Here is a 53902-nt window from a genome sequence, read left to right as displayed (position 1 = left end):
GCTCGGGGAAGAAGGGTGAGCCGGTCGACGATCGTCCGCACCTCAGAAAACTCCAACTCCCCGCGCTCCAGCGCCTGCCGGGTATTCGGCAGATCAGACAACGCCAACGCGATGAGCATGAACTGATCGGCACGGTAGTTCGTCCACCCCAACATCGGCGACAACAGTTCAGCCGCGCGTGGTTCGGGCTGAGACGACCGCTCCGCCTCATCATCTTTGAAACACGGCGGACAGTGCGCCAACGCATTCACAGCACCAAGACTCAGGTACTCAGCCCAGCGAGCGAGCTTCCGCGCGGCACGAACCAGCTCACCCAACTCAAAACCGTTACACGCCGACTGGTCAACAGCAGCGAACGCCACCACCAACTCCGGACCCGGCGCCATGTCGCCAAACCCGGGCGGGAGCGGAGAGAACCGCACACCATCGCCGTCGTCGCTCATACGTTCGATCTTACCCCGTAAAGATCGCTGTCGCAACTAGGGGGGACATCAGGAGGCCTTATTTACAAGGGTCTTGGCGCGACCACACGTCCGTCGACGGGCCGGACTTCGGGTAGTGTTGGCGACCTCACGTAGGCGTCGGTGGCCGCGCCGCCAACAGGTGCCGACCGCCGTGCGGCGGAAGTAGGTAGCCCACTGTCTCTGGACCTCTCCTCGCCATCGGCGAGTACGGCTCCCTGCCCGGTCCGCGCGCCGCCAGGTCGCCACCGACCCGCTGCAGGCGCGGTTCCCGTAGAGAGTGAAGGGGTAGAAGAGGGCGAGGGTAGCGCGTACGCCGGCTGCTGCCCGGCACGCCGGACCCCCGGATCTCACCCGCGCAAAGTCGGCGGCACCAGCCGTGGGCGCTTGGCTGGCGTGGAGGGGGTGACATGAGCGAGGAGATCCCCACCCTGCGAAGAAGTCCGCGCGGCTTGAAGCGGGTAGGAGGTGTCTGGGGAGAGTCATTCGCGGAGTTTCTTGGCACCTTCGTACTCATTCTCTTCGGCGATGGCTCCGTGGCGATGGCGGTGGCCGGCCTCCCAGGCTCCGGGCGTGCCGAAACTCCCACCTCGATCTTCCTGGCTGCCGGCGACTGGCTTCTGATCGCCTTTGGCTGGGCATTCGCCGTCATGCTGGGCGTCTATATCGCGGGTGGCATCAGTGGTGCGCATATCAATCCAGCAGTAACGGTCGCCTTTGCTGTACGCCGGCGGTTCCCCTGGAGGAAGGTCGGACCATATGTCGCTGCGCAGGTGCTGGGGGCATTCGCCGGAGCCGCCGTCATCTACGCGGTGTACCAGTCAGCGATCAACGCCTTCGACGTGGCCACGCAGATACCGAAGAGTTCGGGTGAAGCGTTAGCCACCTTCTCTATTTTCGCGACATTCCCTGCGGCATACTTTCACGGGAGTTGGGTCGGACCCTTCATAGACCAGGTGGTTGGTACGGCACTGCTCCTTATGGGCATCGCTGCGCTCATCGACCGGCGCAATGTCGCTCCGCTGTCCAACCTCGCGCCGCTGATCACGGGTCTGTTGGTCGGTGCGATCGGGATCTCCTTTGGTGCGAACGCCGGATACGCGATCAACCCCGCGCGCGACTTCGGCCCGCGGTTCTTCGCCTGGATCGCCGGCTGGGGCGAAGTCGCCCTTCCGGGAACGATTCCAGGCGCCTTCAGTTGGTACTTCTGGATACCAATCGTCGGTCCGCTGGTGGGTGGCGTGATCGGCGTCCTCGTCTATGACTTCTTCATCGGTGACGCGCTCGCCGCCCGCGCCGAGCCGCAGCCGCCGGGGCGGGCGGGTCCCGGGGCCGAGGAGCCGGTCGACGCGACCGGTGCGGACGTGTCCGCGGTCGATGCGCGTCGCGAGACGACAGGCAGCGAATCGCCGGGGGGCCGGGAATTATCTGGCGACGAAAGATAGGCCCGCCGCGACGAAGATTCGTAATGGAGTGAGTTTGTGTCAGGCGTTTGTTGAGGCGATCTCATTTCGCCGAAATCAGGAAGGAGTCGCTTTTCTCCGCCGCTGCCAGTCGACTCACCTAGGATGCTGAATCGGGAGCAATGGTGGCGGCTAGTTATGTGGATAACGAGCCTGATGTGCCAGGGGGGAACATGAGTAAAGGCGGTCGTGATCGCGGCACCTTCACCTGGAATGATCCGCGGGCGATGTTCGGCCTGATCGCGATCGTCGCGTTCGGTGCGTTCGTTCTCTATCTGTCGACCCAGGCGACGGCGTGGGGCGATTACCTCAGTCTCTATGCGGGCGTGGCGGCGCTGGCCACTGGCTGCCTTGGCGCACTGCTCGGATACGGGCTGACCGTGAGCCGGGTCCAGGATGCCAAGACCGAGATGAATCATGCCGTCATCGAACGCCAGGAAGCGCAGCGCAAACTCGAAGGTATCTTCGACACGCTGGCTGACGCGCGCGAGACGCTGGCAAAGGTCGAAGTCGTGCTCCGCGAGACCAGTAGCCTGCGCGATGCCCGTAAGAACGACGAGACCAAGTACGTCGAGCGGTTGGGATTCGACTCCTCCCTGCTGCGCCAGGCGGTGGGGCCGTTCAAGGACAAGCTCCCACCCGAGGCCGAGATGGTGGATTCCAGCCGCATACAGGAGGTCGATCCGCACCTCGAGACCCTGGCCCTGAGCGCCGACGAGTTGCTCGACGAGGTGCGGGCACGGCGTCGATACCTCCGCCGGCCGGACTGATCTCCAGGGCCCTTTGTCGCGAAATCCTTTGTGGCAAAGGGTCCTGACCTAAGGGGCCATGACCGTCCTGTCAAGCGGTCCTGGCGCGGGCGACGCACGTGTAGATGTGGTTGGTCCCTTCCAGTCGGTCAGCGCCCAGCCCGGCGAGAGCCGCGCGTACGTCACTCGCCAGTTGCTGCCGCCCGGTTTCGTCAAGCGCCGCGTTGTGTCCGTACGACGTGAGGAACGCGATGTACGTGTCGACGTCGAAGCTGAGCGGCTCCGTCATCCACCAGTGCCGCGCCGCCTCGAAGCAGCCACAGCCCGCGAGTTCCTCCCGGCCCGCGGCCGTTACGCCGTTGATGTAGTCCTCGTACGTGTCGGGATCCCAGGCGGAGTTGGGGTTGTTCGCCAGGGCGGTCTCGTTGAGACGCAGTTGGAGATCGCGAGTGAGGATGGGATACGCCCAGATCAGCACCAGATGTCCGGCCGGCTCCATCAATTCCGCAGCCTTGCGGTAGGAGACCGCGGGATCAACCCAGTGGAAGGCGTTCGCCGACCAGACGGCTCCGAAGGATCCCTCAGCCCCGGCGTACTCCTCGAAGAAGTCAGGCAGGATGTCGATGCCGTCGTCGGCGCCGAACCGCTCGGCCAGGCGGTGCCGAAGATGCTGGCCGGGTTCGAGGGCGACCACCCGCATGCGGGCGGCCCGGAGCGCGCGCGTCAGCTGCCCTGTGGCCGCGCCGACCTCCAGCACCCGCGAGCCCGCGGGCAGTGCGATCGAGCGGACGATGTCAGCAACGAGCGGCGCGGGCAGGTCGGGACGCCCGGTGTCGTAGTCGTCGACCACCCGGTCGAAGGTGAGCCGCCCGCTGCGGTTGGTGTTCGCCTTCACGGTCCGCGTCCCCTTTCGTAACGGCTCGTGGCTGATACTTGCCGGTGAACGGGCAACGCGACGCCCGACAGGAACGAGAAGGAGCATTCCACAACCGTGTATGTGACGTACGCGACCGAACCAGGTGATCCGGCGATCGACAACGAGGATTTCGTGGCGGCATCGCCGGAGTTGGCCGTTGTCCTGGACGGCGTCACGCCGATGGACCGTACGGACACCGGCTGCAGGCACGGTGTGGCGTGGTACGCACGGACGCTCGGAACGCAGGTCGCCCGGCTCGCCGCCGCGGGTACGGGGACCAGCGGCGCGGACGCCAGGCCGCTCGCCGACTGCCTGGCCGAAGGGATCGTGCAGACCCGCGATGCCCATGCGGATACCTGCGACCCGGCCCATCCGGACAGTCCCGCGGCGACCGTCGCGGCGGTCAGGATCCGTGACCAGCAGCTGGAGTACCTCGTACTCGCCGACTCCGCCGTGGTGATCGACCTCGGCTCCGACGTGCGTACCGTGACCGACCGCCGGGCCAGCCAGGTGGGCCGGCGCCTTCGTTCTGTCCTCGGTGCGCGCCCGTCGGCGGTGGAGGTGCGGTCCCACCGCAACCGCGAGGCGGGCTACTACGTCGCGGCGGAGCGACCCGAGGTGGCGTACGAAGCGTTCACGGGCGTTGTTGAGGTGGCGCCGATCCGCCGAGTGATGGTCGCCAGCGACGGAGCGACCCGACTGATCGACACGTTCAGGGTGTTCGACTGGCGGTCGGCGCTGGACGCCCTGCAGGGTGGCGGCCCAGAGGCGTGGATCGCCCGGACCCGCGAGGTTGAGCGGGAGCACGCCGAACAGTCAGAGGGTTCGACTGGTGCCAAGGTGCACGACGACGCGACGGTCGTTTTCCTGGCGGCCAGCTCGGTGTAGAACCGGTCGAACACGCCGGCACGAAGCCGCAGCGAAAGTCGTGGGGTCAAAGGCGGTTCGACGCGAACCGGCTCGTCAGAGCGCGCTCATGGCGTTGCGGAGGAACAACCCCAACAGGAAACTCAACGCGGCGAGGCTGATCAACCCAGCCGCGAACCGCCGCCGGTGTGCGGCGTAGGCCACGGCGGCCGCGACGATCTCCACCGCCCCGACGAACAGGGGCCCGCGGGTCGGGGAGACGAAGGTCGAAAGCCACAGTACGCCGATGAGGGACAGCAGGACGCCGGCGCCCGGGAGCCTGGGCGGCGGCGCGATGCCTGGGCGTGGGCGTGGCCGCGGAACCTGATCACCCATGCGTGGACCCTCCATCCGGGCCGCCGTTCGAGGTACGGCGACCCGGCAGTGTACGACGCGGTGGCAGAGCGTCGCTGCTCCGCCACCGTGTGGACGAGCCCCGCCCACGGTCGCCTACTGGTGGTTCAGGGGTTCAGTCCTCCGCGGCGGTCGCTCGGAGGCGAGCCTGCCCCTGGACGGGATGCTCGTCGGACGGATCGCCAGTGGTGTCGCCAGGCGCGCCACCAGGAGCGGCCGGCTCGGGCGCGACGCTCCCGCGCAGTGGCACCGCCTTGATCACCCACGCGAGCACGAACGCCACCAGCGCGAACGGCGCCGCCCAGAGGAAGACGCCCTGCATAGCGTCCACGATCGCGGCCAGGATCGGCTCGCGAGCCGCGGCCGGAACCGACCGGAGGGCGGACGGGTCGATGTTCGCCCCGCCGGTGGCCAGGTTGTCGGCGCCCGGTATGCCGGCCAGCGCGTTCTGCAGGCGGCTGGAGAAGATCGCGCCGAACAACGAGACACCGAACGACCCGCCGATGGACCGGAAGAACGTCGACGTACTACTGGCCACGCCCATGTCCCGTGGGCCGACGCTGTTCTGGGCGACGAGCATGGTGACCTGCATGAGCAGGCCCATGCCGACGCCGAGGACGACCATGAACAGCGCGGAGGTGACCTTCGTGGTGGTGACTCCGAGCGTCGACAGCGCGAACATGCCGACGGTCATGGTGGCGCCACCGAGGATGGGGAAGATGCGGTACTTCCCGGTACGCGTGATGAGGCTGCCGACGACCAGGGAGATGACCAGCGACGCGGCCATCATCGGCATGAGCAGCAGGCCGCTGTTCGTGGCGGAGGCGCCCTGCACCGTCTGCTGGTAGAGCGGAAGGAACGTCACCGCCCCGAACATCGCGAACCCCACGAGGAAGCCCATCGCCGTCGAGGCCGCGAAGTTGCGGTCCCGGAAGAGCCGGAGTGGGAGGACGGGCTCCACTGCGCGCCGTTCCACCAGGATGAACGCGACCACCGCGACGATCCCCACCAGGCCGAGCCCGATGATCTGTGGTGAGGTCCAGTCGTACTCCGTCCCACCCCAGGTGGTGAGCAGGACGAGCGAAGTCGCCCCCACGGTGAGGAGAGCCGCGCCGAGGTAGTCGATGCGGTGGCTCACCCGGTGGCGCGGGAGATGCAGCGTCGCCGCGACGAGCGCGAGCGCGACCGCGCCGAGGGGCAGGTTGACGTAGAACACCCAACGCCATGACAGGTGGTCGGTGAGGAATCCGCCGAGCAGCGGGCCGGCGATGGTGGCCGCGGCCATCACGGCCGCCATGTATCCCTGGTAGCGCCCGCGCTCCCGCGGCGGGATCAGGTCGCCGATGATCGCCATCACGCCGACGATCAGGCCACCCGCGCCCAGTCCCTGCAGCGCGCGGAACCCGATGAGCTGCACCATGGACTGCGACAACCCGGACAACGCGGACCCGACCAGGAAGATCACGATCGCGGCGAGGAAGAGCCGCTTGCGCCCGTAGAGGTCGCCCAGCTTGCCGTACAGCGGCGTCGAGACAGTTGAGGTGAGGACGTACGCCGTCACCACCCAGGACAGGTGATCGAGCCCGCCGAGCTCGCCGACGATGCGGGGCATCGCGGTGCCGACGATCATCTGGTCGAGCATCGCGAGCAGCATCGCGACGAGGAGGCCCGGCAGGACGACGAGGACCTCTCGTCGGGCCGGGGCCACTTCGGTGGTGGACACGGGTGGTCTCCCGAGACTGATGTGGGGCTGGCTTGCTTGCCGGCCGGCTAGTAGATTTACTTGCCGTACGGTAAGTAGGTCCCTTGCCGGCCGTCAAGTCAGTTTGACTGGTCGTCAAGTAAGTTTGTGGTAAAGGATGATCAGCTGGACCTTGAGGCGATTGGACCTTGAGGCGATTGGCCCTTGCGGCGATTGGCCCTTGCGGTGATCGGTCCTTGAAGGGGTTTGGCGCTTGAGACGGTTTGGATGGCGGAGGTGGCGATGACAGCGCGGGAAAGTGCGCGGGAGCGCGGGGAGAGGAACGGCCGTGCCCGTCCCGTGGCGGGCGTCGACACGCGGACCCGCATCCAGGAGGTCGCGCTCGAACTCTTTACCCAGCAGGGATACGAGAAGACCTCCCTTCGCGAGATCGCCGACCGGTTGGGTGTGACGAAGGCGGCGCTCTACTACCACTTCAAGTCGAAGGAGGAGATCGTCTCCTCGACGGTGGAGGATTTCCTTACCGACATTGACGAACTCGTGGCGTGGGCTACGGAGCAACCCCGTACGACGGAGACCAGGCACGAGCTTCTCCGGCGCTACTCTGACCTGGTTGACCGGAGATTCCCGGCGATGCGGTTCTTCCAGCAGAACCCCACGGGTACGCACAAGACGCAGCTCGGTGAGGAGTTCAAGGAACGCATGCAGGCGATGCATGGGTTGCTGTACGACGACGGGCCGCCCGCGCAGCGGATCCGAGCGCTGCTTGCCATCGTGGGCATGCACATGGGCACCGTCATCTTCGAGAACGACGACTATGGCACGCCTGAGGAACTCAAACAGGCCACGCTGGACGTGGCGTTCGAGCTCGTCGACCGCGCCTGACGGGCGGTCCCGCGCGGGTCCGCTCTAGCTGGGGAGACGGCGAGGCATCGCGACGTACAGGCTCTCCGGACGGTCGTCTCCGTCGAGCGTGTCGCGGCCGGTGAGCAGGGCCGGCCGGACCCCCTCGTTGAACGCCAGGTGTGCGTACGGCGCGTCGAGCCCGTCAAGACCGTCAAGGAGATAGCTGGCATTGAACGCCACGGTGGCCACGTCGCCGGTGAGCCGGGCCGGGAGGCGCTCCCGCCCACGGGTGTCGACATCCCCGGCCGCGCCGACGATGACCTCGCCGGAGGTGATGGTGAGCGCCACCGCGGAGTAGCGGTCGGCCACGATGCACACCCGGCGCAGGGCCGCGCGCAGGTCTTCGGAGCCGAGGGTGACGCTCCCCACGAAGTCGCGCGGGACCTTGCTCCGCAGCGGCGGGTAGGTGTCGTCGAGCAGCCGCATGGTGGTGAGCCGTTGGTCGGTGCCGAGACTCAGCAGGAACTCCCCGCTGTCTCCGCTGACACCCACCGTGAGCATCTCGGTGGAGCCGAGGCTCTTGGCTGCGTCGGCGAGCAGCCGGGCCGGAATCACCGCGCGGGCGGGGAGACCGGAGCCGGTGGCCTTCCATGGCAGCTCACGGATCGCGACCCGGAACCGGTCGGACGCCGTCAGGGTCACCGTCTCTTCGCCGAACTCCATCAGCGTGCCGGACAGCACCGGCACGATGTGTTCGCGTAGGGCGATCCGCGACATCTGCGCGACCGCCTTCGCGAAGGGCTCGGCATCCAGGACACCAATCGAATCCGGCGGCACAGGCAGCTCGGGATAGTCGGCCAGCGGCAGCGTCGGCAGGGTGAACTCGATCGAGCCGGCCGCGATCTCGACCACGCCTTCGCGGGTGGTGACCTCGACCGGACCACCAGGCAACGCGTGCACGATTTCGGCGAACACCCGTCCGGGAAGCAGCAGCTCTCCCGGCTCGCTCACCTCCGCGGCGAGCACGACGGTCGAGCTGGCTTCGTAGTCGTAGCCGGTCAGGCGTACGGCGTCGTCGGCCGCGGAGATCCGGAGTCCGCTCAGCGCTGGAATCGGAGCGGCGTTGCCCGCGGTGTGCCGAGCCGCGAACGCCGCGGCCCGGCCGAGCTGCTCACTGTCGCTGGCGAACCTCATGCCGGCTCCTCTCGTCCGTCGTGGGACGCAGAGCCTAGGTGAGCCCACCGACAACGCTCGGGCAGTCGTGCGAAGGGGGCGGGAGCGCGGCTCACACCGCCGCGATGATCCAGCTGGCCTCGTGCTGCTCGCCCGGCGCCAGGATGACCAGGTCAGTGCCGGAGTTGAACGCGTCAGGCGGGCAGGTCATGGGTTCGAGGGCGAGACCCGAGCGGTTGTACGCCGGCTCTGGCCGGTCGGCGGTGTGCACCTGCACCCAGGGACACCGGGTGTCCCACCGCATCTCGACCCCTCTGCCGTCGGCGGCGAGCACGCGCGCGTGGATGTCACCGGCTGGCTCGGGAGTCAGGTCAGTGAAAGCGTGGTCGATGAACGTCGTACCAATTGGCCGGGCCGTCCTGAAGTCGTAGGGCGTACCCGCGACGTCGGCGAGCCCGACCGGCAACAGGCGGTCGGGGGTCACCTCGAGGTAGCGGCTGGCCGGCAGCTCCAGCGACCAGTCGTCGACCCGGCCGGGACCGGCGACGAGATAGGGGTGCGGCGCGCAGCCGTAGGGCGCGGGAACGTCGCCGGCGTTGACGGCGGTGAGGACGCAGTGCAGCCCGTCCTCGCTCAGCTCGTACGACAGGGTGAGATCGAGGCGGAACGGATATCCGTCCTGGGGAAACAGCCGGTGGCCGAGGACGACCCCCGTGGTCGCCGTCTCGACCAGCGTCCAGTTGACCCACGCCACCAGGCCGTGCAGGGCGTTGTGCCGGGCCGGCTCGTTGAGTGGCAGCTGGTGGCGTGCGCCGGCGAACTCGTAGGCTCCGTCGGCGACCCGGTTGGGCCAGGGGGCGAGGACCGCGCCGCGGTAGAAGGGGCGCATGCGTTCCGCGGGGAACCCAGCGATCAGGTCGCGCCCGGCGTACTGAAGCTCCCGCAGGGTCGCGCCCACCTCGGTGACGACCGCCGTATAGCCCGATCCCACAAGGGCGTACTGCTCACCGCTGGCCTGCACCGCGTCATACCTCCAGATCCGGCAACGAACCTCTGACGCAGGACACTAGTGCCCAATGCGGTGCGGGGCATCCGAGGGCGCGGGCAGGGACGGGCTGGTGTGGGTACGTTGGCCGAAGACGCCCGGTCGGAGCGGGGAGGCTTGGATGGCGGCGCTGGACGGCAAGGCGGCGGTGGTGACCGGGGGGTCGCGGGGGATCGGCCGCGCCATTGTCGAACGCCTGGCTCGGGACGGCGCCCGGGTGGTGTTCAGCTTCATTCGCGACGAGGTGTCCGCCAATGAGGTCGTCCAGGCCGTGCGGGTGGCCGGCGGCGAGGCGTACGCCGTGCGCGTCGACCTCGGCAGTGTCGCGGACGTACGCCGGCTCTTCGACGACACCGACGAGCTTCTCGGTGGCCTCGACATCCTCGTCAACAACGCGGCCATGAGCCGGCTGCGGCCGCTCGCCGAGGCGACCGAGGACGACTACGACACCGTGATGGGGGCCAACGCGCGCGGCACCTTCGTCGCCCTGCAGGAGGCCGCGCGGCGGATGCGGGACGGCGGGCGGATCGTCACGATCTCCACCCTCAACACCATGATTCCCGCGCCCAACAACGGTCTCTACCAGGGCAGTAAGGCGGCCGTCGAACTCTTCACGCGGACTGCCGCCAAGGAGCTGGCGGTTCGCGGCATCACCGCCAACATCGTCTCGCCGGGCGCCACCGACACCGACCTGCTCCGCGCCACCAACGCGCCGGAGATGCTGGCGCTCATCCCGTCCATGACACCGCTCGGGCGGCTCGGCCAGCCGTCCGACATCGCGGACGTCGTGGCCTTCCTCGCCGGACCCGACAGCGCCTGGGTGACGGGCCAGAACCTCAACGCCACCGGGGGATTCCCGTGAGCGGGCCGGCGGCTGACGAGCGGCCACCGGCGACGATGCGGGCGGCGTACGTCGAACGCCTCGGGGCCGCCGACGAGATCCGGATCGGCGACCTGCCCGTGCCGCGCCCGGCAGCCGACGAGGTGCTCGTCCGGGTCGAGGCGGTGGCGGTCAACCCGGTGGATGTCCTCATCCGATCCGGTCGATTCCCCACGCCGCTTCCGTCGTTCCCGTTCATCGTCGGCCGGGATCTCGTGGGTGTGGTGGTGGGCGCGGGCGCGGCGGCGGGTGGCCGCTTCATACCGGGGCAGCGGGTGTGGACGAACAGCCTGGGGTACGACGGGCGGCAGGGAGCGACCGCGGAGTACGCCGTGGTCCCGATGGATCGGCTCTATCCTCTGCCGGCCGGGATCGATCCCGTGGAGGCGGTCGCGATCTTCCATCCGGCCGCGACGGCGTACCTCGGTCTGATCCGGCACGCCGGCGGCGTCGGGCCGGGTGACACGGTGGTCGTGGGTGGTGCGGCCGGGAACGTCGGGAGCTGCGTCTCCCAGCTTGCGGCCGCGCACGGCGCCCGGGTTATCGCGCTGGCGCGCGCGGAAGACTCCGCCTGGTGTCACGAGCACGGAGCTGACGCGCTCGTCGACTACCAGCTCGCGGACCTGCGGGGTGCGCTGGCCGGGGAGGCGCCCGGCGGCGTGACGGTGTGGTTCGACACCTCAGGCCGGATCGACCTCGAGTTGACGGTCGACCTGATGGCCGAACGGGGTGCGATCGTGCTCGTCGCGGCCAGCCCGGCGCCGGCGGCGTTCCCGATCACGTCGTTCTACCGGAAGTCGCTACGGATGGCCGGCTTCATCATCACGGCCGCGAGCGTGGCCGAGCTCGGTGCCGCGGCCCGGACCATCGAGGCGTTGCTGGCCGCCGGGCGGCTGGAGGTCCGGATCGGGCACGTCCTCCCGCTCGAGGAAACCGCGGAGGCGCACCGTCTGGTCGAGCAGGGGGTACGCGGCCGGGTGGTGCTGCTCCCGCCGGCCTGAACGCCGCGAAGCCGGGAAATGATCATGTTTACGTGGCAAATCCCCACCAGGCAAGGCAAATTTACCGCGTTTCGTGGGGAATGATCACGCAAACGTGATCATTCCCCACGGCGACGCGGGGCGGGGAAGGCAGCCTTACACCACGGCGCCGGTGCCGGAGCGCTGGGCCCGCCGTCGCGCGCTGGCTTCGGGTGCGCGCGAGCGGGTGCGTGGCGGCCCGCTCTTGCTCTTCCTCTGCAGCTCGATCGCGAGCGGCGTCGCGGTGAACGACGAGGAGTACGTACCGACGAAGAGGCCGACCAGCAGTGCGATGGCGAAGTCGGTCAGCGAGTCGCCGCCGAGGATCGCCAGCGCCGCCAGGATGAACATCGCACCCAGGCCGGTGTTGACCGTACGCGGCACAGTTTGCAGGATCGCGGTGTTGGCGTTCTGGGCGAACGGCGCCTTGGGGTGGGCTGCCCACAGCTCACGCACCCGGTCGAACACCACCACCGTGTCGTTGACCGAGAGCCCGACGACCGTGAGCGCCGCGGCGAGGAAAACCCCGTCGATCGGCTTGCCCAGCCAGGCGAACAGCCCGGTGACCACGACGATGTCGTGGAACATCGCGAGTACGGCGGCGACGCCGAACGTCCAGCGGAACCGGATCGCGAGATACGCCATCTGGACGAGGAGCGCGACGACGAGCGCGATGAGGGCGTTGGTCCGGAGTTCGCTACCCAGGCTTGGCCCGATCAGCTCGTCGCGTTCCTTGGTGACCTTGCCGCCCACCTCGGCGAGCGCGCGCTCGATGGTCACGGCCTCGTCGGTGGTGAGCTCGCTGGTCCGCACCGAGAGGTTGTCATCCCCCGAGCGTTGGACGACGGCCCGCGGGAAGCCGGCATCCGCGACCGCTTCCCGAGCTGTGTCGACGTCGACGGTCTTGCTGGTGGAGTACTCGATCAGCCGGCCACCGGTGAACTCCACGCCCCAGTTGAGGCCGCGGGTGACGATGCCGGCCATCGCCACGACGACCACCAAGGCGGTGATGGCCAGCCACAGCCGGCCGCGCTTCATCAGGTCGGGGTTGCGTTCGACGAGCCACGACCGGACCCGCCCGATCGAGCCGAGCCCGGTGAGGCCGGGACGCTTGCGGACGAAGGTCCGGCGTACCGCCCAGTCGGTGAAGAGCCGCGCCACGATCAACGCCGAAACCATGGAGGCGAGGACACCGATCGACAGCGTGACACCGAACCCTCGGACCGGCCCGGACGCGAGGAAGAACAGCAGCCCGGCCGCGAGCAGGGTCGTCACGTTGGAGTCGAGGATGGCCGACCAGGCTCCGGAGTAGCCGCGGGTCAGAGCGGGCGAGAGGCCCTTCTTCTGGGCCGCGGCGTACTCCTCCCGGGCGCGTTCGAAGACCAGCACGTTCGCGTCGATCGCCATACCGATGGCGAGGACGAAGCCGGCGAGGCCGGGCAGGGTGAGCGTCGCTCCGAGCGCGACGAGGATGGCGTACGAGATCAGCGCGTAGCACGCGAGCGCGATCGTCGCGAGCGCGCCCATCAGGCGATAGACGACGATGATGAAGAGCCCGGTGAGGATGAGGCCGATGAGTCCGGCCTTCACGCTCGCCTCGATCGCGTCGGCGCCGAGGGTCGGGCCGACCGTCCGCTGCTCGATCACCTCGACCGGCACCGGAAGCGCGCCGCCCTTGATCAGCACCGCGAGTTCCTGGGCCGACTCCTGGGTGAAGTCGCCGGTGATCGTGGTGGTGCCACCGCTGATCCCGACGTTGCAGGCGACGCTCGGGTCGACCTGTGGTGACGAGATCGCCTTGCCGTCGAGGACGATGGCGATCCGCCTGGTCGGGTCACCCGGCTGCGCGCAGGCGGCTTTGCCGGTCAGTTGGGCCCAGGCACTGCCGCCCGCGCGGTTGAAGTCGACGTTGACGAACCAGCCGAGCCCCTGCTGCGGGTCGGTCATCCCGGCGGCGTCGGAGACGCCTTCGCCGGTCAGCGCGGAGGGCCCGAGGCGGAGTGGCTGCCCGCTCTCGTCGGGGATGATCTGCTGGCCCTTCTCCGGCTTGTCGTTCGGCTGGGCGATTCCGACGACCGGGTGGAAGGCCAGTTGCGCGGTCCGGCCGATCACCTCCTCGGCCTCGCGCGGGTCCTGGACGCCGGGTAGTTCGACGATGATCCGGCGTTCACCTGAGCGGGTGAGGCTGGGCTCGGAGACGCCCAGGGCGTCGACCCGGCGGCTGAGGACCTCCTTGGCGCGGTCGGTGGACTCAGCGGTGGCCTTGGTGGTGGGGCTGTCCTTGGTCTCCAGGACGATCTGCGTGCCGCCACGAAGGTCGAGTCCGAGGCGGGCGGGCGTACTTATCGCGAAATAGAGGGCGGCGGCGAGGATGCCGAACGTTATGACGGCGCGGACGACGGGCGCGCGGGACACGATGCCTCCGGCGAGGTCTCGAGGAAAGAGGACAGGGCTCTCGGCCTGGACCCTGCCGGGTGGGCGGGGCGGTCAGGCCTGAAGAGCGACCGGAGGAGCGCGGACGGCGGGGACGCCGGTGGGGACCGACTCGGTGCCGCGGGTGTCAGTGTGCGGAAGGGGCGGGCCGCCAGCGGCCGCCCGGGTCGGCGACGGTGCGTGGACGAGCACCCCCACAGCAGGGCCCGGGTGGGAGGGGACGGTCCGCCGGATCGCCGTGGGCGTACGACCGGAATCGGGGGCGGCGGTCGGAGCCTCCGGTAGCGGAGTGGTGGCCGCCGTGACCCGTGGTTGCCGGCGCGGAAGCGCCGTCGCGACCCGCCCGGGCGCGTTCGTCGTACGCAGACGTGACTCATGCCCACCGGACGCCGAGAACTGCGCGCTCGCGGCGACCGCGACCCGGAAGCCGCTGGAAAGCAGGGGGGCCGCCGCACCGGGCTGGACAAGGCCGACCACGACACCGAGCAGGACCCCGACGACGGCTACGGCAGGTCGGCGGAGGAGGTCCCGCGGTGCGCGGGTGGCTACCACGGCGGGTCCTCCCGGGCTCGCGTCGGCAAAAGTCCGCTCAGTGTAACGCCGGTCGTCCGGCGCTGCCGGGCGTCGCATCCGCCGTCCATTCGCGCCATCGTGGAAGGAGGGCCGGTCGCGGCGCCGCGGCCGGGCCCGGAGGATGCAGGAGAGAAGGCGATCGTATGGCACAGGCACATATGGTGAGGTTTCGCCGGGTCTATGAGGAATCGTCCAACCGGGACGGCACGCGGGTTCTCGTGGATCGGATCTGGCCGCGCGGGCTCACGAAGGAGGCCGCCGCGCTCGACACGTGGGAGAAGGACGTCGCACCGTCGACGGAGCTACGCAAGTGGTACGGCCATCAGCCGGAGAAGTTCGAGGAGTTCCGGCGCCGCTACACCGACGAGTTGGGCGCGCCCGAACGCGTCGCCGCCCTGGACCGGCTGCGTACCCTCGCGGCGAAGGCCCCGGTGACGCTGCTGACCGCGACCAAGGACGTCGAGCACAGCGAGGCGGCGGTACTCGCGGAGCGCCTGAGCCACCAGCGAAGGTCGTGAACCGGCGCCGCACCCGCGAGGCTGCTAGGTCCGCCGCGGCTGACGGCGGTTGTTGGACGACCGCCAGGACGGGTATGAGGCTGGGCACCGCGCGACGATCCGCTGGCACCGGATCGGTGCGAGGTACTGAGTGCGAGGTACTGACGGGAAACCGGTCGGTCGGCGTGGCCGCGAGGGACGGCAGGTGCTGGTGTGCGGACCCTCCATCCGAGCTACTTCGCGTTGGTGATGGCGACCTGCATCATCTCGGTGAACCTGCACCAGCTTGGCCTGCTACCGCTGTCTCTCCTCCTGCTGTGGATCGCGGCGGCGTCGTACGTCGTTCTCATCGTGCTCAGCCTCTGGCGCCTGGTCAGTTACCCCGCGGTGATGGCGGAGGATCTGCGCGACCCCCAGCGTGGGTTCGGGTTCTTCACCTTCGTCGCTGGCACCAACGTGCTGGGCACGCGGCTCCTGCTGGACGGCCACGAACTGGCGGCGATCGCCCTTCTCGTCCTCGGCGGGCTCGCGTGGATCGGGCTCGGCTACGGCGTACCCGCGGCCGTCCTCGCCGGCCACCGCGACAAACCGGCGGTTGAGGGGGCGAACGGCACGTGGTTCATCGGGGTGGTGGCCGCCCAGTCCGTCGCCGTCCTCGCAGCCACACTCGAACCCTTGGCACCGTCCTGGATGGACGGGCTCGCCCTGCTGGCCGTCTTCGCCTGGTCAGTCGGCGGGTGCCTCTATGCCGCCATGGCGAGCATTGTGGTCATCCGGCTGATGATCCACCCGCCGCGCCCAGAGGAGGTCGCCCCGCCGTACTGGGTGGCCATGGGCGCCACCGCCATCACGGTTGTCGGGGGAACGCGGATCGTCGAAATGACCGGATCGCCAGGCGCCGGCGAGCTCGTGGGCACCCGGATTGCCGGTTTCGTGGTGGGCGTCGCCGTCGTTTTCTGGGCCTTCGGGACCTGCCTCATCCCCGCCCTGCTCGTGGCCGGCTGGTGGCGGCACGTGACCCGCCGGGTCCCGCTCCGCTACGAACCCGGGTGGTGGAGCATCGTCTTCCCGCTCGGCATGTACGCCGCCTCGGCCCACGACCTCGGCCTGGTCACGGGGTTTCCGTTCCTGTCGGCCATCGCGACCGTCGTGACCTGGCCGGCGTTCCTCGTCTGGGTGGTGGTGTTCGTCGCGATGCTCGTTCGGCTGGGCCGCGGGTTCCGTCCGCCGCGACGTACCAGCGAGCCCGCGTAAGCCCACGCGCCGGCCGGCCATAGGACCACCGGACCACGGGACCCGATCGACCGGCGCCGCCGTGCCGGGTGGCACGATCGAGGGGCGTCAGCGAGACCCGCTGGCCGGTTGACCAGGAGGGCTTCGCGGACATGGAGACCGATGCGGGACGGGTGTCGGAGCTGTTCGACCCGGCATCCTGGAAGCCGGTGGACGGGTTCGAGTTCACCGACATCACCTACCACCGCGCGGTCGACCAGGGGACGGCGCGGATCGCGTTCAACCGTCCCGAGGTACGCAACGCCTTCCGCCCCCACACCGTTGACGAGCTCTACCGCGCGCTCGACCACGCGCGGATGACGCCGGATGTCGGGTGCGTACTCCTGACCGGCAACGGCCCGTCGCCCAAGGACGGCGGCTGGGCGTTCTGTTCGGGCGGCGACCAGCGCATCCGCGGCCGGGCCGGATATCAGTACGCCGAGGGCGAGACGGCGGAAAGCGTCGACGCGGCGAAACTGGCTCGCCTGCACATTCTCGAATGCCAGCGGCTGATCCGGTTCATGCCGAAGGTCGTCATCTGTGTCGTGCCCGGGTGGGCGGCCGGTGGTGGGCACAGCCTCCACGTGGTCTCTGACCTGACGCTCGCGAGCCGGGAGCACGCGCGCTTCAAGCAGACCGACGCTGACGTGGCGAGTTTCGACGGCGGATTCGGCTCGGCCTATCTCGCCCGCCAGGTCGGGCAGAAGTTCGCCCGCGAGATCTTCTTCCTGGGGCGGGAGTACTCCGCGGACGAGGCGCACCAGATGGGCATGGTGAATGCGGTGGTTCCGCACGCCGAACTCGAACGCGTCGCGCTGCAGTGGGCGCGGGAGATCAACGGCAAGAGCCCGACCGCCCTGCGGATGTTGAAGTACGCGTTCAACCTCATCGACGACGGACTGGTCGGGCAGCAGATGTTCGCGGGCGAGGCGACCAGACTGGCCTACATGACCGATGAGGCAGCGGAGGGGCGTGACTCGTTCCTCGAGAAGCGCGATCCCGACTGGTCGCGTTTCCCCTTCTACTACTGACTTCTCGGTGCCCGGGGGTCGCACGAATACGAGCCTCGCCATTGAGCAACTCTCGATCCAGATCAAGATCATTGTGGAGAAGTGGCCCACGTTCTGCGCGAAGCATGGGTCACTTCTCCGAAAATGATCTTACTGCGGCGGCAGGTTGCCTCACGGGTTGAACTGTTGGCGGCCTGCTTCATGATCAACTTGCAGAAAACGCCTAGAACTCGCGTGGAGCGTGGGCGATTCCTGCAAGTTGATCATGGTCCGGTTCTAATCCCGAGTTGTCATAGGAATGTCGGCTAAGAGACCGAGAAACCTATGACAACTGGGCAAGCTAAGGCGCGCCGCTGCGGCCACGCGGCCCCCTGCGGTTCAAGCGCGCGGAATCGCGGGGAGCTGACGGCCCGTCCTGGTTACGCTGAACGGCAGGAGGTTGGGGGAGCGCCGCGGCATGATCCGGGGCGTGACCTCCTGCGGTAGGGGGTCGCCGCGTGCCAGAAACCGCCGGTGTCCTGGAACGCTCGGGTTCTGCCATTCATTACTGGTTCGCGGGGCCGCGGCGCGGGCCGCTGCTCGCCTTCACTCACGGCACCTGCATGGATCACCGGATGTTCGAGCCGCAGCTGCGGCCGGTCTGGGGGGCGGGTTATCGCACGGTGCGCTGGGATGTCCGCGGCCACGGGCGTTCCAAACCGATCGGCAAGCTTCCCTTGACAGTTGGCGACATCGCTGACGATCTGCTTGCGTTGTTGGACAATCTCGTCGCCGGCAGCCAGTTTTTCCTGGTGGGACAGTCATTGGGCGGGCACGTCGCGCAGGAACTCACCTTCCGGCACCCAGAACGCGTCGCCGGCCTGGCCCTGATCGGCTGCACCTGCCGCACACTTCAAGCCGCGCCGTGGCGGGCATGGGCGAGGAAGCTGCCGCCACGTGTCGCCCGCCTGCGATCGACCAGCCACCTTCGTCACCGGGTGGCAAGGTCGGCCGCGATCGTCCCCGACGTGCAGACGTACGCCTTCGAGGCGGCGGAGCGGCTCAGCAGGTCGGAGCTACTCGCCGTGCGGCGTGCCGCGGCCGGCGCCGCCCACCCCAAGCCCGGTTATCGGATCGAGCAGCCGCTCCTGCTCACGCACGGGGAGTACGACCGGACTCCTGGGGTCGCCAAGGAGGCTCCGGCTTGGGCGGACCGGGATCCGCGTTGTAGATACGAAGTGATCCCGCGCGCGGGTCACCTCGCCCACCAGGACAACCCGACGGCGTTCAACCGCGTTCTGCTGGAGTTCCTCACCGAGCACTACCGGCTTCCGCGCCCTGTCCGCTGAAGAGATCGCGCGGACCGGGGCGCAGCGGGCGAGCGACCGTCAACGGCGGTGCGAGCGTGCCCAGACCCGCAGGGCGTTCTGGCCGGTGAGTACGGCGGTCTCGGCCGGACCTGTCGTGGCATCGGCGCTGGACGCGCTTCTGGCGACGGAGTCCTTCCGCCGGGGCATCCGCAGCCGCGCCCGCACCTCGTGCACGCCGTCGGCGTACCTGATCATCGTGGCGAGCCCCGCTCGGGCGAACACGCGTTCCGTGCCGGCCTGCTGGCTGAGGCTCACCGCGACGATCTCGTCGACGCCCTCGGTCCGCCCGCGGTTGACCAGGGTGCGGAGGAGAAGCGTGCCCACCCCGCGGCGCTGCCAGCCGTCCTCGACGAGCAGGCCGATCTCGGAACGGGACCCCTTCGCCCGGCCGGCATCCCTCGAACCCTCCTGGTCGTACGGCAGGCACTGCGCCATCCCGATGAGCTCACCGGAGTCGGCAAAGGCCAGGACTGAGAAACCCGTGCTGGGTGCGGCCAGTCGGCGAAGCCACTCGGCGGGCAGGCGTTCCTCCGTCGACATGAACCGCAGCTGGCGGGTGTCGGCGCTGCAGCGTTCGAGGAGGTCCGCGACGTGCCCGACGTCGGAGTCGCGGCCGGCGCGGATGCGGAGCTCGGTGCCGTCGGGCAGGATCGCCCGGCTGTCGGCGAAGGCTCGGCGGCGTTCCATGGTCGCGATGACCGCGACGAACCGGGCGACGCGGGCCCGCTCGATCAGCGTGAACGGCGCCCAGGCCCGCCGGATCACCACGAACCCGCCATGTCCCGGCGCGGGTACGACCAACTGGTGGGGAGTCTCGTCAGGGCAGTGGCCGCAGAACTCGGCGCTGTCACCGCCCAGCAGCTGGCAGAGCAGGGAGGGCAGCGCGGAGGGGTCCGCCACGAGCTGGGCGGCAAGCCGCAGGGCGTGACTCGGACCGTCCACAAGCTCCTGCGCTCGGGCGCGGCGGACGCGTACCTCGTCGTCGCTGGCGCTGGTGTCGACCGCCTCGGCGAGGGCCGCGCGGAGTTCGTCGCTGGTGAGCGTGGCCGGCACGTCGACGAAGAGGTCGTCGTGCACATGCGCGGTGTCGCAGCCGTGGACGTCGATGCCGACGACGTTGCCGCCGACCCGGCTGAGTCTGGTCGCAAGCTGGGCGAGCGTTCCTGGAATGTCGCGGACCCGGGTCCGGACCTGCCACAGCGTCATCGATGATCCCCCCTGATGCTGGAACGGCGTGTCGCGGCGCCGGCCGGAACGCCTGTGCGTACTCCAGTCCCGACGCTGCCTCACGACCGTCTCCTGCCGGTGTTTCGGTGCGGCAAGGTCGGTGTTGCGGCGATGAAAAACCCGCACTCCCACAACTCCCACGCGCCTTGCGGGCCAGGACGGGAGGGCGGTCAACCCCGGCCGGGTCTGGCCGGGGGCTGGTGCGAGGAGGTCGCCTTCGCCAGGCTGGGGCGGTGATCGAGACGGCAGGCAATCCGACGGCGATCAGCGAGGTCGACGCCTGGGAAGTCCTGGACTCACGTGGCCGGCCGACCGTCGCCTGCGCGGTCCGGCTCCAGGGCGGCGCCTGCGGTGTCGCCGCGGTCCCGTCCGGCGCCTCGGTGGGTGCGGGTGAGGCGGTCGAGCTTCGCGACGGAGGACCGCGGTACGCCGGCCGCGGCGTACTCCGCGCCGTCGAGAACGCCCGGACCGTCCTGGCCTCCGCCGTCAGGGGTATCCCAGCCGAGGAGCAAGCTCAGGTTGACGCGGCGCTGCGGGCAGCCGATAGTACGCGGGACCTGTCCCGGCTCGGGGCGAACGCCGTCCTCGCCATCTCCGTGGCCGCGGCACTCGCTGCCGCCGACGCCACCGGCGTACCCCTCCACGTCCACGCGGCGCAGCGGTCACCCAGCCCTCCACTCCTGCCGCTGCCCATGGTCAACATCGTGTCGGGCGGCGCACACGCCGGCGGCGCGATCGACATCCAGGACGTCCTGGTCGTGCCGCTCTCGGCGCAGAGCTTCGCCGGCGCGCTGGAGCTGGCTGTCCGGGTGCGCGCGGCGACCGTCGAGGTAGCGGAAGCGGACGGCCGGTCCGCGACGCTGGTGGCCGACGAGGGCGGCCTCGGACTGGCGCTGCCGACCAACCGGTCCACCCTGGAGCTGGTGTGCCGCGGTATGGAGCGCGCCGGCCTGCGTCCCGGCGAGGACGCGGCGCTCGCGATCGACGTGGCGGCGACGCAGATCTACAAGGACGGGAGGTACGCCCTGGCGGCGGAAGGCCGCGAGCTGGACGCGGACGAATGGGTTGGCGAGCTGGCCGACTGGGCGCGGGACCTCCCGCTGGTGTCGATCGAGGACCCCTGCGCCGAGAACGACTGGGCTGGCTGGGCCCGCGCGAGCACCGCCCTCAGCGGCGTTCAGCTCCTCGGCGACGACCTTTTCGTCACCTCCCCGGATCTGCTCGCGGAAGGCATCGCCCGCGGTGTCGGGAACGCGATCCTCGTCAAGCCCAACCAGAACGGCACCCTGACGGGTGCGCGCGACGTCGTCCACCGGGCCCAGGCCGCGGGGTACGCGAGCGTCGTGTCAGCGCGTTCGGGTGAGACGGAAGACTCCTGGCTGGCAGACCTCGCCGTCGGCTGGCGGGCAGGGCAGATCAAGGTGGGCTCGACGATGCGGTCAGAGCGGACCGCGAAGTGGAACCGCCTGTTGCGGATCGAGCGGGAGCTCGCTGGGCAGGCGGAGTACGCCGGTCGCTCGGCGCTGGCCGGGCGTACCCCCGGACTCGTGGATGGCCCGGTCGCCGGGCGGGGAGAGGGCTGATGCGGGCAGCGCGGATGTACGGGCGGCGGGACCTTCGGGTCGTGGACCTTCCCGAACTGGGAACCCCGCCGCCGGGATGGGTACGCCTGCGCGTCGACGCGTGCGGGATCTGCGGCACTGACCTCGAGGTCTACCTCAACGCGCCCGAATCCGCGGAGCCGCCGCTCGCCGGCGACCGCGGTCCGCTCACCATGGGGCACGAAGCGGTGGGCGTCGTCGTCGAAGCTGGCGACGGAGTGGACCTCGCGGTGGGACAGCGGGTCGCGGTGGAAGGGCATCTGTTCTGCGGCGAATGCTTCTGGTGCCGGCGCGGCGACTATGCGCTGTGCGTGTCTCTGCGTTCGACCGGGCAGGGAGCCGACGGCGGGCTCGCCGAGGAGATGCTGGCGCCGGCCCGGATCTGTCTGCCGTACGCCGACTCGCTGGCGGCGGACGTGGCGGCGCTCGCCGAGCCGACCTCGGTGGCGGTGCGCGCGGTGCGGCGGGCCCGACTCGACGGTGCTGGAGGAAAAGAGCGCGGTGCGACCGTCGCCGTCGTGGGTGGCGGCACGATCGGCCTGCTCGTCGCGCAGGTCGCCCGGCTCGCGGGCGCGGCCCGGATCGCGGTCGTCGAGCCGGTGCCTGCCAGGCGGGCGTTGGCCGAGCGGCTCGGTGCCGACCTCGCGGTGGCGCCTGACCAGGCGCGGGAGGCGCTGGCCGACTTCTCCGGAGGGGTCGGGGCTGATGTGGTCTTCGAGGCTGGCGGCAAACCCGCGGCGGTGCGCGGTGCCGTCGAGTGGACGCGGAAGGGCGGGCGTACGGTCCTCCTCGGCGTCACCGGCGGAGTGCTGGAGCTGGAGTTGCTGTCGTTCCTGCTCAGCGAGAAGGAACTGGTGGCGTCGCTGTCACACACGTACGACGTGGACTTCCCGCGCGCGCTTCGGCTGCTCGAGACGGGCCAGGTCGACGGGCGCGCCCTCATCACCGACCGGATCGAGCTGGACCAGGTGGTGACCCACGGGTTCGACGCGCTGCTCGCCGAGCCCGCCGCGCACCTCAAGGTGCTGGTCCTGCCCAACGGCACGCCCCCAGCAGCTGGCTAGGCCGTGTTGCTAAAGGCGCTGTGAGCCAGTGGAGGGTGGTGGCGAAGCAGAGGCCGGCGTGGTAGTTGCGGGCGATTTTGTCTGAACGCATGGCGATGCCGCGCCATTGCTTGAGCTTGTTGAAGCAGCGTTCGACGACGTTGCGGCGATCGGCCGGTCCCGCGGCGGGCTGACGACCAAGAACCATCTGGTCTGCGACGGGTTTATCGGTCGGTTTCTCAACAAGGCCAAGGCTCCGCCCTGTCAGTCAGCCTGGGCGGATCGTGTTATTCCAGAAGGGACGATGCAGTCGTTGCATGGGGCGCAGCGCTGTTCATGTCAGTGGGTGCGATGTCGTCGGGTCGAGCGCGGTACCGCCATGGCGGCGGAGGTAGGCCAGGACGGCGCGGACGCGGCGGTGGCCGCTGTCGCCGGCCGACAGGCCGAGTTTGAGGAAGACATTGCCGATGTGCTTGTGGACCGCGTTGTCTGTGACGACGAGCCGTTGGGCGATGGCCGCGTTGTCGTGGCCCTCGGCCATCAGCGCGAGGACCTCGCGCTCCCGTGCGGTCAGGGCATCGACGGGATCGCCGCGTGCGGCGAGGAGTTGGGTGATGACCTCGGGATCCATGGCGGTGCCGCCGCCGGCCACACGGCGCAGTGCGTCGGTGAACTCTGCGACGCGGCTCACCCGGTCTTTGAGTAAATATCCGATGCCGCCCCGGGCATCGGCGAGGAGGCGGCCCGCATATTCCTGCTCCACGTACTGCGACAGGACCAGGACGGGAAGTCCGGGATGGTCGCGGCGGGCCTGAACTGCGGCTCGGATGCCCTCGTCACGGAAGGTCGGGGGCAGCCGCACGTCCACGATGGTGACGTCCGGCCGGAGGGTCTCGACGGCGGTGAGGAATCCGGGGGCGTCGACAGCGGTCGCGACGACCTCGAAGCCCCGGGAGTTGAGCAGGAGCTCGAGCCCGGATGACAGCAGGACGTTGTCCTCGGTGATCACTACTCGCACGGCAGCTCCACGGTGATGACGGTCGGCCCGCCCGGCGGGCTGCTGATCTTCATGGTGCCGTCCAGAGCGGCGGCGCGGCGGCGCATTCCGTCCAGGCCGGACCCTCGGGCGGCATCCGCTCCGCCGGTCCCGTTGTCGGCGATCTCCGCGCGGAGCAGTGCGCCGTTGCGGGTGACGCGAACCGAAGCATTGGTGGCCCGGCTGTGTCGGGCGATGTTCGCCAGTGCCTCGGTGACGGCGAAGTAGGCGACCGCTTCAACCGCTGCGGGGATCTCACCGAGCGGGCCGATGTCGATGCGGGTCGGCACCCCGGCCCTGGTGGCCAGGGCGCTGAGCGCGCCGGAGAGGCCCTGGTCAGCCAGCACCGGGGGATAGATAGTGCGGATGACGGAGCGCAACTCGGTCATCGCGTCCTCGGTCTCGGCGTGGGCCTGCCGTACCAGAACGGCGGCCGCGTCGGGGTCGTCGGAGAGGCTTTCGCCGGCCACGGCGAGCCGCACCGCGATGGCCACGAGCCGGGCCTGGGTGCCGTCGTGCAGGTCTCGTTCAATCCGGCGGAGTTCCGCACCGTGCGCCTGCAAGACGTCTGTACGTGTCCGGGTGAGTTCGGTGACGCGTTCGACCAGTTGCTCCGCGGGCGATGTCGCCAGGACCGCGAGGCAGCACCGGGCGTGCGCTCGGGCGAGCAGCGGGAGGGTGATGGCGGCCAGTGCCGCCAGGGACACGAGATTCACCAGGCCGAGCGACAACGCGGTGCCCCAGTCGGTGATGCGAACGCTGATCACTGGCAGCCACGGCGCCGTGGGAAAGGCCCACCAGAACACCGTGATGACGGGAGTGAGAAACAGGCTGCCCAGGAAAAGCAGGGCAAGGGCGCCCGCCGGCAGACCGGTGACCACCTGCGTCACGAGCCACGCAAGGTTGCGGAGGGCGGCGCGCGGACGCGGCTCGATCGGCCGTCCCAGCAGCGCTCCGGCGCGCTGGCGATGCTGCTCCGCCCAGGGCTGCGCCAGCGACGGAATGCACAGCAGGGGCGCCGCGACGAGCGTTACGGTCGCGGCCACCAGGGTGCCCAGCAGGTAACGCCCGCTGCGCCACGTCTTGAGCCCCCATGCGCGGGCCGCGCCGAGTACGCCGAGCACTTGCTTCGCTTTCCCTCTGTCGTACAGGAGAATTGTGGGAGGCCCACTGATTCACCTTAGGTACCAGGCAGACCCTGCGGCACTACAGGTAGCTGTACCCTTCGTTCGGGAGCCTGAGGTAGCGACCCGCAATATTGCGCTTACCTAGCGTGGGGGCATGAGATCCACCACCCCGGCCTCCGCGCCGCACCACCCGAACACCCCCCTATCCGGCCGGCCCGCACAACGGCAGCACCGCCGCATCGTCAAACGGTGGCTGGCCACCGCTGCGGCCGCCCTCGTCACTGCCGGCGCGGCCGTTGCCATCCCGTTGACAGCCGATGCGCACGACGCGACCACGCCCGGATACGGGCAAGACGACCTGCGCCGGGACATCGACGCCATCCAGGCGCTGGGGGTTACTGGCGTTCAGGCACGGGTCACCACCGGCACCGGCCGGGACCTGGTCGCCACCAGCGGCGTCGCCGAGGCGGGCACGGACCGTCCGGTGCCCCGCAACGGCTACTTCCGGATAGCGAGCACCGGCAAGGCGCTTGTGGCCACCGTGGTCCTGCAGCTGGTCGACGAGGGCAAGCTGGCGCTCGACGACACAGTGGACCGCTGGCTGCCCGGCTTGGTGGACGGCAACGGCAACGATGGACGCCGCATCACCATCCGCCAACTCCTCCAGCACACCAGCGGCATCCACGACGACGATCTCCCCGGCTACACCACCCCGCAGGAGTACTACGAGCGCCGGTACGACACCTACACACCCCAGCAGATCGTCGCACGGGCGATGAGGCACCACCCGGACTTCCCACCCGGCACGGGGTGGGGCTACTCCAACACCGGCTACGTCCTCCTCGACATGATCATCGAGAAGATCACAGATCGCCCATGGCACCGGGAGGTCGAGGATCGGATCCTGAAACCGCTCGGCATGGACCACACCTACCTGCCGGGCAGCACCCCCACACTCCGCCGTCCACACGCCAAGGGCTACCAGGTCTTCCCCTCCGGCGAACGGGTCGACGTCACCAAGGTGATCCTCCCCGACCCCGGCAGCTACGTCTCCACCACTGCGGATGTCAACCGCTTCTTCCAGGCCCTGCTCGGCGGCGAGCTGCTGCCCGAGGCACGGCTGGCCGAGATGCAGGAGACCGTCCCGGTCAACGAGGAGACCCAGGTGTTCTGGCCACACGGACGCTACGGCCTCGGCCTGGCCAAGCGGCCCCTGTCCTGCGGCGGCAGCTACTGGAGCCACGAAGGAGGCGATGGCGGCTACATCACCCTGAACGGCGCCACCGACGACGGCAGCCGCACCGTCACCGTCTCCATGTCCACCGCCCTAAACGACTCGCCCGACAACGCGCTCCGACAAGAGCAAGCCGCCAGTAACCTCGTCGACCACGCGCTATGCGACACCCCCGGCAACGGGCAGGACACGTAACGGCCTTTCCCAGCATTCGGGCATGGCCGACGGCAGACGGTGTCGTCGGCGAGTGGAACGAGGCGAAGGTCACCGGCGAGGTCCGCAGCCGCTCCAGCTCCGAGACCCCCTTACCGTCCGGCACCAGCAGCAACCCCGTCAGTGCCCCGCGCATCCCGTCCGGGACGGCTTAGGTGTTGCGGGCAGGGACGAGCTCTGGCAGAGCGCGGTCGAGCAAGCTCAGGTAGTGGCTGAGCTGAGTGGCCGCGTCGAGCATGGCAAGACCCTGCGCGGTGAGCTTTCGTTGCCAATCATCCAGGGCACTGGACAGCGTGTCGGTGCCGCCAGCCGTTCGGATCTGTTGGACCACGGTGGATATGTGGTCGAGCGGGTAGCCCCCGCGTCTGAGCAGGTGAGCGAGCTCAGCGTCGCGGACATCGCTTGCGTGGAAGATGCGGTATCCGGTGGCGGGGTCTCGTGCGGGGGCGAGGATGCCGGCACTCTCCCAGTTGCGCAGGGTCGCAGGAGTAACCCGGAGTTGGTGTGCGAGTTCGCCGATGGTTCGGGTCTCGGTGTCTTCCGGCAGGTCAGAGGTGGCGTCAGACTCCGCCGTCAGGTGATCTACCGCTTTCCTCACCGCATCGAGGGTGTCCCGGTCGCGGAGCAGCTGGCTGTGGCCACGGTCGATGACCATCAGGGCGTCGTCGAGTCGGCCGTCGTGGAGTGCGTTCATGATCTGGCCGCCGGCTGAGTGCCGGTAGGCCGCGATGAGCGCGAGATAGGCGCGGAGCGCTGCCGCGTGCACCTCGGTGTAGATCCGGTAACCGCTCTGTGTGCGCACGGCGGGTGGGATGCATCCATCCCGCTCGTAGTTGCGGACCGCCTGGGTCGAGATGCCGTGCTCGCGGGCGAGGTCAGCTGGTCGGGAGGTTGCCACCGCTTTGAGACCTTACCCCATGGCTGAGCGAGTCAGAGCCGACAAAGTCTCAACCGATCTTTCAACGTTACGATTGAGNGACATGACCCAGGACATTCGAGACTTCGTAACCCCGTCATGTGACCTGTTGGCGCTCGGTGAGCCGACACACCTGGAACCAGCCTTCGCGCGGGTCCGCAACGAACTGTTCGTTCAGCTGGTTGACCACGGCTTCCGGTCGATCGCCCTCGAGACCGATCGCGTGGCCGCGCTGACAGTGAACGACTTCGTCCAGGAGGGAGTGGGCAGCCTCGACTCGGCGATGAGTGAAGGCTTCTCGCACGGCTTCGGAGACCTGGACGCCAACCGGTACCTGATTGCCTGGATGCGCGACTACAACGAGAGCCGCCCTCCAGAAGACCGTTTGGCGTTCCACGGCTTCGACGCGTCCACGGAGACGATGAGCGCACCCAGCCCGCGGCGCTACCTCGAACGCGCCCGCGACTACCTGGGGCTCGATCTCGACCTCGCGAGCCTCGTCGGCGATGACGAACGGTGGAGCCGCACGGAAGCGGTCATGGACCCAGCCATGTCGCCCGGTGCCACGCCGCAGGCCGAGCGACTGCGATCGATCGCCGACGACATGCTCACCGTGCTCCACACGCGCGCACCGGAACTGATCGCGACGACCTCACGCGCCGAGTGGTTCCGAGCCAAGACACACCTCACCGCCGGCCTTGGTCTGCTGCGCTACCACAAGCAGTCGGCACAGCACCTCGAACAAAACGCACGGTGGACCCGCATGTGTGCCACCAGGGATGCGCTCATGGCCCAGAACCTCCTCGACATCCGAGATGTCGAAGCCCAACGGGGGCCGACACTGGTCTTCGCCCACAACGTCCACCTACAACGGAATCAGAGCCACATGCGCATGGGGGACATGGACCTCACCTGGTTCTCCGCCGGCGCCATCGTGGCTTCCCTGGTCGGCAAGCGGTACACCTTCGTCGCCAGCAGCCTGGGCCGAAGCGAAACTATCGGGCTTCGAGAGCCCGAAGCGGATACCTACGAGGGCTTCCTGCAGCGCCGCACCACCACCTGGGGCCTGACGACGGGCACCACGGTCACGTCAGCCCGCACGCGCACAGACGCCACCCCACAGCAGGGCTACTTCCCTCTCGACCACGCGACCCTCGACGCCGCTGATGCGATCCTGCACATCAGCGACGGCAGGGCTACCGTCGGGCCCTCCTACGGCTAGGAACCCAGGTAGGCCAGCACAGCCATCACCCGGCGGTGGTCTGACTCCGACGGGGCCAGCCCGAGCTTGGCGAAGATGTTGCCCACGTGCTTCTCGACCGCGCCCTCGCTCACCACGAGGCGTTGGGAGATCGCGGTGTTGGTACGCCCCTCCGCCATCAGCCCCAGCACCTCCCGCTCTCGTGGGGTCAGCGCGCCGAGCGGATCCCGCCGGTTGACCAGGAGCTGCGAGACAACCTCGGAGTCGAGCACGGTGCCGCCCCCGGCGACCCGGTTGAGGCCGTCCAGGAACTCCTCGACGTCCACCACCCGGTCCTTCAGCAGGTAGCCGACCGCGCCGGTCTTGTCGGCGAGCAGGTCGCTTGCGTACGACCCCTCGACGTACTGCGACAGCACCAGCACGGGCGCCCCCGGCACCCGCCGGCGGGCCTCGATCGCGGCGCGGAGTCCCTCGTCGGTGTGCGTCGGCGGCATGCGGACGTCCACGATGGAGACGTCCGGCCGGTGGGTGGAGACGGCCTCCACGAGCGACGGACCGTCGCCCACGGCGGCCACGACCGTGTGGCCGGCCTCGTCCAGCAGCCGCGCGAGCCCCTCCCGCAGGAGAACCGAGTCCTCGGCGATCACGATCCGCATGGCGTTACCTTTCGCTGAGGACCCGCGGGGGTTTCGGGGGTCGTCCCCCGGGTGGGCATAGCGGGGGTTCCGGGCGTCGTCCCCAGGGCCAACACTGCGGCGATCACGATCCGCATGGCAGCTCCGCCATCAGGATGGTCGGCCCGCCGACCGGACTCGAGACCGCGAACTGCCCACCGGTCGCGCGTACCCGATCCGCCAACCCGGCCAGGCCGTGCCCCTTGGCGGTGTGGGCGCCGCCGATGCCGTTGTCGCTGACGATCACCCGCGCCAGGGTCTGCTCGCCTCGGGTCTCCTGGCTGACGTCCACCGAACACTGGGTCGCACCGCTGTGCTTGGCGACGTTCGTGAGTGCCTCGGCGACGAGGAAGTATGCCGCGTTCTCGACCACGGCCGGGAAGCGTACGCCGTCCGCGATGTCGACGTTCAGATCGACCGGGACCATGGACCGTCCGGCGACCGCCGCGAGCGCGGCTCGCAGGCCCCGGTCGGCAAGGATGGGCGGCGCGATACCCCGGGAGAGGGCGCGGAGTTCGTCGAGGGTCTCGCGGGTCTGCGCGATCGCCTCGGCCAGCATGGGTTGGACGGCATTGGGGTCCTTCGTCAGCCGGCGCTGGGCGGAGGACAGATCCATCGCGAGGCGTACCAACCGCTGCTGTGGTCCGTCATGGATGTCCCGCTCCAGCCGGCGCAGCGCGGAGGCCTCCGCCGAGACCGCAGCGTCCCGGCTCTCGGTCAGGTCCGACACCTGGCCGTGCAGCTCAGTGACCCGGTCGCTGGTGAGCATGAACCGCGCGAGGCTGGTGTTGAGGCCGGCGGTGGCCTTCACCACGGCGGGGAGGGTGAGGGCGAAGACCGCCCCAACCGCTGTCTGGACGATTAGCTCCGCCTGGTAGCTGTCACCGAGGCCGAGGAGTCCTGCCAGTTGCTGGTCGCCGGGGTCGCGGGGTATCGCCCACAGCCAGGTGAACGTCAGTAGCCCGCCGAGGGCCGCGGCCCACCAGGTCACCGTGAAGACGAAACCGACCAGCGCGGGAATGAACCCGAGTACGCCGTGCCCCCAGTCCGCCCAGCACTGGCCCTGCCGGATGGGTGCGATGGCCCGGCCGAACCACGTCTTGCCCGGCCGGCCGCGATACACCGGTCGTCGGGCCGGCCAGCCCTGCGCGTTCGACAGCCGGATCCGGTCGATGTAGGCAAATCCTCTGGCGACCCGCAGCGCCGTCGCGAGGATGGGGAGTCCGATCACCGTCACGGCGGTCGCGATGCCGAGCAGGAACATCGGGAGCAGGACGACAAAGCGGGCGATGGCGATGGGCAGCTCCGTCAGCACGTACCCCGAACGGGCCCCGAGGCGGCCGAAGAAGCCCCGCCTGGCGGCTGCGGCGGTGGCGACGGTACTCGTCATGTCAGGGACAGTACGGGCGGGAGGACTCCGGCTTCCATCCGGCGGCCTCCTGGTTCGGGGGTGGGGATTCCCCCACCCTGCCGTCCGGCCCAGGCCGCGGGCCCTGCTTCGACGCCGGCCCGCGCGCTCGGGCCGGGATCGGCGGGTCGCATCGTGAGACTCACAGAGACGTCAGTTGTCGACCACCTGCGCCGGCGCGGAGTGGCCGGATCGGCCGACGACGTGCGCGCCCGCGTGTTGGCGGGCGGCGTGAGCGGTACGACGTTCCTGGTCACCGTGGGGGAGGAGAGGTACGTCGTCAAGCAGCCCCTGCCGTACCTCAAGGTCGCCGACGAATGGCCGGCCCGCCTCGAACGCGCGACGGTCGAGGCCGAGGCGCTCGCCGTCCTCAACCACCTCACACCGGATTTCCTCCCGCGGCTGGTCGACTACGACCCCGAGGCGTTCGTCCTCACCATGGTGGCGGCACCGGACGCGTGGAACGAGTGGCGTGCCGTCCTGCTGCGCGCCACGGTGGACGTGGCTGCCGGCGAGGCACTGGGACGGGTGCTTGCCACCTGGCACGCGAAGACGGCGGGCGACGCGGAGTTGCTGTCCGGGTGGGGCGACCTCGAGATGTTCGTGGAGCTGCGCGGGGATCCCTACCACCGCACGCTGGCGGCCCGGCGTCCCGACCTCGCCGAACCCGTGCTCGCCTGCCTCGACGAGTTGCTGACCCGCCAGGTGTGCCTGGTCCACGGAGACTTCTCGCCGAAGAATGTGCTCGTGTCCGGCGCCGGTGCTGCCGGTGGGTTGTGGGTGCTGGACTTCGAGGTCGCGCACCTGGGGAACCCGGTGTTCGATGTGGCGTTCCTGCTCCATCACCTGGTGATGAAGGCCGTCCACGTGGTCGGGGCCGGTCCGCGGCTGCAGGCGTGCGGGGCGGCGTTCCTCTCCGCGTACGCCACGGCTGGTGGGCTGGTGACCGACCCGGGTCTGGTCGTACGCCACACCGGGGCGCTGCTGCTGGCACGGGTCCACGGGAAGTCTCCGGCGGCGTACCTCACCCGGACCCAGGCGGAGCGGGTTTCGGTGCTTGGAGCGGCGGCGGTTCGGGGCGACTACGCCGGGCCGGGCGACCTCTGGGCCGCGGCGACGGCCTGACCCACCATGCAAGCTCCTCCAACCGGCGGAAGACGCGGGGGAGGATCTGGGTCTTGAATGTCCTCCATGGACAGCATGCGGCGGACCATCGACTGGGACGGCGACGCGATCGTGATCGTCGACCAGTGCGCGTTGCCCGACACGCTCCAGACCCTTCGCCTGCACATCCTCGACGAGTTGATCGGGGCGATCCAGCGGCTGGCCGTGCGGGGCGCGCCGGCGCTTGGAGCGGCGGGCGCCCTCGGGGTCGCGCTGGCTGCCCGGGCCCACCCGGACGACCCCGACACCGTGCGTGCCGAGGCGGAGCGGCTCGCTGCCGCGCGACCTACCGCCGTCAACCTGGGTTGGGGTGTACGCCAGGCGCTGGCCAGCCTCCCCGACGGTCCAGACGCCGTCCTCGCGTCCGCGCAAGCTCTCCTTGACGACGACGAACGCGTCAACCGGCAGGCGTCCGCCCGGGCGGGCGAGCTGATCCTCGATCTTTGTGAACGCCGGCCGCTGCGGTTCCTGACCCACTGCAACACCGGCCGCCTGGCCACCGTCGCGTGGGGTACGGCGCTCGGGGCAGTCAAACATCTCGCGCTCGCGGGACACGTCGAGTCCGTGCTCGTGGACGAGACTAGGCCGCTGTTGCAGGGGGCGCGGTTGACCGCGTTCGAGTTGGCGGAGGCGGGCATTCCCTACCGCCTGTGCCCAGACTCGGCGGCGGCGACCGCACTCGCCCGGGGCCTGGTCGACTGCGTGGTCGTCGGCGCGGACCGCATCGCCCGCAATGGCGACGTCGCCAACAAGGTGGGCACCTTTCCGCTGGCACTCGCTGCCCACCACGCTCGGGTGCCGTTCGTGGTCGTGGCACCGGAGTCCACCCTCGATCCGGACGTGCCGGCCGGCGACGCGATCGTCGTCGAGGAGCGCGCCGCCGATGAGGTGACCCACCTCGCGGGACGCGCGATCGCACCGGACGGCGCGGCCGCGTACAACCCGGCGTTCGACATCACACCGGCCGAGTTCGTGACGGCGATCGTCACCGAGGAACACGTCTTCGCTCAGGGCGTTTGGCGGGCGTCGTAGGCCGCGCCGGAGATCTTTGGTCCTAAGAGGCCGGGCGGGTCAGGACGCCTCGGGCGCGGCGAGCCAGGCGCGGGCTTCCGAGGACCAGGCGAGGCCTACGGCACCTCCGTCGATGACGGGATCGGCGAACGCGGCCACCTCGTGGAGTACATCTACGAGCGCTTCGGGCAGCTCGTCCTCTCGCGCAACGCGGGTGCGCCATGCCGTCCACTTACTCTGCGTATTTTCGGGCATCTCCGCCAGTCGCGCCCGAAGCGGCACGAGCGTGACGTCACGATGGTCCGCGACGACGTTGATGGCCTTGGAAAGGGCGTCGGCCTCGACCTGGTGCAGCCGAATGATCGAGCGGACATCCGCAAAGTCTCGCCAACGAGTGTTCGTCGCGCCGCGATCGATGGCCGTCACGATCTTCTCGGCGAGCACCATGATCAGCGGGTATCCGAGGATTGTCAGCGGCTTCAACCCGATGTCAACGATGCGCGGCACCTCGATTGGTTCAGGTGCCGGCCAGATCGGGTCGCCGAAGTTCACATCGATACCGACATGGAGACGCGACGTTCCCAGCTGGCCGATCAGCTTGACGCGTACCCCCGGGTACTCACCGTCGTCGCGGATTGTCGACGCACTGATGCAGTCAGGATCGAAGACGGCGCCGTCGTCGATGTGGAGCTGGGCAATGTGGCGGAAGCGCTCCTCGACTTCGGCGACGTCGTTTGTCAGGCGCGTAGCGTGTAGGTCTGCGTCACGGGTTGGGCGGCGCAGTGAGAATGCCGCCAGGAGCACTCCGCCCTTCAGCGCGAAGTCCTCACGGTAGGCAGAGATCGAGATGCGTGACAGCAAGGCCTCGAGCACATAGAGCGTCTGGAGGTCTTGCACGCTCTGCCCGGCGCGGCGGGCGAGGTTCTTCAGCGCGATCGTCGCATCTCCCGCAGGCGTGCCCCGCCGTGGATTCGGGCTCACAGGAGTACCTCCAGTGCGTTCTGCAGCGCGGGGCGCGCTGCGGGAAAGCTCGCTGCCAGGTTCATGAGCGCACCCGGGCTGCTCCCACGCCTGCGCACCCACCGCTTCAGTGCCTCGATGGCCAGATCGCTGCCCCAGGCGTGGCGCAAGCGGAAGACGTCGATAATCGTCCGCTCCGCGGTGTACAGGCCGATCTGCACGCCGCCAGGGAGCGAGCGTTCCTCTCGCCCGATGCTGAACGTCTCCCGATCGAAGAAGTGCCACTCGACCGACTCCCACCTGACAGCGAGCTTGTGCGCGCCACGGGGCAGTGCGATGTGGCTGGCAGTTGGGATCTCGTCAGTGAGGTCATGGATGCTCAGCGCACTGAGCAGGCACAGCGTCGCATCCGGACGCCGAAGCGCGATCGACGCCTGTGCGGCGGTCGTGTCATCGATCGCGTCCGCCCGGGCGTACACACCGGGCGCGATCTTCTCGTAGACCCCGTCAGCTACCAGCGCAGCGAGGCGTCGCCGCGACACGACGGATCGGTCGTCACCGCGCAGCACGTCAGGAAGATCGCCGGACACGGTAGCCTCCCCCTTGCGGGACGAAATCCGCTACACCCAAACCCTACCTGTAGCGGTTTTCGTACGCGAGCACCGCTCTCTGGGAGGAGGTCGGCCACCAGCACGACACCCCGAGAGGCCCGAGGCCGTCGGCGAAAGGTCCAGCTTTGGGGAGACGGTCAGAGGCTTTATGCGGAGCTGATCTCTCGTGATTCACGGCAACCCCGGCGGCCGAGGTCGCCAGCCAAAATGATGAAGGATTTTCGTCGCTATGTGACCAAAATCCTTCACAATCGTCGAATGCCCAGCCCCATACCCCCGCATCGACAGGTCACGGCCTGGTGAAGGGAGCGGGAGCCGGCTTGGTGGAGGTGTCTCGGTGAGGAAGTCGACGTACCTGCGCCATGGCCGTGGCGTCCCGGGGGGTCTCACATCCGCCGCACTTCAGCAAGACCGTGGAAGCTCCAGGGGGTTATAGCACCCCGGAATTTCCACGATCCTGAGATGGCCCGCCCCAGATCTAAGTTGTCATAGGTTTCTCGGCTAAGAGACCGAGAAACCTATGACAACTCGGCGAGCCTCGACCAACGCCTCACCCTCCGGATCCTGAGACGCCGCAGCATGAGGTCGTTCAGTGCGCCCGGGCCAGAGCCCCCATCGGATCCCAGGCAGGCAACACGATCGGCTCCGCGTCGAGCGCGCTCCGCAACTCCTCGGGCAGGAGGTCGCGCCGCACCGCGATCTCGAAGACGTACTCGTCGAACCACGAGTCGTTCATGGTGTAGAAGCCCTGGTCGGCGTCCTTGTCGCCCCAGCTGTTCTCCACCCGCCACCGGCGCGGCTGCCCGTCCATCACGTCGACGCCGGTGAAGAGCATCGCGTGCGTCATCGCGGTGTCGTGGTAGGTCAGGCGATCGGCCTTGTCGAGGTCGAACGGCACGCCGTAGATCGGCTCGAGGTCATACAGTTTCGCGTCCCAGATACCGATGTCGCGGCGCATCATCTTGCCGACGTCGCAGCCGAACCACACCGCCTCGCCCGCCACGATCGTTTCCATGGCAAGCCGCTTCATCAGGGGAACATCCACATTGAGGTAGACAACGGGCGCGCCGCCCACGACGTTGCCCAGCCGGTCAACGGTGAACGTCCGCCCCGCCAGGCTACTTGGCCGGGGATCGTGCACCAGGCAGACGTAGTCGTCGAGTGGAATCGTGACGTATTTCTCCGCGAACTCCAGCGGGGTGAGTTCGCCGTCGCGGTGAAACTCCCGATCTTTGTCGGTCCACTGCCATACGAACGTCTCTGGTGGCGTCCCGAGGTGGATGCAGAGAATTCTGTACGCGATCTCCAGGATCTCCTGCTTGCGTTGACGTTGTGCCTCGGTCCCCGCGGACGCGAGCGCACGCAGGTCGCGGGCGCCCTGGCGAAGGGCCCGGCGCAATACATCGTTCATCCGCCCAGTAGAGGACGAACTCTGCGTTTCCGGCATGGCCGCCTTGGGCACCAGCCCGTGCTTCTTGACCAGTGCGGCGAACATGTTCCACTGGCCGCCGTCGTTCGCGACTCCTTCGAGGAGGAAGGCGACGGTACGGTCGTCGCCGTCCCGGTCGGCGGTGTCGATGATGGCTTCGAGGAAGTAGTTGGCGCGTTCGAACTTGTCCCAGAACATCAGGTGGTTCTGGGAGAACTCGAATGCCTTGAGGTTCATCGCCTTCATCGCGCCCACGCGGAGCAGGTTGAGGCCCGCGAACAACCAACACCGTCCGCTGTTCTTCTGGTTGGTGGCCTTCCAGTCGTCCAGAAGATGTGAGACGGAGTGGTCGGTGCGGACGACGATCTCCCGATCAAGGGCGAGATCGTCGATCGAGGTCTGCGTGACGGCGTTCTGGACAAGGCGATGGACCGGGTTTTCGGTGAACCCTTTACGCAGAAGGTCGAGATCTGAGGAAGTGATCTCAGAATTCATGTGGGTGGAACCCCCCTGGGGTGAGAAGGTGCCGGCTGCGCTGCCGCTCTCGGAAACCAGTGATCAGGACTCTAACCTCGCGTTCCGCCGAAGGGCAGGTGGTCGACGGAGCGTGAACAACCGCACCAAAGGCGAATGCGAGGATGGACGGCGTGACACCAGAGACCGGCAAGTCGGACAGGACGGGCGATACGGATACGACGGGCGTCACCGGATCGCAGGGCAAGACCGGCCCTGGTGAGGCTCCCACCAGCGCACGCGAACCCGACTACCGCTTCACTCTGGCCAACGAACGCACCTTCCTCGCCTACCTGCGTACCGCCCTTGCCCTCGGAGCGGCGGGCGTGGCGGCCATGCAGTTCCTCACCGCCGTTCACCATGAGTGGGTACGCCGCCTGATCGGCGTCGTTCTCGCCGTCGCCGGCATCGCGGCGTCAGCGGGCGCGTACGCACGGTGGCGGGCAAACGTCAAAGCGATGCGCCGGGAGGCGCCGCTCCCGCCGACCCTGATGCCGCTCGGCCTGGCGGCGGCGGTGCTGGTGGTGTCGCTCGTCGCGGTCTACCTCGTGGTGTTCGGGTAGGACCAGATGGCTGGCTGGCCGGGTCGGAAACGCGGCACCTCGGCAGGACGGGGCGACCAGGGCGAACGTATGCACGACGAAGCGGCGCAACTCGAGCGCACGGCCCTGGCCTGGAGTCGTACCGCCCTCGCCCTCGCCGTCAACGGCGCCTTGCTCGTTCGGTCCGCGGAGGCGTCGGGAGAGTGGGCCGCGGTGGCCGGAATTGGCCTCCTTGCGGTCACGCTTCCTGTTTGGATAGTTACCAGTCGTGCATACCAGAGGCTTAAGGGAGGGCCCGCCGCCGCGTTGCTCGCACGTGGAGGGTTCACTGTCGGTGCCGCCGCGCTGGCCGTGGTGGTCGGGGTACTCGACCTGGCGGCGGTGGTCACCCACCGCTGAGCAGGGTTGGCGTGACCTGCGTCGTTCGGCACGAGAGTGGGATCCGGCCCCCACGGGCTTCGCCTGTCGGGTCCACCCCACCACGTGCCAGCGGAGCTGTTGACCCCCTAGCATTGCTCTGGCCTGTTCACCGACAGGAAGATTTCGACAGGAGTTCGCCGTGCGCTTCCGAATCACCCCGGTAGACACGACGTTCTACGATCTGTTCGCCAAGTCCGCAAGCATCCTTGTGGACGGCGCACGGTTGCTCGCGGAGTTGCTGGCAGACGACAACGACCGGGTCGAGACGGCCCGGTTGATGAAGGACGCCGAGCACCGCGCCGACGAGGCGACCCACGAGATCATTCGTCGCGTCAACAGCACCTTCGTCACACCATTCGACCGCGAGGACATCTACCGCCTCGCCGCCGGCCTCGATGACGTCATGGACTACATGGAGGCCGCAGTCGACTCCATCAGCCTCTATGGCCTCGAACAGCTGCCGGAAGGCGTCGAGGAGCAGGTCGAAGTGCTCCAGCGGGCGGCGGAGCTGACCGCCGACGCCATGCCGCGCCTTCGCACGATGCGCGACCTCGAGGAGTACTGGATCGAGATCAACCGACTCGAGAACCTCGGCGACCAGATCCATCGGCAGATGGTCGCCAAGCTCTTCAGCGGCGCCTACGACACGCTGACCGTCGTCAAGCTCAAAGACGTGATCGAGCAGCTCGAACTCGCCGTCGACGCGTTCGAGAAGGTCGCCAACATCGTCGAGCAGATCGCGGTCAAGGAGTCGTGAGTACGCCGGTCACCGCGGGCTCCGGCTCAGCAGCGTAGGGGACTAGATGGAGCTCGCACTCGTAGGCGCGGTCGTCGTGATCGCCCTGGTCTTCGACTACACCAACGGCTTCCACGACGCGGCGAACGCCATCGCCACCTCGGTGTCGACCCGCGCACTCACGCCGCGCACCGCGCTCCTTCTCGCCGCCGTGATGAACCTCGCCGGTGCCCTCATCTCCGAGGGTGTCGCGAGCACGATCGGGAGCGGCATCATCACGCCGACCGAGGACGCGCACGGCATGACCGTCGTACTCTCGGGTCTGATCGGCGCGATCAGCTGGAACCTGATCACCTGGTGGCTGGGTCTGCCGTCGTCGTCCTCGCATGCCCTCATCGGTGGCCTCATCGGCGCCGGTCTGGCCGCGTCGGTCTCGGTGCACTGGTCGACGATCCTCGAGAAGGTCGTCGTTCCGATGATCCTCTCGCCGTTGCTCGGGTTCTGTCTGGCGTATCTCGTGATGGTCGCGCTGCTCTGGATCTTCCGGAAGGTGAGCCCCAGCAAGGCCAACCGTGGCTTCCGGGCCGGCCAGTCCGTCTCGGCCGCCGCGATGGCGTTCGGTCACGGTCTGCAGGACGCCCAGAAGACCATGGGTGTCATCGTGCTCGCGCTGGTCACCGCCGGCCTCCACACCGGGTCGGACGTACCCCTGTGGGTCAAGCTCGCGGCGGCGGGTGCGATCGCGCTCGGCACCTACTCCGGTGGCTGGCGGATCATGCGGACACTCGGCCGCCGGGTCATCAAGCTCGACCCCGCGCGCGGCGTCGCGGCGGAGATCACCGCGTCCGGTGTGCTCTACGTGATGGCGATCGGCCTGCACGCGCCGGTGTCGACGACCCACACCATCAGCTCGGCGATCATGGGCGTCGGCGCGACCCAACGGCTGTCGGCGGTGCGGTGGGGCGTCGCGGGCAACATCCTGACCGCCTGGCTCCTCACCATCCCGATGGCGGCCATGGTGGCCGCGGGCGTCTACACCGGAGCCCGGCTCTTCCTTCCGTAGGCCTGGCCGTCCCGTTGACCCCGCGGCGTTTGGCGGCGGGGTACGGCAGCTCTCGTGCTGGCGCTCTTGCCTTGCGGGGAGACGACTTGCCGCGCGGGGTCCCGGCTGTCTCACATCGCGTACACCCAACCGGCCCGGATCTTTGAGATGAGCGGCGGCGATCACCCGGCGAACGAGCTGCCCGCGCTACGGCGAAGCTCGATCGGATACCCCGAGTCGGGCCCCGCTCCAGCGCGGGTCAGCGATCAGCCGAAGCGGCCGGTGATGTAGGCCTCGGTTGCCTTCTCCGAGGGGTTGGAGAAGATCCTCTGGGTGCTGTCCATCTCGATCAGCTTCCCGGGCTTGCCCTGACCCGCGAGGTTGAAGAACGCGGTGTTGTCGGAGACCCGGGCCGCCTGCTGCATGTTGTGGGTGACGATGACGATCGTGTACTTCTCCTTGAGCTGCGCCACCAGATCCTCGATCGCGAGGGTCGAGATCGGGTCGAGCGCGGAGCACGGCTCGTCCATCAAAAGCACCTGCGGCTCCACGGCGATCGCGCGGGCGATGCAGAGGCGCTGCTGCTGACCACCCGACAGCGAGCCGCCGGGCCGGTTGAGGCGGTCCTGGACTTCCTTCCAGAGGTTCGCGCCCTTGAGTGAGCGTTCGACCGCGGCGTCCAGGGTGGCCTTGTTGCGTACGCCGTTCAGCTTGAGCCCCGAGGCCACGTTGTCGTAGATCGACATGGTCGGGAACGGGTTGGGCCGCTGGAAGACCATGCCGACCACCCGGCGCACCGCCACCGGGTCGACGTCCGGTCCGTAGAGATCCTGGTCGTCAAGCAGGACCTTGCCCTCGACCCGGGCGCCCGGCACGACCTCGTGCATGCGGTTGAGAGTCCGCAGCATCGTGGACTTGCCGCAGCCGGAGGGTCCGATGAACGCCGTGACGCTGCGCGGCTCCACGGTCATGTTGACGCCTTCGACCGCCTTGAACGCCCCGTAGTAGATGTCGAGGTCGGAGACGTCGATGCGTTTGGCCATGAGGCTGATTCCCCCTGCTTCCTTGCCTTATCGATCCCGCACCGCGCTGAACCGGGCGATGGCCCGGGCCACGATGTTGAGGAGGAGTACCAGCAGCACGAGCGTGAGGGCGGCCGCCCAGGTGCGATCCACGGCCGGCTGCAGAGACTCCGTACGGTCCTGGTTGATCATGGTCGGCAGGGCCGCCATGTTGCCGCTGAACGGGTTGAAGTTGATGCTCTTGGTGTAGGGCCCCAGGATGAGCAGGGGCGCCGTCTCGCCCATGATCCGGGCCAGGCCCAGCATGACACCGGTGACGATGCCGCTGAACGCGGTCGGGATCACGATCTTCAGGATGGTCTTCCACCGCGGCACGCCGAGTGCGTACGACGCTTCGCGAAGCTCGTTCGGGACGAGCCGCAGGACCTCCTCGGTGACCCGGAGGACCGCCGGCACCATGAGCAGGACCAGCGAGAGCGAGACCGCGAACGCGACCCGCTCGAACCCGAAGATCGTCACCCACAGCGCGTAGACGAACAACGCGGCGACGATGGACGGGATACCGGTCATGATGTCGACCATGAAGCTCACGGCCCGGGCGAGCCGCCCCTTGCGGCCGTACTCCACCAGGTAGACCGCGCCCAGGACGCCGATCGGCACCGAGATCGCGGCGCACGCCAGGGCGGTGATGAGGGAACCGACGAGCGCGTGGTAGGCGCCACCACCGTCAGTGCGGGAGGTGATGCCGCGCTGGGACTGTTGCCACCAGTTGATGTCGAGTAGCAGGTGGAGGCCCTTGGACGCCACCGTCCAGAGGATCCAGGCGAGCGGGATGAGGGCGATCGCGAAGCAGGCGGACACCAGCACGGCGGCGAGGATGTTCTTGGCGCCGCGCGCCTTCGACCGCCCACCCGTCAGGTCGGCGTCGAAGGAGGTGCCCGGCGTCGCCAGGCTACTCTCGCTCATGCCCGTCCTCGCTTCGCTCCGGGCGCGCATGAGGCACATTTGGCGCTGCGTTGAATTGTTCGCTCGCTGCGCTCGCTCATGCCCGTCCTCGCTTCGCTCCGGGCGCGCATGAGGCATTTACGGCGCTGCGTTTGATGGTTCGCTCGCTGCGCTCGCTCACGCGTGCTTCCTTTCGCTGTGCTGGAGGATGAGGCGGGCGATCGCGTTCACGACGAAGGTGAGGACGAACAACACCAGGCCGGCCGCGATGTAGGCACCCGTCTTGGTGGGCGAGTCGAACTCCGCGGCGTTGTTGGCGATCTTGCTGGCGAAGGTCTCGCCCCCAGCGAACAGACTCGGGTTGAACGGCGAATCAGGGCTCGGCTTCGACAGGATGATCATGATCGCGATCGTTTCGCCGAGCGCCCGGCCGAGGCCCAGCATCGCGGCGCTCACCATTCCGGACCGGCCGTACGGCAGGACCGTGAGGCGGATCATCTCCCACTTCGTGGCGCCCAGCGCCAGGGCGGCCTCCTTGTGCTCCCTCGGAGCCTGCGCGAAGACCTCCCGGGTGAACGCCGTGACGATCGGCAGGATCATGATCGCGAGGACCACCCCGGCGACGAAGACCGTGCCGTTGTCGGCGATCCCCGGCCGGAGCAGGGGGAAGCCACCGAGGTTTCCGGAGAGGAAGGACGACAGCGGGGCCAGCTTGGGAGCGAGCTCCTTGATGCCCCAGATGCCGAAGATGATCGAGGGTACGGCGGCCAGCAGGTCGACGACGTACGTCACCGGCCCCGCCACCCGGCGGGGCGCGTAGTGCGTCAGGAACAACGCGACGCCGACGGCGACCGGAACCGCGAGAAGCAGCGCGAACCCCGACACCAGGACCGTGGTCCACAGCAGGTCGACGATCCCGAACCGCGGCGGCTGGATGCCCGGCATCCACTCGCGGGAGAAGAGGAAGCTTGCCTGGTTGGCCCTTAGGGCGGGTACGGCGAGCCAGAGGAGAAACCCGCCGACGAAGACGACGAGGGCGATGACAGCAATGCCCGACCCTTTGGCGAGGCCGCCAAAGAGCCGGTCACCACCCCGGCCCGTCGGCCCCAGGTCGAGACCTTGGGGCCGACGGTCAAGGAGCTGTTGACGTTCGTTGGTCACAGCCATCGGCGGATGTTAGCTGATCGCCTTGATCGCGGCGTCGACCTTGGTGCGAACCTCCTCAGGCAGCGGCGCGTAGCCGATCTGCTCGAGCGAGGACTGGCTCTCAGAGCTCGCGAAGCTGGTGAGGAAGCTCTTCACGAGTTCGGTCTTGGCCGGGTCGAGACCCTTGGAGCAGACGATCTCGTAGGTGACGAGGATGATCGGGTAGGCGCCCGGTTCCTTGGTGGTGTAGTCGAGCTTGAGGCGCAGGTCGTTGCCCGTGCCGTCCGCCTTCGCCGCGGCGACCGCCTTGCCGGCGGACTCACCGGTCAGCTCGACGGGCGTACCCGAGCCGGTGTCGATCTTCGCGATGGCGAGGTTGTTGTCACGGGCGTACGACCACTCGACGTAGGTGATCGAGTTGGCGGTCGCCTTCACACCCTCGGCGACACCGGCGGACTTCTCCTTGCCGGAGCCGGTGCCGGTCCAGGTCTTGGCGGGCTCCTTCTTCCACGCGCCACCGGAGGCGGCCTGGAGGTACTTCGTGAAGTTCTCCGTCGTACCCGACTCGTCAGACCGGTAGAAGACCGCGATCTTGCTGCTCGGGAGCTTCACGCCCGGGTTGAGCTTGGCGATCTCGGGGGCGTTCCAAGTCTTGATCGTGCCGTTGAAGATGTTGGCGGCGACCTGGGCGTTCAGGACCAGCCCGTCCACGCCGGCGACGTTGTAGGAGACGGCGATCGGGCCCACCACCATGGGGATGTCCCACGCGGGGTTGTTGGCGCAGCGGGTCTTGGCCGCGTCGGCCTCGATCACGCCGTCCTTGGGCTCGGTCTTGAGCGCCGAGTCGGAGCCGGCGAAGTCGACCTGTCCCGCGTTGAACTGCTTGATCCCCGCACCCGAACCAGTCGGGTTGTAGTTGATGGTGACGTCGGGGCACTGCTCCTGGTAGGCGGTGATCGCCTCTTCGATCGCGTTCTTCTGCGCCGAGGAGCCTTCCGCGTTGAGGGTGCCGGACGGGCAGGCCGCACCACTCTTCGTGGGCTCCGCCGAGGACGTTCCCTTGTCGGGGCCACCTGGAGTGGGATCGCTCCCACAGCTGGCGAGCATCAGCGCACCGCCCAGAGCGGCCACCGCGATCGCAGCGAACCGGTTGTGGTTCACGTTCTTGTCCTTGCCCTTCGGGTCCATGGATGTGAGGTCACTTCGGAAGGTAAGCAGGACAAGTGACGCGGCGTACGGGCTCGCATGAACGAAGGGTGAACGTCATTCGGCGAAACTAGAAAGGGCGCGCAACGCCGTGGCGGACGTCACGTTAACAGGGGCGTTCTGTCACGATTCGTGGTGCGGTCACCGCAGTATGTCATCACAGAGAGCGACATGTCCGGCGCGTAGACACCCGGATCGGAGCGGGACGCCACCGGTCCGCCGGAATGATCACGTATACGTGGCGAGTACCCGCCTCACATGGCATCGGCACCATGCAAGGCATGCAATGACCACGTATACGTGATCATTCCGAGCAACCTAGGGCGTGTCGCCCGACCCCGCCTCGCCGCTTGGCTGCCGTTCCACCGCGACGGGCACTCGGTCGCTCAGGTGGAGGACGACCAACTCACCCGGCCGGAGGGTCACCGGCGTGACGCTCAACGCCTCGAAGATGGCCGGAAGCGTCGGGCGGTGCGTACACAACACGGTCGCCTCCGCCGAATCCAGCAGGTGCCTGGTGTGCTCGCGGACCACCACCGGATCGGCCTCCTCCTCGAAGGCTGGTTCGGTCTCGATGTCGAGACCCTGGGAGGCGGCGTAGGGCCGGACGGTGTCGACGCCGCGCCGCGCTGGCGACGAGACCACCCGGCGGATGGCGTACGCCGCGAGCGTGTCGCCCAGGCGTTCGGACTGGAGGACGCCGGCGTCGTCGAGCGGCCGGGCGGCGTCCGGCTCCTGCCAGTCAGTCCGCGCGACCGCGCTGGCGTGCCGGAGCAGGATGAACGCCCTCGTGGATCCGGGCACCAGCCGGGTGAGCAGCGAGCGGTCCCGCGGATGGGTCAGGTAGCGCACCGCCTCGCCCAACCGGAACCACCCGCACTGGTCGACCTCGTGGTTGGGCGTGAAAGCGAACTCGGCGTCGGGGTCCGCCGGGACCGCCGACCAGTACCTCACGACCTTGTCCGCACCACCCGTGAGGGGATACCGCACGGCTGGGAGGGGCGGACACAGACGGATGCGTACCCCCGTCTCCTCCTCCACCTCCCGGACAGCCGCGGCGGGAGCCTGCTCACCCGGCAGGAGCTTGCCCTTGGGGAACGACCAGTCGTCGTACTTCGGCCGGTGGACCAACAGCACCTCGGCCTGGTCGTGCGTGGACGTTCTCCAGACCACCGCGCCCGCGGCCTCGACCACGCGGCGGGGTGCGGTCGACGACGCCGGCTGGGCCATGCGCTCAGGTTCCTTTCGTGAGCCAGCGCCGGAGGTCCGGTCGCCGGACGTCGTGCCAGACCGTCGCGAAGGTGGCGCGGGCCGTGGCGGCGGCGGTCCGCTCCTGTTCGTGCAGCATGCCCAGCCAGTACGCCGTTGTCGCAGGGACGCCCTCCGCGGTGGCCAACCGGGTCAGGGTGGCCGCGGCCACCATGGCGTCCTGGTGTTCACCGAGGACGTCGGTCACCCGGGAGAGCTCCTTCGCGAACCTCTTGGCCGGCTTGCCCAGTGCGGGTGCGCAGGCATCCGCGGTGTAGCGGGCGCGCTTCGCCGTGATCCGGGCCTGATGCCAGGCGGGATCGGACACCCCGGGATCGAGGCCCACAACGGCCTGGTCGAGGCGGCGCCAGGCCCGCCGCGCGAGTGGGGGAAGGGCCTTCCGGCAGGGACGATCAGCGGCCTCGGTCGTCGCGGGATCGCAGGCCGCGGCGAGGAGCCGGTCGAGCAGGGCGCGGTAGCGGTCGCTGTCGAGAACCCCCACCCCGGCGGCGCGGGCTTCGACAAGCTCACCCCCGAGCGTGGCGTCCAGCAGGGCACGCACCCGCGCGGTCGCCCCTTCCTCCTCTTCCTCGGGTAGGTGGTCGGCGCGGGCGAGCAGACGTTCGAGGAGGACCTCGGTGTCCCGGGCGGGCGCGAAGCTTCGGGCCAGCCAGCCCAGCTCAGAGCGCAGCTGGTCAGCCCAGGCGCGTTCGAGCAGCGGCCGGAAGGTGCGGAGACCGCTGCGGAGCCGCCGCGCCGCGACCCTGAACTGGTGTACGGAATCCTCCGCGTCGATCCGCACCCGCGGCTCCTGCCGCCGCAGCGCCTCCACCTGGGTCAGGAGATGAGCCTGGATCGCCAGTCGGGCCGGCGCCTTCGGGCTGAGCGGGGGCGGCGATGGGAGGGCGCTGTGCTTGATGATTCGCTCGCTGCGCTCGCTCATGCGCGTCCTCCGGACCGGGGACTAACGGCGCCGGAGCTTGGTCGCGATGAGGTACTCCTGCAGGTCCCGCAGCGACTCTCCGTCGGGATCGAGATGGTGGCGGGTCCAGGTCGCGGAGGCATCGAGGTGCCAGACCGCCGTACCCTCGTCAAACGCCAGGTCGAGGAGGTTCGTCAGCTCCTCGATGTGGTCCTTCTGCACGATCCTGGCCAGGGCCTCGACCCGGCGGTCGAGGTTGCGGTGCATGAGGTCAGCGGAGCCGGTCCAGAGTTCGGGCTCCCCGCCACCGGCGAACCAGAAGATCCGCGAGTGCTCCAGGAAGCGACCCAGGATGCTGCGGACCCGGATCGTCTCCGAAAGGCCCGGCACCCCAGGCTTGAGCGCGCAGATTCCCCGGATCCACAGGTCGATCGGGACGCCCGCCCGCGACGCGTTGTAGAGCGCGTCGACGACCGCCTCGTCGACCAGCGAGTTGACCTTGAACCTGATCCGCGCCGGCCGCCCGGCGCGATGGTGCTCGACCTCGCGCCTGATGCGTTCGATGAGCCCCGCCCGGACCGAGCGTGGCGCGACCAGGAGTCGGTCGTACTCCGTGGTCCGTGCGTATCCCGACAGCGTGTTGAACAACGCGCTCAGGTCGGCGGCCAGCACCGGGTCGGAGCTCAGCAGGCCCAGGTCTTCGTACAACCGGGCCGTCTTGGGGTTGTAGTTGCCGGTGCCGATGTGGGCGTAGCGACGCAGGCCGTCCGCCTCGTCGCGGACGACGAGGGCGAGCTTGCAGTGGGTCTTCAGGCCGATGATGCCGTACACGACGTGGCAGCCGGACTGCTCCAGTTTGCGCGCCCAGCGGATGTTGGCCTCTTCGTCGAAGCGCGCCTTGATCTCGACGACGACCAGCACCTGCTTGCCGGCCTCGGCGGCGTCGATGAGCGCATCGACGATCGGCGACTCCTCGTTCGTGCGGTAGAGGGTCTGCTTGATCGCGAGCACCTGCGGATCGGCGGCGGCCTGCTCGATGAACCGCTGCACGCTGGTGGAGAACGAGTCGTACGGATGGTGGAGCAGGACCTCGTGCTGCCGGATGGCCGCGAAGACGTCCGGCGGATGGGCGCTCTCCACCTCGGCAAGGTCGCGGTGGGTGGCGGGGACGAAGGCGGGGTACTTCAGGTCGGCCCGGTCGAGGTCGGCGATCGCGGACAGTCCCGACAGGTCCAGTGGTCCGGTGAGCCGGCACACCTCCTCCTCGCTGACCCCGAGTTCGGAGATCAGCAGGTCCAAAACATGCGGGTCGATGGACGCCTCGACCTCCAGGCGTACCGGCGGGCCGAACCGCCGCCGCATCAGCTCACGTTCGATTGCCTGCAGGAGGTTCTCGGCGTCGTCCTCCTCGACCTCGAGATCCTCGTTGCGGGTGACCCGGAACGTGTGGTGCTGGAGGATCTCCATGCCGGGGAACAGCTGGTCGAGGTGGGCGGCGATCACGTCCTCGAGGGGGACGAACCGCTGCTCGTCGACCGGCACGAACCTCGGCAGGATCTGCGGCACCTTCACCCTCGCGAAGTGCTCGCCCGTCGTCTGCGGATTGCGGACGACCACCGCGAGGTTGAGGGAGAGCCCGGAGATGTACGGGAACGGGTGCGCCGGGTCGACCGCGAGCGGGGTGAGGACCGGGAAGACACGGCTGCTAAACAGGTCGTGCATCCGGCCCTGTGCGTCCGGGCTCAGGTCGGCCCACCGCAGGATCTCGATGTTCTCCTTGGCGAGCCTTGGGTGCACCAGGTTGTGGAAGCAGTCGGCGTGCCGGGTCATGAGCTCGCGGGTACGCGCCCAGATCGCCTCGAGCTGCTCACGGGGGAGCATTCCGGACGCCGCCCGGACCGCCACACCGGCCGCCATCCGGCGCTTCAGGCCAGCGACCCGCACCATGAAGAACTCATCAAGGTTGTTGGCGAAGATCGCGAGGAACCGCACGCGTTCGAGCAGCGGGATATTGGGATCCTCGGCGAGTTCGAGGACGCGGGTGTTGAAGCTGAGCCAGGACAGCTCGCGGTCGAGGAACCTGTCGTCGGGAAGGTCCCCCTCTGTCACGTCGTACGGGGGTTCGACGTCGTACTCGGTGATCTCGTCTTGTCCCAGCTGCATGCTCACACAGCCATCGTGACACCGCGACGTTAACGTGCGGTACCACCTGATGGCCCTCTGGACGGGATCGGGCATCTGAACGTCAGACGGATCGCTGGCCGGACCCGGCGGACGTGATCATTGAGGGCGCTGGCCTCCACCGGCAAAGCGTGATTTACGGGACACGCCCGTGGCGACCGGGTCAGGTGGTGCCGGGATGGCGGTACATCACGTCGCTGGCCGCGTGCGCGAACCCCAGCTTCTCGTACAACCTGACCGCGGCACCGTTGTCAGCTTCGACGTACAGCATCACCGCGTCGAGTCCACGGTCACGCAGATATCGCAGGCCCGCTACCGCGAGCGCCTTCGCCAGCCCGCCACCCTGGGCCGACGGGACGACGCCGAGGACGTAGATCTCGCCGACCGGGCCACGGCCGCCTCCGCGTACCTCACCCTCATGCACCTTCGTCCAGTGGAACCCGACCAACTCACCGGCGCGGTCGGCGACGAAGAACCCCGCCGGATCGAACCACCGCGCGGCCAGCCGCTGGTCGAGATCGGCCCTGGTCCAGCGGCCCTGCTCGGGGTGCGACGCGAACGCCGCCGCGTTGGCGGAAAGCCAGGCGTCCTCGTCGCGGCCGGGCTGGAAGGTACGGATCGAGGTGCCCTCGGGCGCCGCGACGTCGGGTAGGGGTGTGGCGTCCGGGCCGGTCAGCGAACGCCGCATCCACCAAAGCTCGCGCACCGGCACGAAGCCGGTCGCCGCGGCGAGTCGGGCGGCCGCCGGATGCGGGCCGTGTGCCCAGACCCGGACCGGATCCGCCCCAGGGTGCGCGCCAGTGCCAGCGGTGGCGCCGGCTTCGAGGAGAAGGCGGTCGACGAGGGCGCGACCCACGCCGTGACCGCGATGGTCGGGATGGACCACCACGTCGCCCGAACCGTCCTCGGCTCCGGAGCCGCTGCCGCTGGCCGGGTCCAGTCGCGCGTACCCCACGATGCCCCCAGCCCCAGCCCCAGCCCCAGCCCCAGCCCCAGCCCCAGCCCCAGCCCCAGCCCCAGCCCCAACCGGCGGCCCGGCCGGCTCGGCCAGCAGATGGCGCGCGGGACCTGGTGAGCGCAGTCGCAGGGTTGCCTGCTCATCCAGCGCGCGTACGCCGTCGATCGTGGCCGCCGCCGCGACGAGGCGCTCGACGGCGGTCCGCTCCTCCGAGGAGAGCTCATCTGTGACCCGGACGGAATCCCGCGCGCTGCTCACACCAGTACCGTACGGGGGGTTTCACCCGAACCCGGTGTGACGGTCGCTCCCGTCCCACCTGCGTCCGGCTACGTGAGACCACGAATCACCTCACTCATCAAGGAGCATGCATGTCGCGGAGGGGATCGTCGAACGGCCGTCAGGCCCGACAGCGACGAACACCGCAGCCATCCGGGCTGCGCAAGGGGCTTGCGATCGTGGCCGCGGCGGCGGCCGGAGCCGGCTTCGTCGGGCTGGGCTCGACATCCGCCGGTGCCTCCACCAGCGCGGACCAAAGGGTCGACTTCACCCTCACGGTCCTCCACACGAACGACGACGAGTCGCAGCTGCTCGGAGTCGACGGTGACACCAACGGCAACGGCACCATCGAGCCTGACGAGGTGAAGGCATACGGCGGCGCGGCGCGCTACGCGGCCCTGTGGGACCGGCTGCGGTTCCAGGCCCTCGTGGGTCGCCCCTCGCCGTCGACGAAGGGGACCGCGGTGACCGACGGGTCCACCTTCTGGGGCGGCAAGCGCGGCGTACTCTCGCTCTCCGGCGGTGACAACTACCTGGCCGGTCCGGAGTTCTCGGCGAGCCTCGAGCGTGGCATTCCCTTCTACGACGCGCTCGCCATCAAGCGGTTGGGTCTGGACGCCTCCGGGATCGGCAACCACGAGTTCGACTTCGGCCCGGACGTCTACGCCGACTTCATCGCGGGCTTCGGCGGCTCCCTGCCGTTCGTCTCCGCCAACCTCGACGTGAGTGGCGAGCCCAAGCTCAAGGCGTACGCCGACAAGAAGATCATCCGCTCGTCGACCGTGGTGTCGGAGACGGGCGAGCAGATCGGCGTCATCGGTCTCACCACTCCCGAACTCCCCACCGTTTCCAGCCCGCGCGGCGTCAAGGTGCTCGACGACCTCGCCGGCATCGCCAACGCTGAGGCGGCCCAGCTCACCAAGAAGGGCATCAACAAGATCATCCTGGTGAGCCACCTGCAGGACATCGACAACGAGTTGGCGCTCGTCCCGCGCCTGCGCAACGTCGACGCGGTCCTGGGCGCCGGTGGCGGTGAGATCCTCGCCGACCCGGGGGTTCCGTTGGTTCCGGGTGACAAGGCCGAGCGCGGTTACCCCCTCTGGGCCACGGACGCCGACGGGCAGAAGGTCCCGGTGGCCACGACGACGGGCAACTACAAGTACGTCGGCCAGCTGGTGCTCCGCTTCGATCGGCGGGGCCGCCTGCTGAGCGCGGACGACGAGCAGAGCAAGCCGGTCCGCGTTTCCGGTGCGGGCGCCGACGCGGTGACCAAGGACTCGTGGACGCGTAAGAACGTCGAGGAGCCGGTCGCGGCGCACGTCGCGTCGCTCGCCGGAGCGGTGGTCGCCCAGAGCGAAGTCAGTCTGGACGGCGTTCGTGGCAACGTGCGTTCCCGCGAGACGAACCTCGGCAACCTCCTCGCGGACGCGCTGCGCTGGGCCGGTGCTCAGAAGGCGGCGGAGTACGGCGTGCCCGCACCGGTCGTCGGGATCCAGAACGGCGGCGGCATCCGCAACGACGCGGTCATCCCGGCGGGCAAGGTGACGGTGCTCGACACCTATGACGTGGCACCGTTCTCCAACTTCGTCGTCGTCGTGCCACAGGTCCCGCGTGAGACGCTGCGCCAACTCCTCGAACGCGGAATCGCTGCGACGCCCTCCGCCGCGGGCGCGTTCACGCAGGTGTCCGGCCTGTCGTTCACGTACGACGTGACCAAGCAGGCGCAGGTCGTCAACGAGACCACCGGCGAGATCATCACGCCGGGCGCCCGGGTACAGAACATCGTCCTCGACGACGGCACGGTGGTGGTCGAGAACGGCCAGGTGGTCGACGGTCCCGCGATCTCGGTGGCGACGAACGACTTCTCGGCCCGGGGCGGAGACGCTTACCCGTTGAAGGGGTTGGACTTCACGCCGGTCGGTACGACGTACCAGAAGGCACTGGAGGACTACCTCACCGAAGGGCTCTCCGGGAAGGTGATCGCCGCGGACTACCCCGAGGGCGGCGAGGGCCGGATCAAGTCGATCAGCTGAGGCTGAGCCGCTGGCGGCTCACGAGACACGCAGAGTAAGAATCTGGGCGGTGAGGGGAAGGATCTCCCTCACCGCCCAGATCTATGTCACAGAATTCTGTCCGAATCCGGTCACTTCTCCGAGGAGTCGGAGGTGAGGAGCCGCGCGTCGTCGGGGACGCGCGGGGTCGTCGTGCCGTGCTCGTCCGCGACCTCCGACACCTCGGCCGGGGTGTGCTGGGCCACGAAGCGGTAGCCGACGTTGCGGACGGTCCCGATCAGCGATTCGTACTCCGGGCCGAGCTTGGCGCGCAGGCGGCGGACATGCACGTCCACGGTGCGGGTGCCACCGAAGTAGTCGTACCCCCACACCTCCTGCAGCAGTTGCTGGCGGGTGAACACCCGGCCCGGGTGCTGCGCCAGGAACTTCAGTAGTTCGAACTCCTTGAACGTGAGGTCGAGAGTCCGACCGCCGAGCCGCGAGGTGTAGGTGTCCTCGTCGATGACCAGGTCGCCGCGCCGGATGACGTGCGGCCGGTCTTCTTCGGCGGACTTCAACGCCAGCCGCCCGATCGCGACCCGAAGGCGCGCGTCGACCTCGGCGGGCCCCGCGGTGTGGACGATCACGTCGTCCATGCCCCAGTCGGCGTTGACGGCGGCGAGCCCGCCCTCGGTGACGACGATAAGGAGTGGAGCGTCGATACCGGTCGTGCGGATTACCCGGGTGAGGCTGCGGGCCTGCACCAGGTCGGAGCGGGCATCTACGAGCACCGCGTCAGCCGGACCCACGTCGAGGAGCGCACTCGCTTCGGCCGGGGCGACCCGGACGTGGTGCGCCAGGAGACCAAGAGCTGGAACGATCTCGGCCGACGGCTGAAGGGCGTTCGTGAGCAATAGGAGTGTGCTCACCGGACGTCTCCCTGGGTCGTTGGGGACCTGGATCCCGATGACGACATTGTCGCCCAGGTCCGCCGGTTGCAGGCAGGATAGCCCACGTGTCCCGCTCTGTAATCGTCACACTCCGCTATTGGGCCGCTGCCAAGGAGGCTGCCGGCCTGGCCGAGGAGCAGCTGTCCGCCGGCACGCTCGCCGACGCCCTGAACGCCGCCCGGGCTCGGCACGCCGAGCGCCCGAGCTTCGCGCAGGTGCTCGGACGGTGTTCGTACCTCATCGACGGTGATCCGGTCGGTGCCCGCGACCACGCCTCGATCCGGCTCGATGAGGGTGCCCGGATCGAGGTGCTTCCGCCCTTTGCCGGGGGCTGAGTCAGGCTTCGTGGCTCCAACGCCAGGTCTGAACGGTGGACTGGGCCTAGAACTCGCGTTCGTTCTCATACCGGGTCAGGGCAAGATCCTCTAAGGTCGGGGCGTGCCGCTTGAACCCCACGGCCCTGCCGACCGTGAGGAGAGTGTGGGGTCTGCTGGGTCGCGCAGGGCGACCGCTGACGAGGAGCTGGTCAGAGCGTTGTACGCCGAGCACGCGGGCGCGTTGTTCGGGTACGTTCTCCGGCTCGTTCGTGGCGACCGTCAACGCGCCGAAGACGTCGTACAGGAGACGTTGTTCCGTGCCTGGCGGCACCCTGAGTCGCTCGATCCCGAACGCGGCTCGCTCCGGACCTGGCTTGCGACGGTCGCCCGGCACATCGTGGTCGACGGCGAACGCGCCCGCCGCTCCCGCCCACCCGAGGTCGGCGAGGACGCGCTCGGCTCGCTCCCCGTCGGCGAGGAGGAGCTCGACCGGGCGATGCTGGCATGGGAGGTCATGGACGTGCTGGCGGAGCTCTCGCCGCACCATCGGCAGGTCCTGGTGGAGGTCTACTACCGCGGCCATTCGGTCGCCGAAGCCGCCGCCAACCTCGGGGTTCCTCCAGGGACCGTCAAAAGTCGGACATATTACGCATTGCGACAGCTCAAGCTCCTCCTGGAGGAACGCGGAGTAACACCGGAGGTGGCGCTATGACCTGCGCGGAGGTTCGCGCGGCGCTGGGCGCCTACGTCCTGAGGGCGCTGGAGGAGTCCGAAGCGGCGGATGTTCGCGATCACCTCGCCGGCTGCGCCGGATGCCGGGCGGCGTACGACGACATCGCCGGCGTACCCGCGCTGCTTTCCGCCCTCAACCCGGACGAGGTCTCGCACGGCCTCCCGAGCCCGAGCGAGACCGGACTCCATCACCTGCTGGCGAGGGTCCGGCAGGAGCGCGCCCGGGAACGCCGCCGGCACTGGCGAAACGCCCTGGTCGCGGCGGCCCTGGTGGCGGTAGCCGTCGGGGGCACGGGCTGGGCCGCCGGCCGCTGGCTCCCTCCGCGCGAGCCGGTCGTGCAGGCCACCCCCGCCCCCACACCCCGGCTGACGGGCGTGCCGGTGCAGTGGTCGGTCGTCGACCCGGCGACGAAGGTGAACGCGACCGTGATCATGAGTCCGCTCGCCTGGGGCACCAAGGTCGACATCGTCGTGCGCGGCGTGAAGCAGGGCGACGTGTGTTCCCTCGTGGTCTACGACCGGTCCGGGCGCAGGTGGGACGGCGGGAGTTGGCGGGTGGCGTACGCCCGGGGTGTGCGCTGGAGCGGCGGTGTGGCGGTGGCCACCGACCAGGTGGCGAGGGTGGAGATCTTCGCGCCCGGAGAGAAACCGCTGGTGCGGCTTGAGGGCTCCTGAGAGGTCCGAGGATTCCTGCTGCGGGCCGCTGAGCTTGCCAGGTTGTCATAGGTATCTCGGCTAAGAGACCGAGATACCTATGACAACTCGGGGTTGGCGCCAGCCTGGTGGTGGGTTCGCCAGGCGTAGGAGTCTGGTGAACCCTCCGGCAGCCTCGTGATGGCCAGGCCATCTCGGATTGTGAAGACTTTGGGGTGCTATGGAGCCTGTCGCGGAACTGGGGGTTGCGGGCTGTCAAGGATGTTGGGCCGGCGTGTTCCGTCGGCTTGTCGGCCGGGAGCTGCGGTCGGAGGACGATTGACGGCGGTGTCTTGGGTTCGCCGATTGGGGTGCGGAAGCATTTCCTGGTTCGGGTTTCGCGGGTTTCTTTCGTCCGATCCTGATTTACTTCGGGTTGATCTTCGGGCATAGTCTGTTTATGGTTTTTGTGGACGTTGACCACAGTGATGGGGAATTGTTTTCGATCTCCTCGGACATGCGGGAATGGCTGCCCGATGACCATGTGGCGTGGGAGATTGTGTCGCTGGTCGGCGAGGCGGACCTGTCGTCTTTCTATGAGGCGTATCGCGCGGACGGT

At 68.8% G+C, this 53902-nt stretch carries 49 protein-coding genes and 2 pseudogenes; 24 read left to right on the top strand and 27 right to left on the bottom strand.

Features of this window, described 5'->3' with window-relative positions:
* Positions 1 to 443, bottom strand: a pseudogene (locus B141_RS0126370) (HNH endonuclease); the annotation flags it as partial.
* A 428-nt stretch (positions 444 to 871) separates the two neighbouring features.
* Here B141_RS0126370 and B141_RS0126365 point away from each other — a divergent pair.
* The gene (locus B141_RS0126365; protein ID WP_020578190.1) at positions 872 to 1906 is read left to right on the top strand and encodes an MIP/aquaporin family protein; all 1035 of its coding nucleotides are present in this window, start codon (positions 872 to 874) and stop codon (positions 1904 to 1906) included.
* A gap of 191 nt (positions 1907 to 2097) precedes the next feature.
* Positions 2098 to 2694, top strand: a complete 597-nt coding sequence (locus B141_RS0126360; protein WP_020578189.1) for a hypothetical protein — start codon at positions 2098 to 2100, stop codon at positions 2692 to 2694.
* Between the two features lie 70 nt (positions 2695 to 2764).
* Here the strand turns inward: B141_RS0126360 and B141_RS0126355 are convergent, their stop codons facing one another.
* A complete protein-coding gene (locus B141_RS0126355) occupies positions 2765 to 3568 on the bottom strand; it encodes a class I SAM-dependent methyltransferase (protein ID WP_020578188.1) in 804 nt (267 codons plus the stop codon).
* Between the two features lie 96 nt (positions 3569 to 3664).
* Between B141_RS0126355 and B141_RS0126350 the strand changes: the two genes are divergently transcribed.
* The gene (locus B141_RS0126350; protein ID WP_020578187.1) at positions 3665 to 4477 is read left to right on the top strand and encodes a protein phosphatase 2C domain-containing protein; all 813 of its coding nucleotides are present in this window, start codon (positions 3665 to 3667) and stop codon (positions 4475 to 4477) included.
* A 75-nt stretch (positions 4478 to 4552) separates the two neighbouring features.
* Here the strand turns inward: B141_RS0126350 and B141_RS0126345 are convergent, their stop codons facing one another.
* Both B141_RS0126345 and B141_RS0126340 read right to left on the bottom strand, forming a co-directional pair.
* Positions 4553 to 4831: a hypothetical protein gene (locus tag B141_RS0126345; RefSeq protein WP_020578186.1), complete on the bottom strand. Its 279-nt coding sequence runs from the start codon at positions 4829 to 4831 to the stop codon at positions 4553 to 4555.
* Positions 4832 to 4964: 133 nt separating this feature from the next.
* Positions 4965 to 6572: an MDR family MFS transporter gene (locus B141_RS0126340; RefSeq protein ID WP_020578185.1), complete on the bottom strand. Its 1608-nt coding sequence runs from the start codon at positions 6570 to 6572 to the stop codon at positions 4965 to 4967.
* A gap of 261 nt (positions 6573 to 6833) precedes the next feature.
* On the opposite strand from B141_RS0126340, the gene B141_RS0126335 reads away from it, so the two are divergent.
* Entirely contained in the window at positions 6834 to 7436 is a 603-nt protein-coding gene (locus tag B141_RS0126335; RefSeq protein WP_157181291.1) for a TetR/AcrR family transcriptional regulator, read from the top strand.
* Between the two features lie 24 nt (positions 7437 to 7460).
* Here B141_RS0126335 and dnaN read toward each other — a convergent pair whose 3' ends face one another.
* Both dnaN and B141_RS0126325 read right to left on the bottom strand, forming a co-directional pair.
* Positions 7461 to 8591, bottom strand: a complete 1131-nt coding sequence (gene dnaN / locus B141_RS46120) for a DNA polymerase III subunit beta (RefSeq protein WP_020578183.1) — start codon at positions 8589 to 8591, stop codon at positions 7461 to 7463.
* A 91-nt stretch (positions 8592 to 8682) separates the two neighbouring features.
* The gene (locus B141_RS0126325) at positions 8683 to 9591 is read right to left on the bottom strand and encodes an aldose 1-epimerase family protein (RefSeq protein ID WP_020578182.1); all 909 of its coding nucleotides are present in this window, start codon (positions 9589 to 9591) and stop codon (positions 8683 to 8685) included.
* A 145-nt stretch (positions 9592 to 9736) separates the two neighbouring features.
* On the opposite strand from B141_RS0126325, the gene B141_RS0126320 reads away from it, so the two are divergent.
* A complete protein-coding gene (locus tag B141_RS0126320; RefSeq protein ID WP_020578181.1) occupies positions 9737 to 10477 on the top strand; it encodes an SDR family oxidoreductase in 741 nt (246 codons plus the stop codon).
* Positions 10474 to 11496: an NADPH:quinone reductase gene (locus tag B141_RS0126315; protein WP_020578180.1), complete on the top strand. Its 1023-nt coding sequence runs from the start codon at positions 10474 to 10476 to the stop codon at positions 11494 to 11496. Before B141_RS0126320 ends, B141_RS0126315 begins: the two co-directional genes overlap by 4 nt.
* A 135-nt stretch (positions 11497 to 11631) precedes the next feature.
* Here B141_RS0126315 and secD read toward each other — a convergent pair whose 3' ends face one another.
* Together secD and B141_RS0126305 are read right to left on the bottom strand one after the other, a co-directional pair.
* Positions 11632 to 13929: a protein translocase subunit SecD gene (gene secD, locus B141_RS0126310; protein ID WP_020578179.1), complete on the bottom strand. Its 2298-nt coding sequence runs from the start codon at positions 13927 to 13929 to the stop codon at positions 11632 to 11634.
* A gap of 72 nt (positions 13930 to 14001) precedes the next feature.
* The gene (locus tag B141_RS0126305) at positions 14002 to 14499 is read right to left on the bottom strand and encodes a hypothetical protein (RefSeq protein ID WP_026257594.1); all 498 of its coding nucleotides are present in this window, start codon (positions 14497 to 14499) and stop codon (positions 14002 to 14004) included.
* Positions 14500 to 14663: 164 nt separating this feature from the next.
* Between B141_RS0126305 and B141_RS0126300 the strand changes: the two genes are divergently transcribed.
* From B141_RS0126300 to B141_RS42840, 4 genes are all read left to right on the top strand, one after another.
* Entirely contained in the window at positions 14664 to 15038 is a 375-nt protein-coding gene (locus B141_RS0126300) for a DUF488 domain-containing protein (protein WP_202805924.1), read from the top strand.
* Between the two features lie 192 nt (positions 15039 to 15230).
* On the top strand, positions 15231 to 16271 hold the full coding sequence (locus B141_RS0126295) for a tellurite resistance/C4-dicarboxylate transporter family protein (protein ID WP_020578177.1): 1041 nt from the start codon (positions 15231 to 15233) through the stop codon (positions 16269 to 16271).
* Positions 16272 to 16402: 131 nt separating this feature from the next.
* Positions 16403 to 17320, top strand: coding sequence for a 1,4-dihydroxy-2-naphthoyl-CoA synthase (locus tag B141_RS0126290; protein ID WP_020578176.1), 918 nt, complete (start codon positions 16403 to 16405; stop codon positions 17318 to 17320).
* A 476-nt stretch (positions 17321 to 17796) separates the two neighbouring features.
* A complete protein-coding gene (locus B141_RS42840) occupies positions 17797 to 18627 on the top strand; it encodes an alpha/beta fold hydrolase (RefSeq protein ID WP_202805923.1) in 831 nt (276 codons plus the stop codon).
* Positions 18628 to 18666: 39 nt separating this feature from the next.
* Here B141_RS42840 and B141_RS0126280 read toward each other — a convergent pair whose 3' ends face one another.
* Positions 18667 to 19854 carry a GNAT family N-acetyltransferase gene (locus B141_RS0126280; RefSeq protein WP_020578174.1) on the bottom strand — a complete coding sequence of 396 codons (1188 nt, stop codon included), beginning with the start codon at positions 19852 to 19854 and terminating at the stop codon, positions 18667 to 18669.
* A gap of 254 nt (positions 19855 to 20108) precedes the next feature.
* On the opposite strand from B141_RS0126280, the gene eno reads away from it, so the two are divergent.
* Together eno and B141_RS0126270 are read left to right on the top strand one after the other, a co-directional pair.
* Positions 20109 to 21458 (top strand): phosphopyruvate hydratase, encoded by a 1350-nt coding sequence (gene eno, locus B141_RS0126275; RefSeq protein WP_020578173.1) that lies wholly within the window; start codon positions 20109 to 20111, stop codon positions 21456 to 21458.
* Positions 21458 to 22540 carry an alcohol dehydrogenase catalytic domain-containing protein gene (locus B141_RS0126270; protein WP_020578172.1) on the top strand — a complete coding sequence of 361 codons (1083 nt, stop codon included), beginning with the start codon at positions 21458 to 21460 and terminating at the stop codon, positions 22538 to 22540. Before eno ends, B141_RS0126270 begins: the two co-directional genes overlap by 1 nt.
* On the opposite strand, the pseudogene B141_RS51700 reads toward B141_RS0126270, so the two are convergent.
* The 3 genes and pseudogenes from B141_RS51700 to B141_RS0126260 form a co-directional block, all read right to left on the bottom strand.
* A pseudogene (locus B141_RS51700) lies at positions 22494 to 22685 on the bottom strand (hypothetical protein); the annotation flags it as partial. The gene B141_RS0126270 and the pseudogene B141_RS51700 sit on opposite strands and share 47 nt — an antisense overlap.
* A 168-nt stretch (positions 22686 to 22853) precedes the next feature.
* On the bottom strand, positions 22854 to 23537 hold the full coding sequence (locus B141_RS42835) for a response regulator (protein ID WP_051114189.1): 684 nt from the start codon (positions 23535 to 23537) through the stop codon (positions 22854 to 22856).
* The gene (locus B141_RS0126260) at positions 23528 to 24679 is read right to left on the bottom strand and encodes a sensor histidine kinase (protein ID WP_020578170.1); all 1152 of its coding nucleotides are present in this window, start codon (positions 24677 to 24679) and stop codon (positions 23528 to 23530) included. The genes B141_RS42835 and B141_RS0126260 overlap by 10 nt, the downstream gene beginning before the upstream one ends.
* 157 nt (positions 24680 to 24836) lie before the next feature.
* Here B141_RS0126260 and B141_RS0126255 point away from each other — a divergent pair, with 157 nt between their 5' ends.
* Complete coding sequence (locus B141_RS0126255; RefSeq protein ID WP_020578169.1) at positions 24837 to 26111, top strand: serine hydrolase domain-containing protein; 1275 nt, start codon at positions 24837 to 24839, stop codon at positions 26109 to 26111.
* 169 nt (positions 26112 to 26280) lie between these two features.
* On the opposite strand, the gene B141_RS0126250 is transcribed toward B141_RS0126255, so the two are convergent.
* Positions 26281 to 27027, bottom strand: coding sequence for a TioE family transcriptional regulator (locus tag B141_RS0126250; protein WP_020578168.1), 747 nt, complete (start codon positions 27025 to 27027; stop codon positions 26281 to 26283).
* 82 nt (positions 27028 to 27109) lie between these two features.
* Here B141_RS0126250 and B141_RS0126245 point away from each other — a divergent pair, with 82 nt between their 5' ends.
* Positions 27110 to 28267 (top strand): erythromycin esterase family protein, encoded by a 1158-nt coding sequence (locus B141_RS0126245; RefSeq protein WP_020578167.1) that lies wholly within the window; start codon positions 27110 to 27112, stop codon positions 28265 to 28267.
* Here the strand turns inward: B141_RS0126245 and B141_RS0126240 are convergent.
* Both B141_RS0126240 and B141_RS0126235 read right to left on the bottom strand, forming a co-directional pair.
* On the bottom strand, positions 28264 to 28902 hold the full coding sequence (locus B141_RS0126240; protein WP_020578166.1) for a response regulator transcription factor: 639 nt from the start codon (positions 28900 to 28902) through the stop codon (positions 28264 to 28266). The genes B141_RS0126245 and B141_RS0126240 overlap by 4 nt on opposite strands.
* 103 nt (positions 28903 to 29005) lie before the next feature.
* Entirely contained in the window at positions 29006 to 30310 is a 1305-nt protein-coding gene (locus B141_RS0126235; RefSeq protein ID WP_020578165.1) for a sensor histidine kinase, read from the bottom strand.
* Positions 30311 to 30463: 153 nt separating this feature from the next.
* Here B141_RS0126235 and B141_RS42830 point away from each other — a divergent pair, with 153 nt between their 5' ends.
* Positions 30464 to 31453: a phosphotransferase family protein gene (locus B141_RS42830; protein WP_157181290.1), complete on the top strand. Its 990-nt coding sequence runs from the start codon at positions 30464 to 30466 to the stop codon at positions 31451 to 31453.
* A gap of 66 nt (positions 31454 to 31519) precedes the next feature.
* A complete protein-coding gene (gene mtnA, locus B141_RS0126225; RefSeq protein WP_020578163.1) occupies positions 31520 to 32524 on the top strand; it encodes an S-methyl-5-thioribose-1-phosphate isomerase in 1005 nt (334 codons plus the stop codon).
* Between the two features lie 39 nt (positions 32525 to 32563).
* Here mtnA and B141_RS0126220 read toward each other — a convergent pair whose 3' ends face one another.
* The 3 genes from B141_RS0126220 to B141_RS0126210 form a co-directional block, all read right to left on the bottom strand.
* Entirely contained in the window at positions 32564 to 33484 is a 921-nt protein-coding gene (locus B141_RS0126220; RefSeq protein WP_020578162.1) for a nucleotidyl transferase AbiEii/AbiGii toxin family protein, read from the bottom strand.
* The gene (locus B141_RS0126215) at positions 33481 to 34053 is read right to left on the bottom strand and encodes a type IV toxin-antitoxin system AbiEi family antitoxin domain-containing protein (protein WP_020578161.1); all 573 of its coding nucleotides are present in this window, start codon (positions 34051 to 34053) and stop codon (positions 33481 to 33483) included. Before B141_RS0126215 ends, B141_RS0126220 begins: the two co-directional genes overlap by 4 nt.
* A 610-nt stretch (positions 34054 to 34663) precedes the next feature.
* Entirely contained in the window at positions 34664 to 35998 is a 1335-nt protein-coding gene (locus B141_RS0126210) for a C1 family peptidase (protein WP_020578160.1), read from the bottom strand.
* A 143-nt stretch (positions 35999 to 36141) separates the two neighbouring features.
* Between B141_RS0126210 and B141_RS42825 the strand changes: the two genes are divergently transcribed.
* The 4 genes from B141_RS42825 to B141_RS0126190 all read left to right on the top strand — a co-directional run bounded on the left by B141_RS42825 (position 36142) and on the right by B141_RS0126190 (position 38777).
* Positions 36142 to 36579: a YidH family protein gene (locus tag B141_RS42825; RefSeq protein ID WP_020578159.1), complete on the top strand. Its 438-nt coding sequence runs from the start codon at positions 36142 to 36144 to the stop codon at positions 36577 to 36579.
* Positions 36580 to 36648: 69 nt separating this feature from the next.
* Positions 36649 to 36957: a DUF202 domain-containing protein gene (locus tag B141_RS0126200; RefSeq protein ID WP_020578158.1), complete on the top strand. Its 309-nt coding sequence runs from the start codon at positions 36649 to 36651 to the stop codon at positions 36955 to 36957.
* A 160-nt stretch (positions 36958 to 37117) separates the two neighbouring features.
* A complete protein-coding gene (locus B141_RS0126195; protein WP_020578157.1) occupies positions 37118 to 37735 on the top strand; it encodes a DUF47 domain-containing protein in 618 nt (205 codons plus the stop codon).
* A 46-nt stretch (positions 37736 to 37781) separates the two neighbouring features.
* Positions 37782 to 38777, top strand: coding sequence for an inorganic phosphate transporter (locus tag B141_RS0126190; protein WP_020578156.1), 996 nt, complete (start codon positions 37782 to 37784; stop codon positions 38775 to 38777).
* 245 nt (positions 38778 to 39022) lie between these two features.
* Here B141_RS0126190 and pstB read toward each other — a convergent pair whose 3' ends face one another.
* The 8 genes from pstB to mshD all read right to left on the bottom strand — a co-directional run bounded on the left by pstB (position 39023) and on the right by mshD (position 48642).
* Entirely contained in the window at positions 39023 to 39799 is a 777-nt protein-coding gene (pstB, locus tag B141_RS0126185) for a phosphate ABC transporter ATP-binding protein PstB (protein WP_020578155.1), read from the bottom strand.
* Between the two features lie 27 nt (positions 39800 to 39826).
* On the bottom strand, positions 39827 to 40744 hold the full coding sequence (gene pstA, locus B141_RS0126180; RefSeq protein ID WP_020578154.1) for a phosphate ABC transporter permease PstA: 918 nt from the start codon (positions 40742 to 40744) through the stop codon (positions 39827 to 39829).
* Positions 40745 to 40900: 156 nt separating this feature from the next.
* Positions 40901 to 41890: a phosphate ABC transporter permease subunit PstC gene (gene pstC, locus B141_RS0126175; RefSeq protein WP_020578153.1), complete on the bottom strand. Its 990-nt coding sequence runs from the start codon at positions 41888 to 41890 to the stop codon at positions 40901 to 40903.
* 9 nt (positions 41891 to 41899) lie between these two features.
* Complete coding sequence (gene pstS, locus B141_RS0126170; RefSeq protein WP_020578152.1) at positions 41900 to 43057, bottom strand: phosphate ABC transporter substrate-binding protein PstS; 1158 nt, start codon at positions 43055 to 43057, stop codon at positions 41900 to 41902.
* A 336-nt stretch (positions 43058 to 43393) separates the two neighbouring features.
* Positions 43394 to 44305, bottom strand: a complete 912-nt coding sequence (locus B141_RS42820) for an NUDIX hydrolase (protein ID WP_020578151.1) — start codon at positions 44303 to 44305, stop codon at positions 43394 to 43396.
* Positions 44306 to 44309: 4 nt separating this feature from the next.
* Entirely contained in the window at positions 44310 to 45266 is a 957-nt protein-coding gene (locus tag B141_RS42815; protein WP_020578150.1) for a CHAD domain-containing protein, read from the bottom strand.
* 21 nt (positions 45267 to 45287) lie between these two features.
* A complete protein-coding gene (locus B141_RS0126155) occupies positions 45288 to 47408 on the bottom strand; it encodes an RNA degradosome polyphosphate kinase (protein ID WP_020578149.1) in 2121 nt (706 codons plus the stop codon).
* A gap of 181 nt (positions 47409 to 47589) precedes the next feature.
* Complete coding sequence (gene mshD / locus B141_RS0126150) at positions 47590 to 48642, bottom strand: mycothiol synthase (protein ID WP_020578148.1); 1053 nt, start codon at positions 48640 to 48642, stop codon at positions 47590 to 47592.
* 110 nt (positions 48643 to 48752) lie between these two features.
* Here mshD and B141_RS0126145 point away from each other — a divergent pair, with 110 nt between their 5' ends.
* Positions 48753 to 50693, top strand: a complete 1941-nt coding sequence (locus tag B141_RS0126145; protein ID WP_020578147.1) for a bifunctional metallophosphatase/5'-nucleotidase — start codon at positions 48753 to 48755, stop codon at positions 50691 to 50693.
* Between the two features lie 110 nt (positions 50694 to 50803).
* On the opposite strand, the gene B141_RS0126140 is transcribed toward B141_RS0126145, so the two are convergent.
* Positions 50804 to 51580, bottom strand: coding sequence for a winged helix-turn-helix transcriptional regulator (locus B141_RS0126140; RefSeq protein WP_020578146.1), 777 nt, complete (start codon positions 51578 to 51580; stop codon positions 50804 to 50806).
* 86 nt (positions 51581 to 51666) lie between these two features.
* On the opposite strand from B141_RS0126140, the gene B141_RS0126135 reads away from it, so the two are divergent.
* From B141_RS0126135 to B141_RS0126125, 3 genes are all read left to right on the top strand, one after another.
* The gene (locus tag B141_RS0126135) at positions 51667 to 51936 is read left to right on the top strand and encodes a MoaD/ThiS family protein (protein ID WP_020578145.1); all 270 of its coding nucleotides are present in this window, start codon (positions 51667 to 51669) and stop codon (positions 51934 to 51936) included.
* 103 nt (positions 51937 to 52039) lie between these two features.
* Positions 52040 to 52630 (top strand): sigma-70 family RNA polymerase sigma factor, encoded by a 591-nt coding sequence (locus B141_RS0126130; RefSeq protein ID WP_157181289.1) that lies wholly within the window; start codon positions 52040 to 52042, stop codon positions 52628 to 52630.
* Entirely contained in the window at positions 52627 to 53325 is a 699-nt protein-coding gene (locus B141_RS0126125) for a zf-HC2 domain-containing protein (RefSeq protein ID WP_020578143.1), read from the top strand. The genes B141_RS0126130 and B141_RS0126125 overlap by 4 nt, the downstream gene beginning before the upstream one ends.
* The last annotated feature ends 577 nt before the right edge of the window (positions 53326 to 53902 follow it).

This window comes from Actinopolymorpha alba DSM 45243 (assembly GCF_000373925.1).
GTDB classification, from domain to species: domain Bacteria; phylum Actinomycetota; class Actinomycetes; order Propionibacteriales; family Actinopolymorphaceae; genus Actinopolymorpha; species Actinopolymorpha alba.
Note: the sequence above shows the minus strand (reverse complement) of the source record. Positions and strands in the feature narration are given on the sequence as shown.

What these genes read in the sequence shown, in the direction of transcription:
- B141_RS42825 (WP_020578159.1), top strand. Translation starts at nt 36,142, where the DNA reads ATGGACGGCGTGACACCAGAGACCGGCAAGTCGGACAGGACGGGCGAT.
- B141_RS0126145 (WP_020578147.1), top strand. Translation starts at nt 48,753, where the DNA reads ATGTCGCGGAGGGGATCGTCGAACGGCCGTCAGGCCCGACAGCGACGA.
- B141_RS0126240 (WP_020578166.1), bottom strand. Translation starts at nt 28,902, where the DNA reads ATGCGGATCGTGATCGCCGAGGACTCGGTTCTCCTGCGGGAGGGGCTC.
- B141_RS0126360 (WP_020578189.1), top strand. Translation starts at nt 2,098, where the DNA reads ATGAGTAAAGGCGGTCGTGATCGCGGCACCTTCACCTGGAATGATCCG.
- dnaN (WP_020578183.1), bottom strand. Translation starts at nt 8,591, where the DNA reads ATGAGGTTCGCCAGCGACAGTGAGCAGCTCGGCCGGGCCGCGGCGTTC.
- pstA (WP_020578154.1), bottom strand. Translation starts at nt 40,744, where the DNA reads ATGAGCGAGAGTAGCCTGGCGACGCCGGGCACCTCCTTCGACGCCGAC.
- B141_RS0126365 (WP_020578190.1), top strand. Translation starts at nt 872, where the DNA reads ATGAGCGAGGAGATCCCCACCCTGCGAAGAAGTCCGCGCGGCTTGAAG.
- B141_RS0126255 (WP_020578169.1), top strand. Translation starts at nt 24,837, where the DNA reads ATGAGATCCACCACCCCGGCCTCCGCGCCGCACCACCCGAACACCCCC.
- mtnA (WP_020578163.1), top strand. Translation starts at nt 31,520, where the DNA reads ATGGACAGCATGCGGCGGACCATCGACTGGGACGGCGACGCGATCGTG.
- pstC (WP_020578153.1), bottom strand. Translation starts at nt 41,890, where the DNA reads ATGGCTGTGACCAACGAACGTCAACAGCTCCTTGACCGTCGGCCCCAA.
- B141_RS0126280 (WP_020578174.1), bottom strand. Translation starts at nt 19,854, where the DNA reads ATGACGCTGTGGCAGGTCCGGACCCGGGTCCGCGACATTCCAGGAACG.
- B141_RS0126200 (WP_020578158.1), top strand. Translation starts at nt 36,649, where the DNA reads ATGCACGACGAAGCGGCGCAACTCGAGCGCACGGCCCTGGCCTGGAGT.
- pstS (WP_020578152.1), bottom strand. Translation starts at nt 43,057, where the DNA reads ATGGACCCGAAGGGCAAGGACAAGAACGTGAACCACAACCGGTTCGCT.
- B141_RS0126125 (WP_020578143.1), top strand. Translation starts at nt 52,627, where the DNA reads ATGACCTGCGCGGAGGTTCGCGCGGCGCTGGGCGCCTACGTCCTGAGG.
- B141_RS42815 (WP_020578150.1), bottom strand. Translation starts at nt 45,266, where the DNA reads ATGAGCGAGCGCAGCGAGCGAATCATCAAGCACAGCGCCCTCCCATCG.
- B141_RS0126345 (WP_020578186.1), bottom strand. Translation starts at nt 4,831, where the DNA reads ATGGGTGATCAGGTTCCGCGGCCACGCCCACGCCCAGGCATCGCGCCG.
- B141_RS0126270 (WP_020578172.1), top strand. Translation starts at nt 21,458, where the DNA reads ATGCGGGCAGCGCGGATGTACGGGCGGCGGGACCTTCGGGTCGTGGAC.
- pstB (WP_020578155.1), bottom strand. Translation starts at nt 39,799, where the DNA reads ATGGCCAAACGCATCGACGTCTCCGACCTCGACATCTACTACGGGGCG.
- B141_RS0126290 (WP_020578176.1), top strand. Translation starts at nt 16,403, where the DNA reads ATGGAGACCGATGCGGGACGGGTGTCGGAGCTGTTCGACCCGGCATCC.
- B141_RS0126210 (WP_020578160.1), bottom strand. Translation starts at nt 35,998, where the DNA reads ATGAATTCTGAGATCACTTCCTCAGATCTCGACCTTCTGCGTAAAGGG.
- B141_RS42820 (WP_020578151.1), bottom strand. Translation starts at nt 44,305, where the DNA reads ATGGCCCAGCCGGCGTCGTCGACCGCACCCCGCCGCGTGGTCGAGGCC.
- B141_RS0126235 (WP_020578165.1), bottom strand. Translation starts at nt 30,310, where the DNA reads ATGACGAGTACCGTCGCCACCGCCGCAGCCGCCAGGCGGGGCTTCTTC.
- B141_RS0126300 (WP_202805924.1), top strand. Translation starts at nt 14,664, where the DNA reads ATGGCACAGGCACATATGGTGAGGTTTCGCCGGGTCTATGAGGAATCG.
- B141_RS0126320 (WP_020578181.1), top strand. Translation starts at nt 9,737, where the DNA reads ATGGCGGCGCTGGACGGCAAGGCGGCGGTGGTGACCGGGGGGTCGCGG.
- B141_RS0126190 (WP_020578156.1), top strand. Translation starts at nt 37,782, where the DNA reads ATGGAGCTCGCACTCGTAGGCGCGGTCGTCGTGATCGCCCTGGTCTTC.
- B141_RS0126155 (WP_020578149.1), bottom strand. Translation starts at nt 47,408, where the DNA reads ATGCAGCTGGGACAAGACGAGATCACCGAGTACGACGTCGAACCCCCG.
- B141_RS0126335 (WP_157181291.1), top strand. Translation starts at nt 6,834, where the DNA reads ATGACAGCGCGGGAAAGTGCGCGGGAGCGCGGGGAGAGGAACGGCCGT.
- B141_RS0126245 (WP_020578167.1), top strand. Translation starts at nt 27,110, where the DNA reads ATGACCCAGGACATTCGAGACTTCGTAACCCCGTCATGTGACCTGTTG.